The organism is Nocardioides sp. zg-DK7169, assembly GCF_013155365.1.
Taxonomy (GTDB): Bacteria; Actinomycetota; Actinomycetes; order Propionibacteriales; family Nocardioidaceae; genus Nocardioides.
On the sequence record NZ_JABJRA010000009.1, the window covers coordinates 113,628 to 170,453 of the forward strand.

At 74.6% G+C, this 56,826-nt stretch carries 49 protein-coding genes, 1 tRNA gene and 1 pseudogene (2 of these 51 running past the window's edge); 20 read left to right on the forward strand and 31 right to left on the reverse strand.

The genetic code is table 11. The annotated features are described in order from the left end of the window. Positions 1 to 290 carry the 3' portion of a family 16 glycosylhydrolase gene (locus HOQ23_RS14360; protein ID WP_172215296.1) on the forward strand. It extends 1,411 nt beyond the left edge of the window, so only the last 290 of its 1,701 coding nucleotides appear in the window; its start codon lies off the left edge, out of view; it ends in the stop codon at positions 288 to 290. Between the two features lie 51 nt (positions 291 to 341). Here the strand turns inward: HOQ23_RS14360 and HOQ23_RS14365 are convergent, their stop codons facing one another. After that, on the reverse strand, positions 342 to 1,880 hold the full coding sequence (locus tag HOQ23_RS14365; protein WP_172215297.1) for a polysaccharide biosynthesis C-terminal domain-containing protein: 1,539 nt from the start codon (positions 1,878 to 1,880) through the stop codon (positions 342 to 344). 192 nt (positions 1,881 to 2,072) lie between these two features. On the opposite strand from HOQ23_RS14365, the gene HOQ23_RS14370 reads away from it, so the two are divergent. Together HOQ23_RS14370 and HOQ23_RS14375 are read left to right on the forward strand one after the other, a co-directional pair. After that, the gene (locus tag HOQ23_RS14370; RefSeq protein WP_172215298.1) at positions 2,073 to 3,443 is read left to right on the forward strand and encodes a hypothetical protein; all 1,371 of its coding nucleotides are present in this window, start codon (positions 2,073 to 2,075) and stop codon (positions 3,441 to 3,443) included. After that, positions 3,440 to 4,291, forward strand: coding sequence for a hypothetical protein (locus HOQ23_RS14375; RefSeq protein WP_172215299.1), 852 nt, complete (start codon positions 3,440 to 3,442; stop codon positions 4,289 to 4,291). Before HOQ23_RS14370 ends, HOQ23_RS14375 begins: the two co-directional genes overlap by 4 nt. A 3-nt stretch (positions 4,292 to 4,294) precedes the next feature. Here the strand turns inward: HOQ23_RS14375 and HOQ23_RS14380 are convergent, their stop codons facing one another. From HOQ23_RS14380 to HOQ23_RS14390, 3 genes are read right to left on the reverse strand one after another with little or no spacing between them, the layout of a single operon-like run. Continuing rightward, entirely contained in the window at positions 4,295 to 5,524 is a 1,230-nt protein-coding gene (locus HOQ23_RS14380; RefSeq protein ID WP_172215300.1) for a hypothetical protein, read from the reverse strand. Further along, a complete protein-coding gene (locus HOQ23_RS14385; protein ID WP_172215301.1) occupies positions 5,521 to 6,426 on the reverse strand; it encodes a sulfotransferase in 906 nt (301 codons plus the stop codon). Before HOQ23_RS14385 ends, HOQ23_RS14380 begins: the two co-directional genes overlap by 4 nt. Beyond that, positions 6,423 to 8,045, reverse strand: a complete 1,623-nt coding sequence (locus tag HOQ23_RS14390; RefSeq protein WP_172215302.1) for a hypothetical protein — start codon at positions 8,043 to 8,045, stop codon at positions 6,423 to 6,425. The genes HOQ23_RS14385 and HOQ23_RS14390 overlap by 4 nt, the downstream gene beginning before the upstream one ends. A 164-nt stretch (positions 8,046 to 8,209) precedes the next feature. Here HOQ23_RS14390 and HOQ23_RS14395 point away from each other — a divergent pair, with 164 nt between their 5' ends. Together HOQ23_RS14395 and HOQ23_RS14400 are read left to right on the forward strand one after the other, a co-directional pair. After that, entirely contained in the window at positions 8,210 to 9,577 is a 1,368-nt protein-coding gene (locus tag HOQ23_RS14395) for an O-antigen ligase (protein ID WP_172215303.1), read from the forward strand. Next, positions 9,574 to 10,503 carry a glycosyltransferase family 2 protein gene (locus HOQ23_RS14400; protein ID WP_172215304.1) on the forward strand — a complete coding sequence of 310 codons (930 nt, stop codon included), beginning with the start codon at positions 9,574 to 9,576 and terminating at the stop codon, positions 10,501 to 10,503. The genes HOQ23_RS14395 and HOQ23_RS14400 overlap by 4 nt, the downstream gene beginning before the upstream one ends. A 175-nt stretch (positions 10,504 to 10,678) precedes the next feature. Here the strand turns inward: HOQ23_RS14400 and HOQ23_RS14405 are convergent, their stop codons facing one another. The 5 genes from HOQ23_RS14405 to HOQ23_RS21625 form a co-directional block, all read right to left on the reverse strand. After that, entirely contained in the window at positions 10,679 to 13,861 is a 3,183-nt protein-coding gene (locus HOQ23_RS14405) for a PKD domain-containing protein (protein ID WP_172215305.1), read from the reverse strand. 73 nt (positions 13,862 to 13,934) lie between these two features. Next, a complete protein-coding gene (locus HOQ23_RS14410; protein ID WP_172215306.1) occupies positions 13,935 to 14,498 on the reverse strand; it encodes a glycosyltransferase in 564 nt (187 codons plus the stop codon). Further along, positions 14,495 to 14,950: a UDP-N-acetylglucosamine--LPS N-acetylglucosamine transferase gene (locus tag HOQ23_RS14415; protein ID WP_172215307.1), complete on the reverse strand. Its 456-nt coding sequence runs from the start codon at positions 14,948 to 14,950 to the stop codon at positions 14,495 to 14,497. The genes HOQ23_RS14410 and HOQ23_RS14415 overlap by 4 nt, the downstream gene beginning before the upstream one ends. Continuing rightward, entirely contained in the window at positions 14,950 to 16,383 is a 1,434-nt protein-coding gene (locus HOQ23_RS14420) for a sugar transferase (protein WP_172215308.1), read from the reverse strand. Before HOQ23_RS14420 ends, HOQ23_RS14415 begins: the two co-directional genes overlap by 1 nt. A 55-nt stretch (positions 16,384 to 16,438) precedes the next feature. Further along, complete coding sequence (locus tag HOQ23_RS21625; protein ID WP_172215309.1) at positions 16,439 to 17,149, reverse strand: response regulator transcription factor; 711 nt, start codon at positions 17,147 to 17,149, stop codon at positions 16,439 to 16,441. 481 nt (positions 17,150 to 17,630) lie between these two features. Between HOQ23_RS21625 and HOQ23_RS14430 the strand changes: the two genes are divergently transcribed. Next, positions 17,631 to 19,028, forward strand: a complete 1,398-nt coding sequence (locus HOQ23_RS14430; protein ID WP_172215310.1) for a HAMP domain-containing sensor histidine kinase — start codon at positions 17,631 to 17,633, stop codon at positions 19,026 to 19,028. Beyond that, positions 19,021 to 19,710 (forward strand): LuxR C-terminal-related transcriptional regulator, encoded by a 690-nt coding sequence (locus HOQ23_RS14435; protein ID WP_172215311.1) that lies wholly within the window; start codon positions 19,021 to 19,023, stop codon positions 19,708 to 19,710. Before HOQ23_RS14430 ends, HOQ23_RS14435 begins: the two co-directional genes overlap by 8 nt. Positions 19,711 to 19,746: 36 nt before the next feature. Here HOQ23_RS14435 and HOQ23_RS14440 read toward each other — a convergent pair whose 3' ends face one another. The 8 genes from HOQ23_RS14440 to HOQ23_RS14475 form a co-directional block, all read right to left on the reverse strand. Then, on the reverse strand, positions 19,747 to 20,496 hold the full coding sequence (locus tag HOQ23_RS14440) for a lytic murein transglycosylase (RefSeq protein WP_172215312.1): 750 nt from the start codon (positions 20,494 to 20,496) through the stop codon (positions 19,747 to 19,749). Positions 20,497 to 20,609: 113 nt separating this feature from the next. After that, a complete protein-coding gene (locus HOQ23_RS14445; protein WP_172215313.1) occupies positions 20,610 to 21,410 on the reverse strand; it encodes a 3'(2'),5'-bisphosphate nucleotidase CysQ in 801 nt (266 codons plus the stop codon). Positions 21,411 to 21,420: 10 nt separating this feature from the next. Next, the gene (locus HOQ23_RS14450; RefSeq protein WP_172215314.1) at positions 21,421 to 22,029 is read right to left on the reverse strand and encodes an HAD-IA family hydrolase; all 609 of its coding nucleotides are present in this window, start codon (positions 22,027 to 22,029) and stop codon (positions 21,421 to 21,423) included. A gap of 11 nt (positions 22,030 to 22,040) precedes the next feature. Next, positions 22,041 to 22,634, reverse strand: coding sequence for an aminoacyl-tRNA hydrolase (gene pth / locus HOQ23_RS14455; RefSeq protein WP_172215315.1), 594 nt, complete (start codon positions 22,632 to 22,634; stop codon positions 22,041 to 22,043). Between the two features lie 47 nt (positions 22,635 to 22,681). Beyond that, the gene (locus HOQ23_RS14460) at positions 22,682 to 23,320 is read right to left on the reverse strand and encodes a 50S ribosomal protein L25/general stress protein Ctc (protein WP_172215316.1); all 639 of its coding nucleotides are present in this window, start codon (positions 23,318 to 23,320) and stop codon (positions 22,682 to 22,684) included. Positions 23,321 to 23,642: 322 nt separating this feature from the next. Further along, complete coding sequence (locus HOQ23_RS14465) at positions 23,643 to 24,614, reverse strand: ribose-phosphate diphosphokinase (protein WP_172215402.1); 972 nt, start codon at positions 24,612 to 24,614, stop codon at positions 23,643 to 23,645. A gap of 129 nt (positions 24,615 to 24,743) precedes the next feature. Next, positions 24,744 to 26,204, reverse strand: a complete 1,461-nt coding sequence (glmU, locus tag HOQ23_RS14470) for a bifunctional UDP-N-acetylglucosamine diphosphorylase/glucosamine-1-phosphate N-acetyltransferase GlmU (protein ID WP_172215317.1) — start codon at positions 26,202 to 26,204, stop codon at positions 24,744 to 24,746. A 1-nt stretch (position 26,205) separates the two neighbouring features. After that, positions 26,206 to 26,284 (reverse strand) — tRNA-Gln (locus HOQ23_RS14475). 113 nt (positions 26,285 to 26,397) lie between these two features. Here HOQ23_RS14475 and HOQ23_RS14480 point away from each other — a divergent pair. Beyond that, the gene (locus tag HOQ23_RS14480; RefSeq protein WP_172215318.1) at positions 26,398 to 27,525 is read left to right on the forward strand and encodes an ATP-dependent DNA ligase; all 1,128 of its coding nucleotides are present in this window, start codon (positions 26,398 to 26,400) and stop codon (positions 27,523 to 27,525) included. Further along, positions 27,522 to 28,118: a hypothetical protein gene (locus HOQ23_RS14485; RefSeq protein WP_253945536.1), complete on the forward strand. Its 597-nt coding sequence runs from the start codon at positions 27,522 to 27,524 to the stop codon at positions 28,116 to 28,118. The genes HOQ23_RS14480 and HOQ23_RS14485 overlap by 4 nt, the downstream gene beginning before the upstream one ends. Positions 28,119 to 28,409: 291 nt before the next feature. Here the strand turns inward: HOQ23_RS14485 and HOQ23_RS14490 are convergent, their stop codons facing one another. Then, positions 28,410 to 29,495, reverse strand: coding sequence for a DNA polymerase domain-containing protein (locus tag HOQ23_RS14490; protein WP_172215319.1), 1,086 nt, complete (start codon positions 29,493 to 29,495; stop codon positions 28,410 to 28,412). 86 nt (positions 29,496 to 29,581) lie between these two features. Between HOQ23_RS14490 and HOQ23_RS14495 the strand changes: the two genes are divergently transcribed. Further along, positions 29,582 to 30,868: a GNAT family N-acetyltransferase gene (locus HOQ23_RS14495; protein WP_172215320.1), complete on the forward strand. Its 1,287-nt coding sequence runs from the start codon at positions 29,582 to 29,584 to the stop codon at positions 30,866 to 30,868. 7 nt (positions 30,869 to 30,875) lie between these two features. On the opposite strand, the gene HOQ23_RS14500 is transcribed toward HOQ23_RS14495, so the two are convergent. Then, positions 30,876 to 31,403 (reverse strand): DUF664 domain-containing protein, encoded by a 528-nt coding sequence (locus HOQ23_RS14500; protein WP_172215321.1) that lies wholly within the window; start codon positions 31,401 to 31,403, stop codon positions 30,876 to 30,878. A 44-nt stretch (positions 31,404 to 31,447) separates the two neighbouring features. Between HOQ23_RS14500 and msrB the strand changes: the two genes are divergently transcribed. Continuing rightward, positions 31,448 to 31,867 (forward strand): peptide-methionine (R)-S-oxide reductase MsrB, encoded by a 420-nt coding sequence (gene msrB, locus HOQ23_RS14505; protein WP_172215322.1) that lies wholly within the window; start codon positions 31,448 to 31,450, stop codon positions 31,865 to 31,867. Between the two features lie 161 nt (positions 31,868 to 32,028). After that, positions 32,029 to 33,393, forward strand: a complete 1,365-nt coding sequence (locus HOQ23_RS14510; RefSeq protein WP_172215323.1) for an FAD-binding oxidoreductase — start codon at positions 32,029 to 32,031, stop codon at positions 33,391 to 33,393. Positions 33,394 to 33,424: 31 nt separating this feature from the next. Here HOQ23_RS14510 and hemQ read toward each other — a convergent pair whose 3' ends face one another. The 6 genes from hemQ to HOQ23_RS14540 form a co-directional block, all read right to left on the reverse strand. Further along, on the reverse strand, positions 33,425 to 34,135 hold the full coding sequence (hemQ, locus tag HOQ23_RS14515) for a hydrogen peroxide-dependent heme synthase (protein ID WP_172215324.1): 711 nt from the start codon (positions 34,133 to 34,135) through the stop codon (positions 33,425 to 33,427). Positions 34,136 to 34,216: 81 nt separating this feature from the next. Further along, complete coding sequence (gene hemG / locus HOQ23_RS14520; protein WP_367650502.1) at positions 34,217 to 35,608, reverse strand: protoporphyrinogen oxidase; 1,392 nt, start codon at positions 35,606 to 35,608, stop codon at positions 34,217 to 34,219. A gap of 50 nt (positions 35,609 to 35,658) precedes the next feature. Then, complete coding sequence (locus HOQ23_RS14525) at positions 35,659 to 36,177, reverse strand: flavin reductase family protein (protein WP_172215325.1); 519 nt, start codon at positions 36,175 to 36,177, stop codon at positions 35,659 to 35,661. Beyond that, the gene (locus tag HOQ23_RS14530; protein ID WP_172215326.1) at positions 36,174 to 36,701 is read right to left on the reverse strand and encodes an NAD(P)H-dependent oxidoreductase; all 528 of its coding nucleotides are present in this window, start codon (positions 36,699 to 36,701) and stop codon (positions 36,174 to 36,176) included. Before HOQ23_RS14530 ends, HOQ23_RS14525 begins: the two co-directional genes overlap by 4 nt. Further along, positions 36,698 to 37,852: an LLM class flavin-dependent oxidoreductase gene (locus HOQ23_RS14535; protein ID WP_172215327.1), complete on the reverse strand. Its 1,155-nt coding sequence runs from the start codon at positions 37,850 to 37,852 to the stop codon at positions 36,698 to 36,700. The genes HOQ23_RS14530 and HOQ23_RS14535 overlap by 4 nt, the downstream gene beginning before the upstream one ends. 39 nt (positions 37,853 to 37,891) lie before the next feature. Beyond that, positions 37,892 to 39,139, reverse strand: a complete 1,248-nt coding sequence (locus tag HOQ23_RS14540; RefSeq protein WP_172215328.1) for an SfnB family sulfur acquisition oxidoreductase — start codon at positions 39,137 to 39,139, stop codon at positions 37,892 to 37,894. Positions 39,140 to 39,447: 308 nt separating this feature from the next. Between HOQ23_RS14540 and HOQ23_RS14545 the strand changes: the two genes are divergently transcribed. Further along, complete coding sequence (locus HOQ23_RS14545) at positions 39,448 to 40,356, forward strand: LysR family transcriptional regulator (RefSeq protein ID WP_172215329.1); 909 nt, start codon at positions 39,448 to 39,450, stop codon at positions 40,354 to 40,356. Here HOQ23_RS14545 and hemE read toward each other — a convergent pair. After that, positions 40,346 to 41,371 carry a uroporphyrinogen decarboxylase gene (gene hemE, locus HOQ23_RS14550; protein WP_216654256.1) on the reverse strand — a complete coding sequence of 342 codons (1,026 nt, stop codon included), beginning with the start codon at positions 41,369 to 41,371 and terminating at the stop codon, positions 40,346 to 40,348. The genes HOQ23_RS14545 and hemE overlap by 11 nt on opposite strands. 144 nt (positions 41,372 to 41,515) lie before the next feature. Between hemE and HOQ23_RS14555 the strand changes: the two genes are divergently transcribed. Continuing rightward, positions 41,516 to 42,151: a DUF3000 domain-containing protein gene (locus HOQ23_RS14555; protein WP_172215331.1), complete on the forward strand. Its 636-nt coding sequence runs from the start codon at positions 41,516 to 41,518 to the stop codon at positions 42,149 to 42,151. Next, complete coding sequence (locus tag HOQ23_RS14560; RefSeq protein ID WP_172215332.1) at positions 42,151 to 43,476, forward strand: HRDC domain-containing protein; 1,326 nt, start codon at positions 42,151 to 42,153, stop codon at positions 43,474 to 43,476. The genes HOQ23_RS14555 and HOQ23_RS14560 overlap by 1 nt, the downstream gene beginning before the upstream one ends. Positions 43,477 to 44,033: 557 nt before the next feature. On the opposite strand, the pseudogene HOQ23_RS20980 reads toward HOQ23_RS14560, so the two are convergent. Together HOQ23_RS20980 and HOQ23_RS14565 are read right to left on the reverse strand one after the other, a co-directional pair. After that, positions 44,034 to 44,942 (reverse strand): annotated as a pseudogene (locus HOQ23_RS20980) (DUF222 domain-containing protein); the annotation flags it as partial. A gap of 127 nt (positions 44,943 to 45,069) precedes the next feature. Further along, positions 45,070 to 46,467: an extracellular solute-binding protein gene (locus tag HOQ23_RS14565; RefSeq protein WP_172215333.1), complete on the reverse strand. Its 1,398-nt coding sequence runs from the start codon at positions 46,465 to 46,467 to the stop codon at positions 45,070 to 45,072. Positions 46,468 to 46,597: 130 nt separating this feature from the next. Between HOQ23_RS14565 and HOQ23_RS14570 the strand changes: the two genes are divergently transcribed. Beyond that, a complete protein-coding gene (locus HOQ23_RS14570) occupies positions 46,598 to 47,368 on the forward strand; it encodes a hypothetical protein (RefSeq protein ID WP_172215334.1) in 771 nt (256 codons plus the stop codon). A 9-nt stretch (positions 47,369 to 47,377) separates the two neighbouring features. On the opposite strand, the gene HOQ23_RS14575 is transcribed toward HOQ23_RS14570, so the two are convergent. From HOQ23_RS14575 to hrpA, 3 genes are all read right to left on the reverse strand, one after another. Beyond that, on the reverse strand, positions 47,378 to 47,905 hold the full coding sequence (locus tag HOQ23_RS14575; RefSeq protein ID WP_172215335.1) for a type II toxin-antitoxin system PemK/MazF family toxin: 528 nt from the start codon (positions 47,903 to 47,905) through the stop codon (positions 47,378 to 47,380). Between the two features lie 174 nt (positions 47,906 to 48,079). Beyond that, positions 48,080 to 48,673, reverse strand: a complete 594-nt coding sequence (locus HOQ23_RS14580; RefSeq protein ID WP_367650503.1) for a hypothetical protein — start codon at positions 48,671 to 48,673, stop codon at positions 48,080 to 48,082. 45 nt (positions 48,674 to 48,718) lie between these two features. After that, complete coding sequence (gene hrpA / locus HOQ23_RS14585; protein ID WP_172215336.1) at positions 48,719 to 52,636, reverse strand: ATP-dependent RNA helicase HrpA; 3,918 nt, start codon at positions 52,634 to 52,636, stop codon at positions 48,719 to 48,721. 168 nt (positions 52,637 to 52,804) lie between these two features. On the opposite strand from hrpA, the gene HOQ23_RS14590 reads away from it, so the two are divergent. The 4 genes from HOQ23_RS14590 to HOQ23_RS14605 all read left to right on the forward strand — a co-directional run. After that, positions 52,805 to 53,956 carry an acyl-CoA dehydrogenase family protein gene (locus HOQ23_RS14590; RefSeq protein WP_172215337.1) on the forward strand — a complete coding sequence of 384 codons (1,152 nt, stop codon included), beginning with the start codon at positions 52,805 to 52,807 and terminating at the stop codon, positions 53,954 to 53,956. A gap of 12 nt (positions 53,957 to 53,968) precedes the next feature. Next, positions 53,969 to 55,159: an acyl-CoA dehydrogenase family protein gene (locus HOQ23_RS14595; RefSeq protein ID WP_172215338.1), complete on the forward strand. Its 1,191-nt coding sequence runs from the start codon at positions 53,969 to 53,971 to the stop codon at positions 55,157 to 55,159. 10 nt (positions 55,160 to 55,169) lie between these two features. Further along, positions 55,170 to 56,141 (forward strand): phosphatase PAP2 family protein, encoded by a 972-nt coding sequence (locus HOQ23_RS14600; protein ID WP_172215339.1) that lies wholly within the window; start codon positions 55,170 to 55,172, stop codon positions 56,139 to 56,141. Between the two features lie 106 nt (positions 56,142 to 56,247). Then, a protein-coding gene (locus HOQ23_RS14605; RefSeq protein ID WP_172215340.1) for a VCBS repeat-containing protein crosses the window boundary here: on the forward strand, positions 56,248 to 56,826 show its beginning. The gene runs 1,263 nt beyond the window's last position; the window shows 579 of its 1,842 coding nt (coding positions 1-579); its start codon is at positions 56,248 to 56,250; its stop codon lies beyond the right edge, outside the window.

Below are 56,826 nucleotides of genomic sequence, written 5' to 3' on the forward strand. Positions count from 1 at the left end.
TGACCTTCCCGTACTCGCGTCTCGGCGACCCGACGGGCACCGGGTGGCACACCTACCTGGTGGAGAAGACCCCGAACCGGATCGTGATGAAGGTCGACGGGGTCATCACCGCCAGCTGGCGCAGCGGCGACCCGGGGTGGTTCGACCGCTACTACGAGGCCGGCAAGCGCTGGAACCTGCGCATCAACATGCAGGTCGGCGGCAGCTGGGGCGGTCTGCCCGACGCCAGCACGGACTGGTCCCGGAGCACCATGGCCGTGGACTACATCCGGACCTGGGTCCCCGACTGAGCCGGCACCGGTGACCCGCCCCGGCGCCCGCTGCGGTGCCGACGGGGCGGGTCACCGGCGTCCCGGCAGCAGCGCCGCCAGCTCCGCGGTGTGCAGCCGGCGACGGTCGGCGACGGCGTACCCGCCCACGGCGAGCGCGCTCACCACGACCGAGACGGCCAGGGCGACGACGCCCTCCCCGAGCCACGCGCGCGCCAGCCACGCGACCGTGCCGGCGCAGGCCAGCACGGCGAGCAGGCAGCGACCCAGGCTCCGCACCGCGGGCCGGACCCCGGTGAAGCGCCGCACCTGCACCACCGCGAGCAGCGTGTCCAGCCAGGCGCAGGCGGCCCAGCCGATCGCCGCGCCGGTGATGCCGTACGGCGCGATCAGCGCGAGGTTGGCCGCGACGTTCACCGCGAGCACGACGCCCTTGTTCGCCGCGGCCCAGCCGCTGTGCCCCGACATCAGCAGCAGCGACTGCACGTTGCCGCCCACCAGCATCCCGACCCCGCCGACGCAGAGCGCGACGACCGCGCCCTGCCCGCTGTCGAAGCCGTCGCCCAGCAGCCCGAGCACGGTGCCGGCGTGCACCGCGAGCAGGACGTAGACGGGGGTCCCGGCCAGCACGATCCAGCCGCCGGTCACGTCGTAGAGGTGCTGCACGTCGCGGCGCCGGCCCTGCGCGAGCAGCGCGCTGAACCGCGGTGCGACCACGATCCGCATCGCCTGGAGCAGGGCCGAGCCGGCGCTCACGAAGCGGGTCGCGGCGCCGTACACCCCCGCGGCGGCGGGACCGGCGATCAGGCCGACCAGGATCACGTCGAGCCAGACCAGCGACTCCTCCAGCCCGGCCGAGAGCGTGCGCGGCAGCGCGAACCCGAGGGCCCGGCGTCGCAGGGCCCGGTCGGCCACGCGGACCACCGGGAGCGCGTGCGCGCGCTCGAAGCGGGTGACCTGGCGGTGCAGCACCCACAGGGCGACCAGCGCGCCGGGAAGCAGCGGGGCCGTCCACGCCACCCCCGCGGTGACGACGGCGCCCCCTGCGGCGGTGCCGGCGAGCACCGCGAGCGGGCGGGCCAGCGGCACGGCCACATTGCCCACGAGCGTGTAGGGCACCACCCCGCCGAAGGCGCGGGTCGCGGCCAGCGCGGCCAGCATCACCGCGGCCAGCGGGACACCGCCCAGCACGGCGCCGAGCGCGCCGGAGTCGACGACGTCGATGCCCTGCCCGGCCAGCGCCGGGCGCAGCAGCAGCCACCCGCCCCACAGCGCCAGGCCGGTGCCGCCGGCAAGGCCGACCAGCAGCAGGCACGCGGCCCGGACCTGGCCCGGCTGCTCGTGGCGCAGCCGGGGCACCAGCCAGACCGCGGTGGTGTCGGTGCCGAGCCGGGCGAGGCTCAGGCAGATCATGAACACGCCCATCGCCTGCAGGACGAGGCCGGAGCCGGCGGGCCCGAACTGGCGGGCGAGGACCAGCACCAGGACGAAGCCCATCGCGGTCCCGAACAGCGACCCGGCCAGGCTCAGCGCGCCCCCGCGGGCGGTCGAGCGCAGCTCCCCCGCCCGCTCCGCCGAGGCCTCACCGGCCCGGAGCGGCGTCGTACTCATCGCCCACGTCCCTTCGCGCGACCTCCCCGGTGGGTCGCCGGGCCACTGTGTCGCGGCGCGCGCGGGTGCCTCGGAGCAGCCCGGCCGCACTCCCCCCAATTGGGTACGTCGGGGCGGACGCGGCCCGCCGCGGGCGCCGGCCCGAGGAGCCTGAGGGCCCACGCACGCCTCGCCCCTCGGGAGACCTCCCTCGTGATCCGGCCCGCCTCCCCCCTCGGCCCCCTCGGCCCCCGCCACCCCTCAGCACCCTCCGGCACCGCACCGCTCGCCCCCGAGCTCGACGGACCCCTCGCCCACCTCGCCGAGCAGCTGTGGGGCACGGCCCTGCGCGCCGGCCGGCTGCGCCTCTCGCGCCGCGCGCCCGCACCGGGCTGGCGCGAGGCGGAGCACTACCTCGTGGTCCCGTCGATCTCGCGCGCGACCATCCTGGTCCCCGACGTGCCGAGCGCCGCCCTGCGCGGCGCGCTGCTGAACTACCGGGGACTGCGCTCGGGCGCGACGGCCATGCAGCGCTCGGTGCTCGGCGGCGCGGTGACGGCCCGGGTGCGGATGCCGTTCCCCCGGCTCTCGGTGCAGGTCCCCGACGACGCGGCCCCCGACGAGCTCCCCCTCGGTGCCCTCGAGCGGATCCTCGGCACCGGCCCCCTGCTCGCCTCGGTGGGGGTGCGCACCGGCGCCAACCGCAAGGCGACGCTCCAGCTCGTCGATCCCGACGGACGACCCCAGGGCTTCGCCAAGCTCGGCTGGGACGGCGCCAGCACCGCCGGCATCCTCGCCGAGAGCGCGGCCCTCGAGCAGGGCCCGCACTCCGGGCGGGTCCGGGTGCCCCGCCCGCTCGCCACGGGGACCCTCGGCAAGCACCCCTACGTCGTGACCACGCCACTGCCGCTGGACGTCCGGGGGCTGCGCGGCACGGTCGCCGCGCCCACGCCCGAGGAGCTGGCCACGCTGTGCCCGCGCGACCGGGTCGCGCCGATGGCGAGGACCGGCCAGCTCCGCGCCGTACGCGAGCGCCTGGCCGCCCTGGCGCCCGCCCCCGGCACCGCGCCGCTCGTCGCCCAGGCCCGCGAGCTGGGCGACGCCCTCGCCGCGGTGCCCACACCGGTCCCGGTCGCCACCCGGTGGCACGGCGACCTGACCCCGTGGAACGTCGCCCGCGACGGCGCCGGCACCCTGTGGTGCTGGGACTGGGAGTCCAGCGAGCCCGACGCCGTGGCCGGGCTCGACGCCCTGCACTGGCACTCCGCCGTACGCCGGGAGCGCGGCGAGCGCCTCGGTGCCTCGACCCCCGCCGCGGTGCTCGCCGACGCCGCGCCGATGCTGCGCGCCGCCGCCCTGCCCCGCTCCTGCGACGGCGCCGTCGCCGCGCTGTGGGCGCTGAGCATCGCCGAGCGCGCGCTCGGCCTCGCCCTCGGCGTCGGCGACCCCGTCGACCCGCCGACGGGCACGGAGCGCTGGGAGGACGACTGGGTCCGGCCCGACGAGCTCGCCGCCCTGCTCGGCGGTGCCCGACGGCTGCTCCCCCGTGAGTCGGACCGCGCGGCCGAGCGGACCTCCGCGTGAGCACCGCGCGCGGCCGGACCGCACCGGCCCGGGTTCTGCCCGGCGCCGCCCTCCTCGGCGTGCTGACGGCGTCCGCCTGCGGTGCCCCCCTCGTGGTTCCCGACCCCGCCAGCCGCCCGGCCACCGAGCGGGTCGACCACCGTGCGAGCGCCCCCGCGGACGCCGTCGTCCTGCTCGGCGTCGACGGTGCCGGCCGGCCACGACAGCTCGGCTCCGCGGAGGTGCGGGTGGGTGCCCTGTCCCTCGACGGCGGGCGGATCGTCGTGCGCGGCACCAGCCCCGTGGGCGACCGGGCGCTGCGTCTGCCCGCCTTCGCCCCCGACCCCGGCCCCTACCCTCGCGCGGCGCTCACCGTCGCCCCCGTCGGGGCGCGCGACCTGCTCGAGCCCGGGACCCGGCCGTTCACCTGGGGCACGGACTTCCGGGTGGACCGCTCCACCGGCACCAGTGCCGTCGACAACGGCGACAACCTCGTGCAGCGCGGCCTGTCCAACGACGCCGGCTTCTTCAAGGCCGAGCTCGACCAGCGTCGACCCGGGTGCACGGTCACCGGCTCCGAGGACACCCTGATCGTGCACGCCAGCGAGCGCGTGGTCCCGGGGCGCTGGTATCACCTGCGCTGCGAGCTGAGCGCCGGCGAGCTCGCCGTGCACGTGACCGAGCTGACCGGCGAGGACGGCGCCCGCTCGTTCGCCAGCCACGTCAGCGGATTCGTCGGCGACGTGCGCTTCGAGCACGGCGTCCCGCTGGCGATCGGCGGCAAGGTGGGCCTGGACGGCCGGCTGCTGCCCCACGCGACCGACCAGTTCAACGGCCGGATCGCGGCGCCGTACGTCGGCTACCTGTGAGCCTCAGCGCACGAAGCGCACCCAGCCGCGCGCGGGCACACCCGCGACCCGGGTGATCCGCCCGCCGGCGACCAGTCCGCGCGGGCTGACGTCCAGGGCGTAGATGCCCCAGAAGTCCGGCACCGCGGGCCGCCAGGACAGCACCCGGCCGGTCCCGAGGTCGGCCGCCAGGAGCTTGGCGCGCGAGCGGCCGCCGTACCCGCCGTGGACGCCGAAGTAGGCCAGGTTCTTGTGCACCCGGACCGCCTGGACGTCGCCGCCGGCCGGGACCCGCCACTGTCGTTGCCCGGTCCGCACCGACCACGAGCAGAGCACGTTGAAGTTGTCGGCCAGCACGATCCGGCGCCCCTTCGAGGCCACCTGCAGGGACAAGACGTCGCCGCCGGTGCGGGCGAGCTGGCGACCGCGGGTGCGACCGCTGTCGAGGTCGAGGGCCACGATGCTGTCGCGGGCCTTGCCCTGCACGCGCTCGAAGGCGCCGCCCACCCAGACGCGGCGGGTGGCGGTGTCCACGCCCAGCGCGAAGACGGGCCCGTTCAGCCGCGGGTCGAAGCGCTCGTCGCGGTTGCCGCTCGCGGGGGCGAGCCGGGTCAGCCAGGACTGGGCGACCCCGCCGACGCGGGTCATCCGCCCGCCCACGATCAACCCGCCGTTGCCGAGGGCGAGGGCCTGCACGCCGTGGTCGAGCCCGGCGTCGAAGTCGGTGGCCACGCGGCCGGTGTCGAGGTCGATCTTGGCCAGGCCGGTACGCGGCCGCGCGCCGACCCGCTCGAAGTAGCCGCCCACCCACAGCCAGCGGCCCCGGGTCTCCAGCGCCCGGACCACCCCGTCGGTCCCGGGCACCGCGCCCGCGACGAAGCGACCGTTGCTCAGCCGGAACACCGCGAGGTTGCGGGCCGGCCGGCGGCGTCCCCCCGGGGCGATGGCGTTCTTGAACTCCCCGCCCACGATGACCAGGTCGCCCTTGATCCGCACCGCCATGACGCGGCCGTCGACGCCCCAGCTGCGCTGGACCTTGCCCGGTGCCGCCTTCCGCGCCGCGGGCGGCGCCGCGGTCGCAGCGGCGGCGGGCGCAGCGGACGCGGCGAACGGCCCGCGTCGGTCGGCGTCCGTGCCCGGGAGGCTCACCGACGCCAGGACGAGCGCGGCCAGCAGGGCGAGGCGGACGAGCTGGCGCAGCGGACCGGACGCGCCCGAGCGGACCGGGCCGACCGGGCGCCGCGCGGCGCTCACGTCCACCCCAGCCGCCGGCCGAGGAAGCGCTCCAGCTCGGCGTTGTGGGGGGCGAAGTACCGCGCCAACAGGTCCCGCTCACGGGCGGGGACGGGGTCGGAGCGGCGGCTCGCGTTGAGCCCGCCGGTGCGTGCCAGCCGGGCCGGGGGCACCCCGAGGAAGTCGCAGGTGCGGTCCAGGACCGCCTGCGGGTCGGCGTACAGGTCCTCGCTGCGCAGGACCAGCAGCTGCTCGGGCGGGAACGCCGCGAGCCAGTTGCGCAGCTGCGGGAGGTAGACCCCGCGGGCGCGGTAGGAGTACCAGTCGTGGGCGGTGCTGTAGTACGTCGGGTCCGCCGCCATCCGCTCCAGCTCCCCGGCGGTGCGGTCCTCCTCCGCGTCCAGCGCGTCGGCGAAGCCGAGCGGCTCCACGCCGTTCTCGACCCGCTCCTGGTAGTGCGACCAGGCCCGCTTCACCGGGTCGCGCAGCAGCACGATGCTGCGCACGCCCGGGGCGACGCGGCGCACCGCGCCCGCGATCCGCGGGTCCCACAGGTAGTACGGCGAGGCCTCGCCGCCCAGCGGCGCGTGGCCGAGCCGGGCGCCGACGACGGCGCGGTAGGGGCGGGCGTGGAAGTGCGAGCGGTACCACCGCTCCCCGCGGTGGGCCTGCTTGAAGAAGTAGTCGGTGCTCTTCTTGCCGCGCACCTGCGGGTAGAGGCCGAGCAGGCCCGGGTGCTGGAGCAGGTAGTCGAACATCGAGGTGGTGCCGCCCCGCTTGGTGCCGATGACCAGGAAGTCAGGGGCCGGGCGCCACGGCGAGGTGGCCAGGCCGTAGGCGCGGGTGGTGCGGTCGGCGGCGTCCTTGAGCCAGCGGGGGGCGCTGTCCTTGAGGGCGCCGCCCGGTCGGGTCGCGAGGCTCATGCGCGGGTCCCCACCGGGTCGGAGGACTCCGGGGAGCTGGGCTGCCCGGCGGGGCCGGGCGTGGTGTCGACTGGCTCGTCGCGGCGGTCCAGCGCGTGGTCCCGCTCGGGACGGGTGCGCCCGCGCAGGTCGACCGCACCGAGCACGCGACCGTCCACGGCGACGACGTCGGAGACGAGCGCCGCCAGCGCGGTACGCCGGGTGCGACCGGTGCGGGCGACCACCAGCACCGCGTCGGCCAGTCGGGCCGCGAGCATGCGGCCCGCGGTGCCGGCCGCCGGGCCCAGGCAGACGACCGTGCGCGTGGCCGGGGCGCCGCGCTGGGCGAGCGCCTCGCCGAAGCGGGCCAGGGCGGCGGCCTCGCCGCCCTGGGGGTCGAACCAGCACACCCGCAGCTCGGGGTGCCGGGTGGAGCGGTAGGCGACGGTGCCGGCGGCGCCGGTGCTGCCGGCCGGGCTCCCGGCGCGTGCGTCGTCCTCCTGGTGCAGCTGGAGCTCGGCGCCGAGGGCGCGCATGCGCTGCTGGGTCACGCCGACCAGGACCAGCTCGGCGTCGCCGCCGAGGCCCGCCGCCGCGACGGTGAGGGCCGCGCCGAGGCTCGGGGCGCCGGCCTCGGCGTCGTCGCGACCGGCGGTGTCGAGCACCGCGAGCACCCGGTGCGGGCCGCCGTCCGGCGCGTCCGCAGGGGGTGCCTGGTCGAGGAACTGCCAGACCCGCAGCAGGGCGTCCTGGACCGCGCCCCGGGTGGGCAGCCGCAGGTCCTGCGGCAGCCGGGCCAGGACCGGTCCGGCGCCCGACACGAGGACGTCGTCCTCGTCGCGGACCCGACCGTCGAGCGCGTCGCGGGCGAAGGCGAGGACCAGCCCGAGCAGCAGGCCGGCCAGCAGTCCGCCCGCGACCAGCAGGGCCGGGGGGCGGCCGGTGGTGGCACCGATGTCCCCGGCGTTGGTGATCACGGTGCCGCCGGTGGTCTCGATGGCGCTGAGCTCGCCGATGCGCAGCAGCAGCTCCTCGATCTCGCTGTCGAGGATGTCGCGCTCCTGGGCCGCGGCGCCGGCCATCCGGCTGCCCGCGGGCGCGTCGGCGATCTCGCGGGTGGCGGCGAGCACGTCGTCGCGCAGCAGGTCACGGCGCCGGCTGAGCTGCTCCACGGCGTTGGCGACCCGCTGGCGGGCGAGGCTGCCGCGGTAGGCGAGGAACTCCTCGGCGATCCGGTCGGCGCCGGCGACCGCCTCCTCCACGCTGCCGGCGGTGTAGGTCAGCCGCAGGACGGTGGCGTCGGGGTAGACCTCCGCGCGCAGGCCGTCGCGGATCTCGGCCGGCGTGGTGCTCTCGAGCTTCTCCGCCGCGCGGGCCACGACCTCGGAGGACCGCACGGTCTGCACCTCGGTCTGGGCGTCGATCAGCCCGGACGGCTCGCGCTGGAGGTCGAAGGGGTCCTGGGAGATGACGTTGAGGTTGACCATCGCGGCGGCCGTGGCCGTGCTCGGCCGCAGGGCGGCGTACGCACCCCCGATGCCCGCGCCGAGGGCCGCGCACACGAGCAGCACGATCCACCGCCGTCGCAGCACCCTCCCGTAGCGACCCAGCCCCCACGGATCCGCCTGCCCAGCATGCATCAACGACTCCCAGCTCGAGACGACCATCCCCCACGGATCGCCGGAGCGCCCACCGTAGGGACGCGTCCCGACCGGGCCCGGGGCTCCGGAGCGGTATCCCCCAGATGGGGTATACGACGGCGGGCACCGGACCCCGGGCACGGGCCGCGCCGCAGGATCCGGGCATGTCGCGCCCCTCCCCGACGCCTGCCCGCACGCGGGCCCCGTCGTCGGCCCCGTCCCCGGTGCTGTCGCCGGACGCCGCGGACCTGCCGGCGTGGCCGGTGGTGGTGCTGTTCGCCGGGCTACCGCTGTGGTGGGTCAGCGGCGTGCTCGACCTGGTCTGGGTCCCGGCCGCCGTGGTGATGGCGATGCTGCTCGGGCGCGCCGACACCGTGCGCGCGCCGCGCGGCCTCGGCGTCTGGCTGCTCTTCCTGGCCTGGTGCGCCGCCTCCGCGATCATGGTCACCACCGCGAGCGACCTGCTCGGCTTCGCCTACCGCCTCGCGCTCTACCTGGCCGGGACGGTGCTGCTCGTCTACGTCTACAACGCCCGCCACCGGCTCACCGACCGGGTGGTGTGCGGCTGCCTGACGCTGTGGTGGGTCTACACGGTCGTGGGCGGCTACCTGGGCCTGCTGATGCCGGCCGCGGTGCTGCGCACGCCGCTGGCGCGCCTGCTGCCCGACTCCCTGCTCGGCAACGAGCTGGTGAGCCACATGGTGGTGCGCCGGCTGAGCCAGTTCAACCCCGACTCCTTCCTCCAGGTCGCCCCGCGCCCGAGCGCGCCGTTCCTCTACACGAACAACTGGGGCAACGTGTACTCGCTGCTGCTCCCCTTCGTGATCGTCCACCTCTGGCAGGTGCGCGGCGAGCGCCGGTTCTGGCTCCTCCTCGCGGTGCTGCCCGCCTCCGCGGTGCCGGCGCTGCTGACCCTCAACCGCGGCATGTTCCTCGGTGTCGGCCTCGCCGCGGCGTACGTCGGCCTGCGCGCGCTGCTCGCGCGCCACCTCCCCACCATCGCCGTCCTGGTGGCCCTCGGCGTCGGCGCCGTCGCGCTCTTCCACGCCCTGCCGGTGGAGGAGCGGCAGGGCGACCGGCTGAGCACGAGCGCCACCACCAGCACCGACGACCGGGCGGCGCTCTACGTGCAGGCCCTGGAGCTGGTGCCGGAGTCCCCGCTGTTCGGCCACGGCACCCCCGTGCCCACGCTCGGCGAGGCCGGCGTGCCGGTGGGCACCCAGGGCCAGGTCTGGATGGTGCTGGTCTCCCACGGCCCGGTCGCCACTGTGTGCTTCCTGGGCTGGTTCGCGCTGGCCTTCCTCGGCACCGTGCGCCGCCGTGACCCGGTCGGGCTGGCGTGCAGCACCGCGCTGCTGGTCGGGAGCGTCGAGCTCTTCTTCTACGGCGCCCTGCCCTACGGCCTGCCGCTGCTGATGCTCGCGGCCGCGCTCGGGCTGCGCGGCGCCGATGCCGCACCACCGCCTGACCCGCGCCCGGCTGCTGGGCGCCCCCGTCGTCTCGTCCCGTCCAACGAACCGGAGCGCGCATGAGCCTGCCGTCCTTCGCCCCTCCCCTGGTGTCGGTGGTCATCGCCACCCGCGACCGTCCCGAGATGCTGCGCGAGGCGATCGCCTCGGTGCGCGCCCAGGACTACGCCGGCCCGCTGGAGATCATCGTGGTCGCGGACCGCTGCGAGCCCGACCTGTCCCTCGAGGACGACGACGGCCGGGTGAGCGTGCGCGCCGTGCGCAACGTGCGGCGCCCCGGCCTCGCGGGGGCGCGCAACACCGGGGTCGAGGCCGCGCACGGCGAGCTGGTGGCGTTCTGCGACGACGACGACCTGTGGCTGCCCGGCAAGCTGCGGCGTCAGGTGGCCGCGCTGGTCGCGCGCCCCGACGCCGTGCTCGCCTGCTGCGGGATCCGGGTCGACTACGACGGGGGCACCCACGACCGGGTGCTGCCCGCGACCCAGGTCGGGTTCGACGCGCTGCTCGCCGACCGGCACACCGAGCTGCACCCCTCGACGTTCGTGGCCCGCACGGCCGCGCTGCGCGGCGCCGTGGGCCTGGTCGAGGAGGAGGTCCCCGGCGGCTTCGGCGAGGACTACGAGCTGCTCCTGCGCTGCGCCCGCGCGCATCCCGTGCTCAACGTCCCCGAGCCGCTCGCCGTCGTGCGGTGGGGCACCCAGTCGTTCTTCTTCCGCCGCTGGGAGACGATGGCCGCGGGCCTGTCCTGGCTGCTGGAGCGCTACCCCGAGTTCGAGACCTCGCCCCGCGGCTCCTCGCGCATCCACGGCCAGATCGCGTTCGCGCACGCCGCCATGGGTCACCGCCGGGTGGCCCTGGGCTGGGCGGGCCGCGCCATGCGCCGCAACCCCCGCGAGCCCCGCGCCGTGCTCGCCCTCGCCGTCGCCGCCCGCGCCGTCACCCCCGACCGGGTGATGGAGGCGCTGCACCACCGGGGTCGGGGGATCTAGGGCCTGGGGGTGTCGGGGGCTCCGGGGGGACGGGATAGTCCGCCACACAGGTGTCCTCTCGCGGCCCCAGGGCGACCCCCATGTGGCGGACTACCGCGCCCCGTTGCCCCGCCCCAGGACGACACCCACGACGAAGGACCCGGCCCACACCGGACCGGGCCCTCGTCGTACGCACTCAGGGGTTGCTGGTCAGCGTGGCCCGCAGGTGGAAGCCCACGTCGCGGGTGGCGCGGAAGTTCAGGTGGGTCTCGGCGGCGATCACGTTGGTGCCGTTGCGCAGCAGCGACGCCGGGACGGTCACCAGGACCGGGGCGGCGTTGGCGACGGTGCTGTTGCGCGCCGACGTGGCGTAGGTGCCCGAGGTGACCGGCCCGCTCGGCATGTTCGAGCGCACCACCTCGGTGCCGTTGACGTAGACCACCACGCCGTCGTCGGCGACCGTCTCCAGCTCCAGGCGCACCACGCGGCTGGCATCGGCGACGGTGAACCCGCGCCGGAAGTACGCCGCCAGCGGCCGCTCCGAGGTGGTGGCGAAGCCGTCGATGTCGGTGCCCAGCGTCGCGGTGGTGCCGAAGCCGAGGGCCCCGGCTCCCCTGCTCCACGAGGCGTCGTCGAAGGACGTCGCGTTCCAGTCGGTCGGCGGGGCGCCCGGGGCGTAGCGCCAGGCCCAGGTCGCGCCCCGGTCGACGACCACGCTCGTGGCCGCCGGCGGCGGTGCGCTGACCGTGACCGAGCGGGTCAGCTCGCTGGAGGCCCCGTCGTCGTCGGTGACCACCAGCGTCACCGGGTAGGTGCCCGGGGCGGCGAAGGTGCGCGACGCGGTCGCCCCGCTGGCGGTGCCGCCGTCGCCGAAGTCCCAGCGGTAGGAGTCCACCGTCCCGTCGGGGTCGCTGGAGCCTGACGCGTCGAGGCTCACGCTCAGCCCGTCGGTGGTGAAGGAGAACGCCGCCTGCGGCGGACGGTTGGCCGGTACGCCGCCGGACGCGTCGGCCACGCCGGCCGCCCACAGCTGCTGCACCTGCTCCGCGGTGAGGGCGCTCGGGAAGGTGGCGACCTCGTCGATGGCGCCGTTGAAGTGCTCGGTGAGCGGCCACTTCTGGGCGTAGAAGTTGCGCCCGAAGACCGCCTGCTCGTTGCGCAGGTCGGTGTAGCCCACCCGCTGGTAGCCCTGGGTCAGGCCACCGGCGGTGCCCTCGTAGGTCCCGAGCAGGATCCCGTCGACGTAGAGCGACGCGGTGGTGCCGCTCCAGGTCGCGACCACCTGGTGCCAGCGGCCGTCGTTGAAGGTCAGGCCCTGCTGGCGCACGTTGTTCAGCCGCGGGCCGAGCGGGTCCGGGCTGCCGGTGCGCGGCGGCTGGTGCACGGAGAACACGACGTTGCCGTTGTTGTCCATGGTCACCGCGCGGTCGGAGTAGGTCCCGACGCCGGTCTTGGTGTCGGTCACCGCGAGCAGCGAGCCGCCGGTGATCGAGGTGGTGCGGAACCACGCCGACTGGGTGAAGGCCGGGGTCAGCTCGAGGGAGTCGCGGGAGGTGAGGTGCCCGGTGGCGCCGTCGAGGGCGACCGCGCCGTCACCGGCGAGGGCGCCAGGCGTCGTGGCGACCCCGCCGACCTTCTCCCCCGGCGCGGCGGCCGCGGTCGAGCGGTCCTCGAGCGTGGTGCCGGCGTCCCCGGCCCGCCAGTACAGGTTCGCCCCGAGGGAGCGGACCAGGTCGGCGTACGCCGGTGGGGCGCTCGCGCGCACGGTGGCGCTCGTCGTGGGCGAGCTGGCGCTCGTGCGGACCCCGTCGCTGACCCGCAGCCGGTAGCCGTACGTCGCGCCCGGGGTGAGGCCGGTGTCGTCGAAGCGCATCGTGGGGCGGCTCCACGGGTAGGACTCGACCGTCTGCTGCTCGACGACCGTGTTGCCGCGCAGCAGCTGGTAGGTCAGCGTGCCGCTGTCCTTGTCGATGACCGCGGGCCACTGCACGGTCAGGCCGCCGGCCGCGTTGGCCTGCACCGTGGGCGCGGCCGGGTTGTCGGGTGCCGAGCCGTTGCCGGGCGCGAAGCGGGCCAGGCCCTGCTGGGCGGCGTTGTTGACCCGGCTGAAGTCGCCGCCGACGAACATCTGCGAGCCGTCGGTGGCCAGCACGTGCGGACCGACCGGGTTGTTGCCGGTGCTGGCGTTGGTGTTCGGCGACCAGTGCACGAACGAGCCGTCCTCGACGTCCTGACCCACCAGGCGCCACCAGATGAACCCGTCGCGCGAGGTCCCGCCGACGTAGCCGCCGCGTGCGTCGCCGTAGTTGAAGGCGCAGTCGTGCTGGTGTGAGGCCTTGTAGAGCACGCCGTCGAGCAGGGCCAGGCCCATCGAGGCGCCCAGGCAGGTGCTGTTCCACTCCAGCTCGCCGTCGCTGATCCGGGCCGCGTAGGTCCCCTCGTAGCAGCCCGGCGGGTCACCCTCGGCGGTGACGTACGCCGTGGTGCCGGCAGAGACGATGTCGGTGACGCGTGCCTTGCAGTTGACGTTGATCGGCTGGGTGGTGTTGGCCTCCCAGGTCTCCAGGTCGCCGGTGGCGGGGTCGACCGAGGCGACCGCCCCGGTGGTGGTGCCGTTGACGGTGGTGAACTCCCCGCCAACCAGGATCCGGCTGCCGTCCGGTGCGATCTCCACGGCCTGGCCGCGGGCGTCGAGGGACGCGGTGAAGCCGCTGCGCAGCGCACCGGTGGTCGGGTCGAGGGAGGCGAACCGCGACTTCGCCGCCCCGCGGATGCTGGTGAAGTCACCCGCGACGTAGACCCCGGAGGCGGACGCCGCGACGGCCATCACGGTCGCGTTCGCGTTGGCGGTGAACCCGGTGGCGAGGGTGCCCGAGGGCAGGTTGATCGCCGCGACCCGGTTGCGGGTCTGGCCGTTGACGGACGTGAACATGCCGACGATGTACATCCGCGAGCCGTCGGGCGAGATCGCGATGTCGTCGACGCGACCGTTCAGGGTGACGTTGAAGCCGGTGACCAGCGCACCCGTGCTGGCGTTGAACGCGGCGAGGTTGGTGCGGGTGACCTCGCCGGCGCCGCCGAGCGCCACGCCCGGCGGGCGGACCCGGTTGAACGTGCCGCCGGCGTACACCACGCCGTTGGAGACCGCGATCGCCTCGACGTTGTTGTTGGTCTGCCACATCGGCGAGGTGACGCCGCTGAGGCCCTGGTCGCGCTCGGCCGCGGCGGCCGGGGGCGCGCTCGCGAGCCCCACCGCGAGCAGGGACCCGGCGCCCACGACGCCGGCCAGGAGCGCACCGAGCAGGCGCCGCGACGCCGGGCGCGAGGCGGTACGGCGCGGCGCGGGAGCGCCCTCGGAGCGAGAGGAGGTCGAGCGCATGGCAGGGCCTTTCACGGGGTGGAGCGCGGGAGGGGCGGAGCGGGTGGAGCGGAGGAGGGAACGGTCGGCGGGCTCAGCGCAGCGCGGGCGGACGCCGGCGCCAGCCGGGTCGCGACGGGCGGCGAGGCGCTCCCAGGAGGAGCTCGAGCTCCTCGGCGAGGGCGGCATGGGCCCGGGTGGTCGCGCCGCTCTCCTCGACCGTGCGCACCACCAGGGGCCGGGGACCGATCAGCAGGGCGGTGTCGAGCGTGGTCTGGAAGTCCTCGACCTCCCGGACCGTCCGCACCACGCCGGCGGTGCCCACGAGCCGGGCGAAACGGAGCTGGTGGGCGTCGACGTGCTCGCCCATGGCGGGGTCGCGCGGCACGCAGATCGGCACGTGGCCGGCCGCGCGCGCGTCCATGATCGTGCCCGGTCCCCCGTGGCAGACCACGGCCGCGGACTCCCGCATGACGGTGGTGAGGCGGGCGTGGGAGAGGAAGCGGTGCCCCTCCGCGACCACCGGCGCCTTGCCGTCGCCGTGCTGCACGACGAAGTGCACCTCGGGGTGGCGCAGGGCGGCCTCGTCGACCCAGTCCACGAGCCGGTGGAAGGGGTGGTGGTCGGTGCCGACCAGGGCGAGGACCGTGGCCCTCACAGCAGCGGCCCCACGAGCCGGGCATCGGGGTAGAACGCCAGCTGGTCCTCCCACTGCACGATGCGGCGGGTGGTGAAGGGCCCGCACAGGCGCCCGGTCATGGTGGGGGTGTCGACCCGGTCGTAGACCTCGATGAAGACCGTCGGGATCCCCATCATCCGCGCGACCACGAAGAACGGGACCGCGACGCCGGCCCCCGAGCTGAGCACCAGCGCCGGCCGCTCGCGGCGCAGCACCCGCAGTGCCAGGACCGCGTTGCGCAGCAGGTTGGGCAGGTGGCGCGTGGTGGGCGAGAAGGAGTGCACGACCCGCTCGCCGGCGAGCCGGTCCGCGACGTCCGCGGTGTCCGGGGCGACCCAGACCCGGTCGCGGCCGCTCCACCAGCCGCGCATCGTCAGCAGCTGCGCGAGGTGACCGCCCTGCGAGGTGATCAGCAGGACCTCGGTGGCCATCAGTAGGCCCCGCGTCGGCTGGTGACCGCACGCACCGTGCGCAGGCAGATGCCGAGGTCGCGGCCCAGGGTGACGTTGTCGGTGTAGCGCAGGTCCAGGCCCACCGACTCCTCCCAGCCCAAGTCCGAGCGGCCGCTGACCTGCCACAGGCCGGTCAGCCCGGGGCGCACCGCGAGGCGGCGCCGGGTGCGCTCGTCGTACCCCTCGACCTCGCCGGGCAGCGCGGGGCGCGGACCGACCAGCGACATCTCGCCGCGGACCACGTTGAGCAGCTGCGGCAGCTCGTCGAGGGAGGTGCGTCGCAGCACCCGCCCGGCGCGGGTCACCCGCGGGTCGCGGTGGATCTTGAACAGCACGCCGGCGCCCTGGTCGGCGTGCGCGACGCTGGCGCGCACCGCTTCGGCGTCGGAGACCATCGTGCGCAGCTTGTACATCGTGAACGGGCGCCCGTCCTTGCCCACGCGGACCTGGCGGAAGAACGCCGGGCCCGGGGAGTCCAGGCGTACGACGAGCGCCAGCAGCGCCAGCACGGGGGTCGCGAGCGCCAGCAGCGCGAGCGCCGCGAGCCGGTCGAAGGCGGCCTTGGCGGCCCGCACGGCGAGCGGGGGCCGGCTGCGGTCGACGACCGCGAAGGCGCTGCCGCCGGACCAGCCCATCCGCACGCGGTGGCGGTCCACCCCGTCGAGCAGGCCGTCCCAGGCCACCGCGACCCGGACCGGGCTGGCCTCCAGGCGCCAGCACAGCCGCTCCAGGGCCCGCGGCCCGACGGCCGCACCGGGGAGCAGCACGACGGTGTCCGCGCCCCACGCCTCCGCGGCACCCGGGTCCGAGGAGACCGGCAGCCCGAGCACGTCGGGCTCCAGCAGGTCCGCCTCGTCCTGCACGACGACGGCCCCGACGACGTGGACGTCACGGCGCGCGCGCCAGGCGAGCGCGGAGCTCGCGACGACGGTGGCGTCCCCGGCGAGCACGACGCGCAGCGGCGGGCGCCCCAGCGCGACCAGGGCACGGGCGAGGACCGAGGCGGTGGTGGTCACCGCGACCATCCCCAGCACCGGGGCGACCTCCGGGGCCCCGACCAGCCAGGCCACGACGACACCGCTCAGCAGCACCGTGAGCGCGGCCCGGGCGGTGCTCGGCGCCTCGAGCCACCCGCGGCGCGCGGCGGCCCGGGCGGCCAGGCCCGTCGAGGCGCAGGCGACGGTCAGCATCGCGCCCGTCACCAGGGCGTGCCCGCCGAGCGTCAGGACGGCGATGGTCCCGGCGGTGAGCACCGAGATGGTCTCGGCGAGCGCGCCGAGGAGCGCGTGGCTGCGCCTGTCGAGGAGACCGACCTGCTCGTCCACCGGAGGGTCGGCGACCACCGCGACGGTCGGCGCGGGGGCCGCGAGGCGCTCGGGATCGAGTGCCTGGGCATCGGCGAACGAGCTCACGAAGTGCCTCCAACGGTGCGGACGGGAACAGAGTTCGAAGGGTGGTTCATCGCGGTCACCACGGCCGTTGGGCCGCGTGGGCCTTTCCCGGATTTTGGGGAGACCAGCCGCCGCGGTCCGGGACCCGCCGCTCCTCCACGAGCGAGGCGTACGCCGCGACCGCGGCCAGCTGGGAGTTCACCGCGAGCTTGCGCAGCACGGCACGCACCTGGCTGCGGACGGTGGCCTCGGAGACCCCGAGCTGGGCGGCGATGCGCCCGACGTTGTCGCCGGCGTACAGCAGACCGAGGATGGTGAGCTCGCGGCGGGTGAGACGACGCATCCGCTCGGCCAGCTCGCGCTGCTCGGCGAGCACCGCGCGCCACGAGTGCCGCAGCTGGTTGGCCTCGCCCGGCTCGACCGGCCGGATGCCGGCCGCCGCCCGCCTCAGCACGGCGGAGAGGTCCTCCAGGCCGACGGCGGAGCTCAGCACCCCCAGCGCCCGGGCGTCGAGGACGGCGCCCCAGCGGGGCCCGCGGGGGGCGCCGGTGAGCACGACCCAGTGGTCCGGCCAGGCCGCGAGGATCCGTTGGGCGTGCTCGAGCCGGTCGGCGCGCTCGAGGTCGGTCACCAAGACGCCGAGCGTCATGCCGGGCGGGACCGTCACGACGGCGCCGGCGCGCTCGGGCCACCGCGCCAGCCGCGCGTCCCAGCCCTGCCCGGCGAGCGCGGCACGGATGGTCTCGGCGACCAGCATCTGGTCGGAGACCACCAGGACGCTGCTCACCGGGCACCCCGTCCGGGAGCACGGTGAGCGGGACACCGGCCGGGCCGGTCGAGATCGGGCATGGCGGCATCGTCTGGAGGGCGCCGGTGCCCCCGCTCCTTCCCAGCCCGGAGTGCCCGCAATTTGGGGATGCCCGGCCCGCGGGCCGTTCCGCATCCTTCCGGTGTCCGGTCGGTCGCCTCGCCGCCCGAGATCCACGCTGCCCAAACCCCTTCCCTGGAAGGTAAATGTTCCGCGCGCTTCGCCCTGCCCCCGTCCGTTCTTCACCAAAAACGGGTAAGCGGAAGTGATCCTTGTGGATGACCGTGACTCAGAACACAAGCATCGGCTCCGCGAGCAGACATGAGGCTCGCTCTCGGGAGGGAGAGCCGTCCGGCCGACACGGCCGGACGGGACACAGGCAAGTGCGCGGGGGGTAGGAGTGTCACCAGGTTCAAGCTCGAGCGACTCATCCAGATGGGGCGGCGCGCTCATCGTGTGCGTGCTGCTCGCTGTTCCGCTCGTCGTCATCGGCGCGACCAACGCGGTCGACTCGCTCGGCGAGCTCGCGGTCGCCTCGAGCCTCGTCTTCGCGCCTGCGCTCATCGTCTCCGCGCTGTTCCTCTACCTGCACTGGCGCATCACCGACAGCCAGCCGGTCGCCTGGCTGACCACCTGCACGATCGTGATCGCCGCGCACGGCCTGGTGGTGGCCGCACTGAGCCTGGGCGACGTCGGCCCCGAGCAGGACGCCTGGGTGCTGGCCACCGACCTGCTGGTGGTGTCGATCATCGCGATCACCCTGGGCTTCTCCGAGACCGTGCCGGTCGTCGCCGACCCGGCCGCGCTCGGCTTGGCGATCGGCGTCCTGCTCTCGACCGCCCACTTCGCGGTCGCCGGCCTCGGCTGGGAGCTCCCGCTGGCCACCGCCGGACGCGGCGTCGGTGCCGTGGCGCTGGCCCTGCTGAGCGTGCCGATCGTCGCCGGCCTGGCCCGGATGCCGCTGCCCCGGTGGGCGGCGCTGCGTCTGCAGGTCGGGCTGGTGCTCTTCATCGTGTCCCTGACCGTGGGCCGCCTCGAGGGGAGCGAGACCCTCGTGCCGGGCGTGGAGCTGGTGGCGGGGTTCATCGCCACCGCCACCGTCTGCTCGGCCTCCTTCGCCCTGCTGTGCGCGGCCATCGGCGACGACCTGCGTGCCATCGCCGACCTCCGCCGCTCGTTGCGTGCCATCGAGAACCGGGCCCGCTCGGACCGCGCCCAGCTCCACGAGGTCAAGGGCACCATCGCCGGCATCGCCTCCGCCGTGGAGCTGCTGACCGGCGACTACGGCTACGACGCCCCCGTGACGGGTTCCGGGGCCGGCCCCGCGCTGCGCTCCCGCGCCTCCCTGGGCCAGATGGTCGCCCAGGAGACCGCGCGGCTCACCCGGCTGCTGCACAAGCCCCCGGTCGAGGGCGCGAGCGAGGTCTGCATCGACGACATCCTCGCCCCGCTCGTGGTGGCGCACCGCAGCCAGGGCCGCACCATCCACTGGGAGCCCACCGGGCTGCGCTGCCGCGCGGTCGCGGACCACCTCAGCGAGGTCGTCAACATCCTGCTCGCCAACGCCGCCGCCCACGCACCGGGCAGCACCGTGGAGATCCGCACCTCCCGCACCCAGGACCGGGTCCTCATCCAGGTGCGCGACCACGGCCCGGGCGTGCTGCCCGACCTCGCCGACTCCGTCTTCGAGTGGGGCGCGCGACGCCCCGAGTCGACCGGCAGCGGGATCGGGCTGAACATCGCCCAGACCCTGCTCGAGGCCGACGGCGGCTGCCTGCGCCTGGACCGCAACCACCGCGACGGCGCGTGCTTCGTCATCGGTCTCGACCTCGCCCGGAAGGAGAGCGACGTTGCCTAACCTCCAGCAGCAGCCCCGTCGCCGCACCCGCGTGGTCATCCTCGAGGACCACCACCTCTTCGCGGAGTCGCTCGAGGTCGCCCTGTCCATCGACGGGTACGACGTGCGCCGCCTCGGCGTCAACGACGTCTCCTCCGCCGCCGCGGCCGTCTCCGCGGTGTCCCGGCTGCGCCCGCGCATCCTCCTGCTCGACCTCGACCTCGGCCCGCTGGGCGACGCCGTCCGGTTGATCACCCCGATGGCCAAGGAGGGCATCAACGTCGTGGTGGTCACCGCCTCCGACGACCGGGCCCGCTGGGGCGAGTGCGTGGCCAACGGCGCGCGCCGCGTCGTGTCCAAGACCCGGCCGCTGAACGAGGTCCTCTCGGTGGTGCGCCGGCTCAGCCAGGGCCTGCAGGTGCAGGACCCGCAGGAGCGCGAGGAGCTGCTCAAGGCCTGGCGCGACCAGCGCGCCAGCCAGCAGGACGTGCGCGGCCGGCTGAACTCCCTGACCCCGCGCGAGCGGCAGGTCCTCGGTCACCTGATCGCGGGCCACCAGGTGCGCGAGATCGCCCGGATCGGGGTCATCTCGGAGGCGACCGTCCGCACCCAGGTGAAGTCGATCCTGTCCAAGCTGGGGGTCTCCTCCCAGCTGGCCGCGGTCGGCCTGGCCAACTCCGTGGGCTGGCGCGTCGAGGCCTGACGCCCGCCCCGGCGCCGACAGGCACCCAGGCGGCGCTCAGCCGGTGCGCTCGGCGTACAGCGTCGCGGCCGCGTGCACGTCGAGCACGTACTGGCGGGAGTGGTTGTAGGAGAAGACCGCCTCCGACCAGCCGTCCCCGGAGGTCAGGTCGCGGTCGTCGTGGCACAGGTAGCGCGCCGCGGCCAGCGCCGCGTCGTCGAGGTCGTTGGGGTCCGAGACGCCGTCGCCGTCGCCGTCGGAGGCCCAGGTCGCCCAGGTCGAGGGGATGAACTGCATCGGGCCGACCGCGTGGTCCCAGTGCCGGTTGCCGTGCCATCGGGTGCTGTCCCGCGTCGCCGGGATGGCGGCGAAGTCGCCCGACCCGTCCAGCGCGGGGCCCAGGATGCGCTCCGAGGACTGCCCGTCGACGCCGAGGGTGCGCTCCCCGATCGTGCCGTGCTGCGACTCCACCCAGCCGATGCCGGCCAGCGTCGTCCAGCCGAGGGTGCAGGTGCGGCCCACCGCGAGCTGCGCGGTGGCGTAGGCGCGCAGGGCGGTGGCGGGGATGCCGGCCCGCTCGGCGGTGGCGGTGAGCCAGGCCGTGTCGATCTGCGGTACGCCGACCGGCTGGTCCGGCGGCACCACGGGGCCCTGCGCCGTCGTGGGCGCGGGCGCGACGACGTACGGCTGGCGGATCGTGGGGATCGGCTCGGGGCCGGCCAGCACCGTCTGCGATCCCGCCCACCCGAGCCCGGCGACGGCGAGCAGCGCCGCCGCCAGCGACCCGATGAGGCGCGCGGGCCTCACCGGGACCGGCCGGCGACGCCCGCACGCGGGCGCAGGTGCCGGAGGTCGCAGGACATGGCGTCAGTATGGCCGGGGTCCCCCGGCCCCGGCGAGCCAGGCCCGACCGCGGACGCTCAGCCCGCGGAGGTGACCCCGGTGCGCTTGATGAACGCGAGGATCCGCTCGGCGAGCTCGGGGCGGCACACGATCAGGTCGGGGAGGTAGACGTCGTCCTGGTTGTACTCCAGCGGCGTGCCGTCGATGCGCGAGGTGAACAGCCCGGCCGCGCGGGCGACGGCGACGGGGGCGGCGGAGTCCCACTCGTACTGCCCGCCGGCGTGCACGTAGGCGTCGGTGAGGTCGCGGGCCACCGAGATGACCTTGACCCCGGCGGAGCCCATCGGCACCAGCTCGGCGTCCAGCTCGACGGCGAGGGCGTTGACGAACTCCGGCGGGCGGCTGCGCGAGACCGCGATCCGCGGGCGCGGCGCGGTCGAGGCCGGTACGACGGGCGGCGCGGCGGTCGTGAAGGTCTCCCCCAGTGCCGGCTGGGCCACGGCGCCGGCGGTCAGGTCGCCACCGTCGGCGGTGCGCTCCCACAGCGCGACGTGGACCGCCCAGTCCTCGCGCGGGACCTCGGAGAACTCGCGGGTGCCGTCGAGCGGGTCGACGATCCAGACCCGGTCGCGCTCCAGGCGGGCCTTGTCGTCCTTGCCCTCCTCGGAGAGGACGGCGTCGCCGGGGCGGTGCTCGGCGAGCAGGCTCATCAGCAGCTCGTGGGCGGCGCGGTCGCCGGCGTCCTTGAGCTCGCGGCCCTCCAGGCCCTCCCGGCGCACCTCGAGGAGGCGGCGCCCGGCGGCCTCGGCCAGCCAGGTGGCGAGGACGTGGTCGTCGGTGGCGGCGGCGGGCGGCGGGGTTCCGGGGTCGAAGCTCACGGGCGGGAGCCTAGCCGGACAGCCGGACGCCGGCCTCCCCGAGGCGGTGGCGCAGGGCGGGCAGGCCCTCCTCGAGCCGCCAGGTCACCGCGCGCATCCCGGCGGCTCGGGCGGTGTCGGCGTACGCCGGGTGGTCGTCGACCAGCACCACCTCGGCGGCCGGGAGGCCGAGCTCGGCCAGCACGTGGGCGAGGAACGCCGGGTCGTCCTTGGTGGCCCCGAGGACGCAGGAGCAGAAGCAGCGGTCGAAGAGCTCCGCGTACCCCATCTCCTCCAGCAGGTACGCCGCGCGCACGTCGTTCTGGTTGGTCGCCAGGTGGCACCCGAGCCCGGCGGCGCGCAGGTCGCCCACCAGCGCGCGGACGCCCTCGTCGACCTCGACGCGGCGCCACAGCTGCAGCAGCCCGGCCTCGCGCCCGGCCAGGCCCCAGCGCGCAGCCAGCTCGGCCACGACACCGGCGAAGGGGCGCTCGCCGCGCAGCGCCGGCGCCTCGGCGGCCCACAGGTCGTCGGTGAAGCGATCGGCATCGGCCGCGGGCACCAGGCCGCGCACGGCGTCCAGCCACCCGGCGGGGTTGCGCTGCAGCACGCCGTCGGCGTCGAGCAGGACCGCACGCACCGGCGGCAGGGTCAGGAGTTGAACTGCTGCTGGGTGCGCTCGAGGCCCTCGGTGACCAGGCACTCGACGGCGTCGGCGGCGGAGTCCACGCCGAAGGGCAGCAGCTTGCGCTCGGCGGCGGAGTAGTTGGAGAGCACGAAGTCGGCGACGTCCTGGCGACCGGGTGGGCGGCCGATGCCGACGCGCACCCGGTTGAAGTCGCCGGTGCCCAGCGAGGAGCGCATCGACTTCAGGCCGTTGTGGCCGTTGTCGCCGCCGCCCAGCTTGACCCGCATCGTGTCGAAGGGGATGTCGAGCTCGTCGTGGATCGCGACGACGTGCTCCGGGGCGACCTTGTAGAAGCTGGCGAGGGCCTTGACCGGGCCGCCGACCTCGTTCATGTACGAGCGCGGCTTGGCCAGCACGACCCGGGGGCCGGGCCGGCCGGGCGCGCCGAGGCGTCCTTCGACGACCTCGGCGCGGCCCGACTTGTGGGCACGGAACGACGACCCCATCCGGGAGGCCAGCTCCTCGACCACGAGGTAGCCGATGTTGTGGCGGTGCCCGGCGTACGTCGGGCCGGGATTCCCCAGCCCGACGACGAGCCACACGGGTGCGTCGGTCACGGAGTCCCGGCCCTTCGTAGGAGTGCGTGTTCAGTGGTGCCCGGAGGTCACTCCGAGTCGGCCGCGGCCTCGGTCTCGGGGGCGTCCTTCTCGATGCCGGCCTCGACCTCGGCCTGCTCCAGGTCGGCCTCGAGGGCGGCGGCGCTGACCTGCTCGGTCACGTTCACGATCAGCGTCGCGGGGTCGACGAGCAGCGAGACGTCCTGGGGCAGCGGCAGGTCGGCGGCGGTGATCAGGGTGCCGGCGACGGCGCCCTCGACCGAGACCTCGATCTGCTCGGGCACGTGGGTGGCCTCGGCCTCGAGCTGGATGCTCGAGGCCTCGGTCACGACCAGGGTGCCGGGCTTGGCCTCACCGACGACGATGATCGGGACCTCGACGGTGACCTTCTCGCCGCGGACGACGGCGACGAAGTCGACGTGCTCGATGACGCGCTTGATCGGGTCGATCTGGACCTGCTTGGTCAGCGCCAGGTGGGTCTCGCCGTCGAGGCTGAGCTCGAGCAGCGCGTTGTAGCCGTGGTTCTTCAGCGCCATCATCGTGGCGTGACCCGGCAGGATCACGTGCAGCGGCTCGGCGCCGTGGCCGTAGACGACGGCGGGGATCTTGTGCTCGCGGCGGATACGGCGGGCGGCACCCTTGCCGAACTCGGTGCGCTTCTCGGCGGTGATCTTCTCGGCGGACATGCGACTCTCCTGTTGCGTGCAGACATCAAGGGACCGGGGTCGCCGTGCGAGATGGATCCGCCGATCACAGTGCGGCACACGAGACGAGCCGGCCCTGTCGATCACGGAGCCGCGGGTCCGGCGGACCGGACGCGCTCCCTCGCCGAGGCAACCGCAGCAGTCTAGGCGCGGGTCGGACCGGGTGCCCAATCCGCGCCCGCCCGCCGCTGGCGAACTCGTGCAGAGACAGTCGATCGAGTGGTTTCGCCGTACGCCGGACGCAGCAGGACGCCACTGCCTGAGCGGCGGTGGCGTCCTGCTGGTGGTCTGCTGGCCTGTCGGCTCAGGCGTGGCCGTCGAACATCGAGGTGACCGAGCCGTCGTTGAAGACCTCGCGGATCGCGCGGGCGACCAGCGGGGCGATCGAGAGCACGGTCAGCTTGTCGAAGCGGCGCTCGTCGGCGATCGGAAGCGTGTTGGTGACGACGACCTCGGTGGCCGGGCTGTTCTTGAGCCGGTCCACGGCGGGGTCGGACAGGATCGCGTGGGTCGCGGCGATGATGACGCCCGCGGCGCCCTCCTTCATGAGGGCCTCGGCGGCCTTCACGATGGTGCCGCCGGTGTCGATCATGTCGTCGGTCAGCACGCACATGCGGCCGGCGACCTCGCCGACCACGCGGTTCGCGACCGTCTCGTTCGGGCGGTCGGTGCGGCGGGTCTTGTGGATGAACGCCAGCGGCGCCCCGCCCAGCTTGGCCGACCAGCGCTCGGCGACCTTGATCCGGCCGGCGTCCGGGGACACCACGCACAGCTGCTCGCTGCCGTACTTGGACAAGACGTACTCGGTGAGCAGCGGCAGCGCCATCAGGTGGTCGACGGGGCCGTCGAAGTAGCCCTGGATCTGGTCGGCGTGCAGGTCGACCGAGATCAGCCGGTCGGCGCCGGCCGTCTTGAACAGGTCGGCGATCAGGCGCGCGGAGATCGGCTCACGGCCGCGGTGCTTCTTGTCCTGGCGCGAGTAGCCGTAGAACGGCATCACGACGGTGATCCGCTTGGCCGAGGCGCGCTTGAGCGCGTCGACCATGATCAGGTGCTCCATGATCCACTCGTTGATCGGAGCCTTGTGGCTCTGGATCACGAAGGCGTCGCACCCGCGGACGGACTCCTCGTAGCGGACGTAGATCTCGGAGTTCGCGAACTCGTACGCCGAGGTCGGGACGAGCTCGGTGCCGAGGATCCCGGCAACCTCCTCGGCCAGCTCGGGGTGTGCCCGACCACTGAAGACCATCAGGTTCTTCTCGGTGGTCTTCTTCATTCCGGTCACAAGTGACTCCTGGATCGCCGGGAGGGGATGAACACGATTGTGCCCCTCCGCGGCGACCGGCCTCAAACCACGGCTCACGTCTGAGACGTCACGTGTGAGCCGGCTCTCGCTGCCGCGCGCCTACTCCGGTGCGGGCCCGGCGGACTCCTCCGCCTCGCGGGCGGCACGGGCGGCCCCCGCCTGCGCGGTGCCGGGGCGGCGCCGCTCGGCCCAGCCCTCGATGCTGCGCTGCTCCCCGGCACTCACGGCCAGCGCGCCGGGCGCCACGTCGCGGCGTACGACGGTGCCGGCGCCGGTCGCCGCGCCGTCGCCGATCTCGACCGGGGCGACGAAGGTGTTGTTGGAGCCGGTGCGCGCGTGGCGCCCGACCTTGGTGCGGTGCTTGGCGACGCCGTCGTAGTTGGCCACGATCGTGCCGGCGCCGATGTTGGTGCCCTCGCCGATCTCCGCATCACCGACGTAGGACAGGTGCGGCACCTTCGCCCCCGCGCCGATCTCGGCGTTCTTGGTCTCCACGAACGCGCCGATCTTGCCCGCCGCCCCCAGCCGGGTGCCGGGCCGCAGGTAGGAGAACGGGCCGACGTGGGCGCCGGCGCCGACGACGGCGAGCTCCGCGTGGGTGCGCACCACCCGGGCGCCCTCCCCCACCTCGCAGTCCTTGAGCGTCGTGTCCGGCCCCACCACGGCGTCCTCGGCGACGGCGGTCGCGCCCAGCAGCTGGGTGCCGGGCAACAGCGTCACGTCGCGGGCGAGCACCACGTCGGCGTCGACCCAGGTGGTGGCGGGGTCCATCACCGTGACGCCCTCGCGCATCCAGCCGGTCAGGATCCGGTGGTTCATCTCGCGGCCCAGCTCGGCGAGCTGCACGCGGTCGTTGGCACCCTCGGTCTGGAGCACGTCGTCGATCACCAGCGCGCCGACCGCGAGGCCGTCCTCGCGGGCGATGCCGACCGCGTCGGTGAGGTAGTACTCGCCCTTGGCGTTGTCGTTGGAGATGCGCGGCAGCGCGGAGAGCAGGAACTCCGCGTCGAAGGCCAGGATCCCGGAGTTGATCTCGGCGATCTCGCGCTGCTGCGGCGTGGCGTCCTTCTCCTCCACGATCGCCACGACCTCGCCCTCCTCGTCGCGGACCACGCGCCCGTAGCCGAACGGCTGGGCCACCACGGCGCTGAGGATGCTGACCGCGCGCTGGGCCGCCTCGTGCTCCGCGGCCAGGGCGCGCAGCGACTCCCCCTCGAGCAGCGGGGTGTCGCCGTAGGCGACCAGGACGGTGCCCTCGACCGTGCCCTCGGCGGCGAGCAGCGCCTCGACCGCGACGCGTACCGCATGCCCGGTGCCGGCCTGCTCCTCCTGGACCGCGAGGAGCGCCTGCGGCATCAGCTGCTGCACGTGTGGACCGACGACCTCGCGCTGGTGGCCCACGACGGTCACCACCCGGTCGGCGCCCGAGCCGGCGACGGCGTTCAGCACGTGACCGATCATGGTGCGCCCGCAGATCGGGTGCAGCACCTTCATCGTCTTGGACTTCATCCGGGTGCCTCCACCCGCGGCCAGCACGATGACCGTCAGCTCACGACTCATGCTCCCCGGGTAGGAGTCGAACCTACGTCGCTAGTCCTGATTCAAAGTCAGGCGGGCCCTGCCGGCAGACCAACCGGGGAATGTCCCTCGCGGGAGCTGTTCCCTGCCCGGCGTCGACCGATCTCGTGCAGATCTCGGCAGATGTCGTCCAGGGGACTGCCTCACCTTAGTTGCTCCCCCTACGCTCGCACCCGTGGACCTGCCCGTGATGCCACCCGTCCAGCCGATGCTCGCCAAGTCCGTGTCCGGCGTGCCCGCGCCCGACGCCCAGGGCGGCCTGCTCTTCGAGCCCAAGTGGGACGGGTTCCGCTGCCTGGTCTTCCGCGACGGCGACGAGGTCGAGCTGGCCTCGCGCAACACCAAGCCGCTGACCCGCTACTTCCCCGACATCGTCGCCGCCGTGCGCGAGCAGCTGCCCGAGCGCTGCGTCGTCGACGGCGAGATCTTCGTGGCCCTGCCCGCGCCGGGCGGTGGGCGCCGGCTCGCCTTCGAGGCCCTCCAGGAGCGCATCCACCCGGCGGCCTCGCGGGTGGCGATGCTCGCCGAGGAGACGCCGGCCGGGTTCGTGGCCTTCGACCTGCTCGCGCTCGGCGAGGAGTCGCTGGTGACGCGCCCGTTCGCCGAGCGGCGCGCCGCGCTGGAGGACGCGCTGGCCCACCTGGCCGGCCAGCACGGCCCGTGCTTCCTGACCCGCACCACCACCGACGGCGCCGAGGCGCAGCGCTGGTTCACCGAGTTCGAGGGCGCCGGGCTCGACGGCGTGGTCGCCAAGCCGCTCTCCGCGCCGTACCGGCCCAACGTCCGGACCATGCTCAAGGTCAAGCACGAGCGCACCGCCGACGTCGTCGTCGCCGGCTACCGCGAGCACAAGACCTCCACGCCCGAGCGGCCGCTGCTCGGCAGCCTGCTGCTCGGGCTGTACGACGCGGACGGCGCGCTCCAGCACATCGGCGTGTGCGCCAGCTTCACCGCCGCCCGGCGCGCGGAGCTGATCGAGCAGCTGCAGCCGCTGGTGGTCCCGCTCGAGGAGCACCCGTGGGGCCACTGGGCGCAGGCGCTGACCGCGAACCCGGATCGGGTACCGGGGACGCAGAGCAGGTGGAGCGCCGGCAAGGACCTGAGCTTCGTCCCGCTGCGTCCCGACCTTGTCCTGGAGGTGAAGTACGACCACATGGAGGGATCGCGACTTCGCCACACCGCGCAGTTCAAGCGCTGGCGCCCGGACCGGGACCCGACGTCGTGCGGGTACGACCAGCTCGAGGAACCCGCCGGCTACGACCTCGCCACCATCCTGACCAGCACCCCGGAAGGCACCAGATGAGCGACCAGACCCCCTCCCCCGTCGACGGCGGGCGCAACGACCGCATCGACGACGGCATCGGCACCTACGACGTCGTGCTGCTGGTGGAGCAGGCCATGTCCGGCGTCGACGCCGCGCAGGTCCGCTCGCTGCACGACACCATCGCCGACCAGGTCGTCTACCACGTGCTGCTTCCGCTGGAGGACGCCGCGGCGCGCATCGAGGCCTCGCTGGGGACCCTGGGCGCCGGCGACATGATGGCCTCCCCCGCGATGGCGATGGAGGACATCGACCTCGACGCCGTGCGCGAGGACTGCCGCGACCGGGCCCATGAGTCGCTCGAGCGCACCCTCGCCGCGCTGCGCGCCACCGGCGCCGAGGCGGTGGGCGAGGTGACCGCCGCGCCGCCGGTCGACGCCCTGGTGGACAAGGTGAAGGCGGTCGACGCCGCCGAGGCGATCATCCTCACCCAGCCGCACCTGGTGGCGGAGTTCTTCCGCGTCGACTGGTCCTCGCGGGCCCGGCGCAAGATCGGCGTGCCGGTGCTGCACCTGCTCGAGCACGAGACCTTCGACGAGCAGGCCGGCGGCGGCGAGGGCATCACCGGCGTGTGACGCCCGCCCCTCCCGGGCACACCGGGTTGTTACCGGGACCTGGGTGCTTTGTTGATCTTCTGTGGACCGCGCCTCCGTAGCGTTCTCCTCACAGACAGCGCCTCTCGAGGCCTGTCGGACCCGCGGCCCCTGGGGGGAGCCCGCGCGGTCCACGATCAAAGGAACGGCCCGCACCGCGCGTCTGGGGGGAGGCGCGGGCGGGCCCTTCCTGTGTCCGCGAGTCGGCGCCAATGGTTGCGCGAGTCGGCCCTCATGGCGCACCGAGTCGGCGCCAATGGCGCGCCGAACGGCTCAGCCGTCGCGCCGCTGCCCGTCCTCGGTCCAGTGATCCGCGACCTTCTTGCTCGGCTGCACCCGCGGCGGCTCGCCCGGCATCTTCGGGTAGTCCGGCGGGTAGGGCAGCTCGACCGCGCCCTGCTCCTCCCACAGCTCCAGCAGCGGGGTCAGGTCGTGGTGCACCGCGTCGATCTCGGCCCACGGGTCGCCGTGCTCGGCCAGGCGCTGCGGCACGGTGGTGAGGTTCAGCCCGCGCGGGTCGGTGAGCTCGGCGAGCTCCTCCCACTCCAGTGGCGTCGAGACCGGGGCGCCGGGCAGCGGTCGCAGCGAGTACGCCGAGGCCATGGTGCGGTCGCGGTTGTTCTGGTTGTAGTCCACGAAGATCCGCTCCCCGCGCTCCTCCTTCCACCACGCGGTGGTCACGCCGGGGTCGCGGCGCTCCAGCTCACGGCCGAACGCGACCGCGGCGTGACGCACGTCGACGAACTCCCAGCGCGGCTCGATGCGGACGAAGACGTGCACCCCGCGGTTGCCGGAGGTCTTGGCGAACCCGCGCATGCCGAGCTCCTCGAGCAGCGCCCGCGCCTGCCCCGCGACCCGTACGGCGTCGCCGAACGAGGTGCCCGGCTGCGGGTCGAGGTCGATGCGCAGCTCGTCGGGGCGGTCCACGTCGCCGCGGCGTACCGGCCAGGGGTGGAAGGTAAGGGTGCCCATGTGGGCGCACCAGACCGGGACCGCGATCTCGGTGGGGCAGATCTCCTCCGCGGCCCGCCCGGAGGGGAAGCGCACCTCCACGGTGCGCACGTAGTCGGGGGCGCCCTTCGGCACCCGCTTCTGGTAGAACGCCTCCGCGTCCTTGTCCTGGGGCCCGGTCGCCAGGCGCATCCCCTCCCGCACCCCGCTGGGCCAGCGCTCGAGCGCGGTGGGCCGGTCGCGCAGGGCGCGCATCAGGCCGTCCTCGACGCTCGCGACGTACTCGGCGACCATCAGCTTGGTGATGTCGGGCGTGGTGTCGGTGGCCTCGTAGATCACCCGGTCCGGGGAGGACACCCGGACCGATCGCTCCCCCGCCCTGACCTCGCCCGCCGCCGTCTTCGCCATGGCGACACGCTAGCGGCCGCCGGGGCGTCCGGGGCGCGCGAAACCCAGAGGCGGCACCGGCTCCTCGCTGCGTAGATTGGACGCCCGTGAGCGCCCACGACGACCTGACCTTCTCCGACCTCGACCCGCACGACGAGGCCCCGCGGGCCACCGAGCTGATCACCGGCTGGATCAAGGCCGCGACCCGCGGGTTCCACGCGCCGCGGATGGACGACACCGCGCGCGCCCTGTGGCTGGAGGGCTGCCGCGCCGACGACGCGGTGCTGCGCGGCGCCTGGCCGGCGCGTCCCGTCGTCGGGCCCGACACCGTCCCGGTCGCGACGTTCGCCGCCTTCGACAAGGAGCTGAACGTCGGCGGCGGGCGCCTGCTCGCGCTGCGGATGATCACCGACGTCACGGTCAGCCCGACCCACCGCCGCCGCGGCCTGCTGCGCCGGATGATGACCGAGGACCTGCGCGACGCCGCCGCCCGGGGGCTCCCGGTCGCGGCGCTGACCGCCACCGAGGGCTCCATCTACGGCCGCTTCGGCTTCGGCGCGGCGACCTGGCACCAGCGGGTCATGGTCGACACCGATGCCCGCTTCGCCCTGCGCGACCCGCTGGGCCGCGGGTCGGTCGAGCTCGTGGACCCGGCCGACGCCTGGCCGGTGATCAGCGCGGTCTACGCGCAGCACCTCGCCCGGGTGCGCGGCGCCGTGGGCCGCCCCCACGACTACGAGCCGATGCTCACCGCCCGCTACGACTGGGAGGAGCGCGGACCGGACCGCAAGATGTGGACCGCGGTCCACCTCGACGCGAGCGGTACGCCGGACGGCTACGTCTGCTACGGCTCGGCCGGGGACGTCGAGGGCCGTCCCACCCTCCAGGTCAGCGACCTCGTGGCGCTGACGCCGGACGCGCACCTGCGGCTGTGGCGCTTCCTCGCCGACGTCGACCTCGCCGACCAGGTCAAGCACCGCACCGCCCTCGACGACCCGCTGCGCTGGGCGCTGGTCGAGCCGCGCGTCGTGCGCACCACCGGCCTGGGCGACATGCTCTGGGTCCGCCTGCTCGACCTCCCGACCGCGCTCACCGCCCGGCCCTGGTACGCCGACGGCGAGCTCGTGCTCGACGTGGACGACCCGCTGGGCCACATCGCCGGGCGCTGGCGGGTCCGCACCCGGGGCGGGGAGGCGCGGGTCGAGGCCGCGCCGGACGACGCCGCGCCGGCGGTCCGGATGGGCGCCGACACCCTCGGCGCCGCCTACCTCGGCGGGGTGTCCGTGCCGACGCTGCACGCCGCCGGGCGGATCACCGGCCCCGCTGAGGCCGTCGAGACGCTGGCCGCGATGGCCGACGGCGGCCCCGCGCCGTACTGCGCGACGAGCTTCTGAGCGCGCCTCACTCCCCGGTCGGACCGCCGGCCACCTCGACCGCGACGTCGAGGTGGCCGACGTGGCGGGCGTACTCCTGGAGCAGGTGGAAGCAGATCCAGCGCAGGTCGGGCAGCTGCTCCCCGGTCTCCGCGCCGAATCGGCCGCCGGTGCCGGCACGGGTCTCCAGCGGAGTCGTGGCGAGCAGCTCCTCGGTGCGCGCGGCGGTGCTCCGCAGGTCGGCGGCGACGTCCTCGAGCGTGCGGTCCTCGGGGACGTGCCAGCGCGTCGCGGTGTCGCCCTGCCACCAGTCGCCCCACGGGTCGGCCACCGGCTCGGCGAGGAACCCCCACACGACCCAGCGCCGCTCCACGTGGGCGACGTGGTCGACCAGCTCCAGCGGCGTCCACCCCGAGGGCACGTGCGGGCGGCGCTGCTCGGAGACCGGCAGCGCCGCGCAGCGCTCGAGCAGCGTCTCGCGCAGGAAGCGCAGGTACGCCGCGTGGTGCGCGGCCTCCTCGCCCAGCCCGGGGACCGGCTCCGCACGCGTCACCATGTCGGCAGGCTAGCGCGGCTCGGAGGCCCCCGTACGATGCGAGCATGGGCTACGACGTGGAGAAGACCGACGAGGAATGGCGCCAGCAGCTCTCCCCCGAGGAGTACGCCGTGCTGCGCCAGGCGGGCACCGAGCGCGCCTTCACCGGTGAGTACAACGACACCGAGACCACCGGCGTCTACCGCTGCCGCGCGTGCCAGGCCAAGCTCTTCGAGTCCGACACCAAGTTCCACTCCGGGTGCGGCTGGCCGTCGTTCTACCAGCCGCTCACCGACACCATCGAGTACATCGAGGACAACTCCCACGGCATGAAGCGCGTGGAGGTGCGCTGCGCCTCCTGCGGCTCGCACCTGGGCCACGTCTTCCCCGACGGCTACGGCACCCCCACCGGCGACCGGTACTGCATCAACAGCCTCAGCCTGACCCTGGAGCCGGCGCAGAGCCGCTCCGAGCAGCAGCTGTAACGCGGGGTTGTTGCCGCTTCACCCGCGGTGTGCGAGGGGTGACGCGGCACCAGCACGGGTGAACCCGGCCGGATGGCCGCCCGGATCGGCAGAAATGGGGTCGCGGGACGGCGCCGGGGTGGCCACGCTGGAGGGACGGACGAGCCCGAAGGACCGGCGCCATGACCACATCCGAGACCCCCGCCTCCGCGCTGAGCGGCATCTGCGAGACCCACCTCCCCGGGGACCCCGGGTACGACGCCGCCCGGCGCGCCTGGAACCTCAGCGTCGACCAGCGGCCGGCGGCGGTCGCCGTACCCGGTTCGGTGGCCGAGGTGCAGGCGCTGGTCGCGGCGGCCGCGGCCGCCGGGCTCCGCGTCGCGCCGCAGAACACCGGCCACGGCGCCGCTCCGCTCGCCGCGGGCGGGCTGGAGGACGTGGTGCTGGTGCGGCTCGCCGGGCTCAGCACGGTGAGCGTCGACCCCGCGGCCCGCACCGCCCGGATCACCGGCGCCACCCCGTGGGCCCAGGTGGTCGCGGAGTGCGCGCCGCACGGGCTCACCGCCCTGCACGGCAGCTCACCGAGCGTCGCCGCGATCGGCTACCTGCTCGGCGGCGGGCTGTCGTTCTACGGCCGCGCCCACGGCCTGGCCGCCGGCACCGTGCGCGCGGTCGACGTGGTCACCGCCGACGGCGACCTGCTGCGCGCCGACGCGACCGAGGAGCCCGAGCTGTTCTGGGCGCTGCGTGGCGCGGGCGCCAACGTCGGCATCGCGGTCGCCGTCGAGATCGACCTGCTCGAGCAGCCCGACGTGTACGCCGGGATGATGCTGTGGGACCGCGAGCACGCGCCGGGCGTGGTGGCCACCTGGGCGGAGTGGACGCGCGACCTCCCGGAGTCGGTCGGCACCGCGCTGCGGGTGATGAGCTTCCCGCCGCTGCCCGAGCTGCCGCCGTTCCTGAGCGGGCGTGACCTGGTGGTCGTCGACGGCACCCTGCTGGAGGACGACGCCCGCGCCGCCGAGCTGCTCGCGCCGCTGCGCGCCCTGGGCCCCGAGCTCGACACCTTCGCGCGGATCCCGGCTCTCGGCGTGCTCGACATCCACATGGACCCGCCCGAGCCCTCCCCCGCCGTGGGCGACCACGCGGTGCTCGGACCGCTGGACGCCGAGGCGGTCGCCACCCTGCTCGCCCTGGTCGGGCCCGGCACCAGCCCGGGGCTGACCATCACCGAGCTGCGCCACCTCGGCGGCGCGCTGGCCCGCCCGGCGGACGGCGGCGGGGCGCTCTCAGCGGTGCCCGGCGACTACGCGCTGGTCTGCCTCGCGCTGGCCCCGCAGCCCGAGGCGGCCGCGGCCGGCCGGGCCGCCGCGGCCGGCGTCGTACGAGCGCTGGCGCCGTGGGCGCTGCCCGCGCGGATCGCGACGTTCACCGACACCCTCGAGGACCCCGCCACGATGTTCGACCCCGCGAGCTGGCAGCGGCTCACCGCGCTGCGCGACAGGCTCGACCCGGAGCGGCGGCTGGTGGCGAACCACCGGGTCTGAGGGACCGTCGCCGCAGACATGTGACGCGGTGTCAGGGAAGCCGCGCCACCAGGTCCCCCACGGGCGCCAGCGAGCCGGTGTAGAACGGCACCTCCTCGCGCACGTGGCGCCGGGCGTCGGAGGCGCGCAGGTGACGCATCAGGTCCACGATGCGGTAGAGCTCGTCGGCCTCGAAGGCGAGCATCCACTCGTAGTCGCCGAGGGCGAAGGAGGCGACGGTGTTGGCGCGGACGTCGACGTAGTCGCGGGCCATCTTGCCGTGCTCGGCGAGCATCCGGCGGCGCTCCTCGTCGGGCAGCAGGTACCACTCGTAGGAGCGCACGAAGGGGTAGACGCACACGTGCGCCTTGGGCTCCTCGTCGTTGAGGAACGCCGGGACGTGGCTCTTGTTGAACTCCGCGGGACGGTGCAGCGCCATCTGCGACCACACCGGCTCCAGGCGGCGCCCGAAGCGGGTGCGGCGGAAGCGGTGGTAGGCGGCCTGGAGCTCCTCGGAGGTGGTGGCGTGGACCCACAGCATCACGTCGGCGTCGGCGCGCAGGCCCGAGACGTCGTAGGTGCCGCGCACGACCACGTCGGCCTCGGCCAGGTCGGCGAAGAGCTTCTCGACCTCGGCGGCCTCACCGGCCCGGTCGGCGTCGTCGCCGAGCACGTCGCGCAGCCGGAACACCGACCACATCGTGTAGCGGATGGAGTCGTTGATCTCGCGGACGCGGGCGGCGTTGGACTTGGTCTCGCTCATGCCCCCATTGTCACCAACGGCCCCAGCGCCGAGTGCCCGCCCCCGGTCAGTTCACCGGCCTGCGCGCCGCTCGCGGCCCGCTCAGCGAGCCGCCGTCTCCTCGGGCGGCAGGAGGCGCGCGACCGCGGCCCGCGCGGAGGCGATCACGGCCGGGATGCCCACGCCGTCGTACGCCGCCCCGCAGACCGCGAGACCGGGGACCCGTTCGACCGCGGCGCGGACCCGGGCGACTCGGTCGAGGTGGCCCAGCGCGTACTGCGGCAGCCCGCCGCCCCAGCGCTGCACGTGCGCGTCGACGGGCGTCGCGGTGAGGCCGGTGGCCTCGGCCAGGTCGGCCAGCGACCAGGCCACGAGCTCCTCGTCGCTCGCCTGGAGCGCGGCCTCCTCGCGGTGCCGCCCGAGCGAGGTCCGCAGGTACACCAGCGGCTCCTCGGCGGCGGCGCCGGCGCGGCGCACCCACTCCCACTTGGCGAAGGAGAAGGTCGAGGCCTTGATCCGGCGCCCGTCGACGGGCGGCACCAGGAACCCCGAGGACCCGGTCGCCTCCAGCGCGGCGGCGTCGGCGACGCGGAAGGCCAGGCTGACCACCGCCATCGAGGCGTACTCGACGTCCGCGAGGTCGGCGGCCGCGGCCGGTGCGACCTCCGCGAGCAGCCGCGCGCTCGCGGCGGCGGGGGTCGCCAGCACCACCGCGTCCACGTCGAGCGGCACCGGCGCCGTGGTCGGCCCGGTCACCAGGCGCAGGCCGCCCTCGGTGCGCTCCAGGCCCCGCACCGTCGTGGACAGCCGTACGTCGAGCCCGGCGGCGAGCGCCTCGGGCAGGCGACCCATGCCGCCGGGCAGGCCGGCGAACACCGGGGTGTCTGCGCCGCTCGGCAGCGCGGCGCCCAGCTCGACCAGCGAGCCGCGCCGGGCCAGGGCGAGCAGCTGCGGGACCGCCGCGCGGGCGGAGAGCAGCCGGGCGTGCCCGGCGTACACGCCGCCGAGCAGGGGCTCCACGAGCCGGTCCACGACCTCCTCGCCGAGCCGGCGGGCCACCAGGTCGCCCACGGTGACGTCGTCGTCGAGGACCTCCGGGGGCAGCGTCGGCTCGAGGCGGACCCGGGCCAGGCCCTCGGGGCTGAGCACCCCGGACGCCTCGAGCTGGTCGAGGTCGAGGGGCACGCCCATCAGCGAGCGCGGCAGCGGGCGCAGCGCGCCGCGGGTCCAGATCCGCGAGGAGGTGACGGCGGGGTGCTCGACCTCCAGGCCGAGCTCGGCGGCCAGCCCGACGCCCTCGGGGCGCCGGTTGAGCATCGCCTCGGCGCCGACGTCGACGGTGACTCCGGCGACGTCGGCGCGACGGACCTTGCCGCCGACCCGGTCGGCGGCCTCGAGGACCACGACCTCGCTCCCCCGTGCAGCGAGGTCGTGGGCTGCGGTGAGGCCGGCCAGGCCGGCACCGACGACGGCGACGCGCAGAGGGAGGGGCACGCCCTCAGGCTATGCCCCGGGCCCACTCGCGCCCGGTCCGCCCGGCGTGCTCAGGCCGAGGCCTCGAGGCGCCCGAAGCCGCTGCGGTGGAAGACCAGCGGCGAGCCGTCGCCGGCCTCGCCGAGCTGCTCCACGGCGTGCACCTGGAGCAGCACGATCGTGTGGTCGCCGGCCTCGACCTCGCGGTACACCGAGGTGTCGTAGCGCACCAGGCCCTCGTCGAGGGTCGCCGCGCCGTCCTCGGTGACGGTGGTCACGATGTCGGCGAAGCGCGTCTCGACCGGCCCGGCCAGCTGGCGGCACACCGCGCCGTGGTGGTCGGCCAGGACGGTGACGCCGAGGTGGGCGGCGCGGCGCAGGTCCGGCCAGGTCTTGGAGGTGTTCGCGATCGAGAAGGACACCAGCGGCGGCTCCAGGCTCACCGAGGTGAACGAGCTCGCCGCGAGCCCGACGAGCGCGCCGTCGACCTCCGCGGCCACGGCCACGACGCCGCTGGGGAAGATCCCGAACGCCTCGCGCAGCCGCAACGGGTCGAGGTCCTGGTTGGTGGTCAGCGGGGTGACGCTCATGCGGGGGCTCCTGAGGTGAGGCCTGGGGTGAGATGGGCGCGGACGCGCGGGCGGGACTCGGCCAGCCACTCGGCGTACGCCGCCGGGTCGTCGTGGCGCGAGTCGAGGACGTAGAGGCCGCGGACCGGCACCGTCGCCCCGATCTCGCTGAGCACCGGGCGCAGCGTCAGCTCGGGCGCCAGCGCGTGGGCCGGGCCGGCGCCGAGCATCAGGGGTACGGCGACCCCGCGCATGCTGCCCTCCCCGCTCGCGGCGAAGCGGTCGAGGAACAGCTTGAGCAGGCCGGTGTAGGTGGCCTTGTACGTCGGGCTGGCCACCACGACCAGCTCGGCGGCGCACACGCCGCGGACCAGCTCGCCGACCTCGGGGTCGGCCCAGTCCAGCAGCCCGGCCCCGACCGCCCCGAGGTCGACGACCAGGTCCGGGTCGGTGCCGGCGAGCTCGCGGGCGACGTAGGAGGCCGCGGCGAGGGTGCGGCTCGCCGGCTTGGGGTTGCCGACGACGACCGCGACGCGGGCGGTCACGACGCCGCCGTGGCGCCGCCGAACGGCACCGAGGCCGCCCCGGCGACCGGCGGGGCGGGGTGCTCCCACAGGCCGCGGCGGGCCAGCTCGGGCAGCACGCCCTCGCCGAACCAGTAGGACTCCTCCAGGTGCGGGTAGCCGGAGAGGACGAACTCCTCGATGCCGACCTCGGCGTACTTCTCGACCAGGTCGGCGATCTCGGTGTGGCTGCCGACCATCGCGGTGCCGGCGCCGCCGCGGACCAGGCCGACGCCCGCCCACAGGTTCGGGTAGACCTCGAGGCCGTCCTTGCTGCCCTTGTTCAGCTCCAGCATGCGGCGCTGGCCGACCGAGCCGCTGCGCGCGAGCCCGGACTGGATCCGCGCGATCTCGTCCTCGGAGATCCCGGCGAGCATCCGGTCGGCCTCGGCCCAGGCGGCCTCGGAGGTGTCGCGGGCGATGGTGTGGAGGCGGATGCCGAACTTCACCTCGCGGCCCTCCGCGGCGGCGAGCTCGCGGATCCAGGCGATCTTCTCGGCGACCGCGGCCGGCGGCTCGCCCCAGGTGAGGTAGACGTCGGCGTACTTCGCGGCGACGGTGCCGGCCGCGGGCGAGGAACCGCCGAAGTAGACCTGCGGGACCGGGCCGGGGATCTGGGTGAGCACGGCGTCCTCGACGGAGTGGTGCTTGCCGGTGAAGGTCACCTTCTCCCCCGCCCAGAGCGACTTCACGATGTGCAGGAACTCCCCGGCCGACTCGTAGCGCTCCTCCTTGGTGGAGAAGTCGCCGAACATCCGCTGCTCGTGGTCCTCACCGCCGACGACGACGTTGAGCAGCAGCCGGCCGCCGGAGAGGTTCTGGAAGGAGCCGGCCATCTGGGCGGCCAGGAACGGTGCGACCAGGCCGGGGCGGAACGCGACGAGGAACTTCAGCCGCTCCGAGAGGCTGCTGATCATCGCGGTGGAGACCCACGCGTCCTCGCACCACGCCCCGGTCGGGGTCAGCGCGGCCTCGAAGCCGAGCTGCTCGGCGCTGCGCGCGATCTGGCCGAGGTACGGCACGCTCGCGGGCCGCCCCGAGGCGGTCGCCGCGACGCCGTGCCCGCCGCCGACGATGTTGCGGCCGTCGCCGCCGTTGGTGGGGAGGAACCAGTGGAACTTCAGCTTGCTCATCGGTGTGCCTTTCGGGCGTACGAGGGGTGCGGTGCCGGCTCAGAGCTGGCCGTGGTTGGGGGGCGTGGTGCCGTCGAGGACGTAGCGGCCGAGGTGCTGGACCTTCCAGGCCGCCGGGTCGTGCAGGGTGTGGGTGCGGGCGTTGCGCCAGTGCCGGTCCAGGTCGAGGCTGCGCAGCGCGGATCGGGTGCCGGCGACCTCGAAGAGCCGGCTGGAGACCTCGACCGAGGCCGAGGTGGTGGCGGCCCGGGCCGCGGCGACGGCCAGGCTGGCGGCGGCCACCGAGCCCGCGTGCAGGTCGGCGTCGGCGCGGTCGACCGCCCGCGCGGCCTCGGCCACGAGGGCCTCGGCGGCGCGTACGGCGACCTCCATCTGCCCGAAGGCCTGCACCACGAGCGGGTCGTCGGCGTGCCGCTCGACGCCGGCGTCGGGGTAGGGCCGGGACTTGGTGGTGACGAACCGGGCGGCCTCCTCGATCGCGGCCCGGGCGATGCCGGCGTCGATCGCGGCGTGCAGGACCTGGGCGAACGCGCCGTACGTCTGCGGGCCGGTGAAGGTGAGGTGGTACGGCGTGATCCGGTCCTCGCCCACGACCACGCCCTCCAGGCGCACCGAGCCGCTCGCGGTGGTGCGCTGGCCCAGCCCGTCCCAGTCGTCGACGACCGTGACGCCCGGGGCGTGCCGCTCGACCCAGGCGACGTGCATCGGGCCCTCGACGTCGAGGTGGGCGAGCACCGGGATCCAGTCGGCGAGCAGCGCCCCGGTCGCGTAGCCCTTGAGCCCGTCGAGGCGCCAGGTGCCCGCGCCGGCCGGGGTGAGGGTGGTGCGGTAGTCGCGGACGTGCTTGGTGCCGATCTCGGACTGCGCGTTGCCGAACCGCTTGCCGGCGAGCACCTCTCCGAAGAAGAAGCGCTGCTGCGCGGGCGTGCCCTGGTGGCGCAGCGCGTTGACGTAGGCGAAGTGGCTGTGCGGTATCTGGGCGACGTTGGGATCGCCGGAGGCGATCAGGCGGAACACCTCGGCGACCACGGCGACCGGCAGGTCGGCGCCGCCGTGCTCGGCCGGGACGGTGATCGCCAGCAGGCCGCTGCGGGCGAGCGCGTCGACCTGCTCGGCGGGCAGCACCCGCTCGAGGTCGCGCTGCGCAGACCCCTCGGCGAGCTCTGTCGCCAGGGCGGCCGCGACCGTGACGGCCTCCTCGGCACCCAGGACCGGTACGCCGGACACCCCTCGCCGGAGGGCCGCGTCGTCGCTCGACGTGGGCCCACCCGTGGTGGTGACGCTCATCTGGGACTCCGTTCGGGACAGCGCGGATCTTCTTTGTCCACTAAAGCACTAGATATTGAGCAGTTGCAAGGCGGGGCCCACGCACCCCCCGCAGATTCGGGCTACCGGGTGGCAGGCAGCGCCTACCACCCGGCTCGCGCACGACAGGACGGCGGGGCGTGACCTACGTGACCGCGGGTCCGAACAGGCGCTAGTATGCGCTACTTGTCGACTAAATTAGTAGACAATGGCTGGCGTCGCCGCCTCAGCGACCCGGACGACAGCAGCAAGGACGACAGGACCGCCCCCGGCGGCCGGACAGGACCCCCGTGCGCATCGAGCAGCTCGAGTACATCGCCGCCGTCACCCAGTACGGCTCGCTGCGCAAGGCCAGCGAGCGCCTGCACATCTCCCAGCCCGCCCTGAGCGAGGCGGTGAGCAAGCTCGAGCGCGAGCTCGGCGTGACGCTGCTGGACCGGCGCCGTTCGGGGGCCCGGATCAGCCGCCAGGGCCGCGACCTGCTGCAGAACATGGTCGAGGTGCTGGAGGCCGTCAGCCGGCTGCGTACCGCCGCCGGGGACCAGACCGCCAGCAGCCGGCTGATCCGGCTCGGCACGGTGAACGCCGCGACCTCGACGGTGATGCTGCCCGCGGTGCGCCGCTTCCACGACACCCATCCGGGCTCGCACGTGGAGATCCTGACCATGCAGCAGGCCGACATCCACGTCGCGCTGGTCGAGGGCTCCCTCGACCTGGGGCTGGTCAACCTGCTCGGCGGCGACGACGTCGCGCCGGACCTGGTGAGCACCGACCTGCTGCACGGGCGCCCGGTCGCGGTCCTGCCGGCCGGCCACCCGCTCGCGGCGTACGACGAGGTGACGGCCGATCAGCTGCGCGCAGAGCGGGTGATCACGATGCGCGCCGGCTACCTGATGCACCGCTTCGCGCACCGGCTCTTCGGGAGCGACATGCCGGCGTCGTGCCACAGCACCGACGGCGCGGAGATGGGCAAGGTGATGGTCGCCGACGGTCTCGGGGTGACGCTGCTGCCCGACTACAGCGTCGTGGGCGACCCGATGGAGCGCGCCGGGCTGATCACGACCCGCCCCATCGCGGGCGACCACACCGGCATCACGCTGGTGGTGCAGCAGCGCGCCGGCGGGCACGTGCCCCGGGCGGTGCGCGACCTGCACGAGGCGTTCCTCGCGCAGGCCGGCACCCGCGCGGCTAGCGCGTGAGGTCGTAGGACTGCACGAACTCCGTGAGCCGGGCGAGCTGGTCGGGGTCGGTCGAGGGGATCACGCCGTGGCCGAGGTTGAAGATGTGCCCGCGCGCGGCGCGGCCGGCCTCGATGACCTGCGCCGCCCGCGCGGTCATCACGTCGGTCGGGGCGAAGACCAGCGTCGGGTCGAGGTTGCCCTGCACGCCCCGGTCGCCGACGAGCGGGATCGCGCGGTCCAGCGGGGTCCGCCAGTCGACCCCGACCACGTCGGCGCCGGCCTCGCCCATCAGGTCGAGCAGGTTCGCGGTCCCGACGCCGAAGTGGATGCGGGGCACGCCGAGCTCGCCCGCGTCGGCGAGCACCGTGGCGGAGTGCGGCATCACGTGCTCGCGGTAGTCGTCGGGGGTCAGCGCGCCGGCCCAGGAGTCGAAGAGCTGCACCGCGGAGGCGCCGGCCTCCACCTGCACCCGCAGGTACGCCGCGGCGATGCGGGAGATCTTGCGCATCAGCGCGTCCCACACGTCCGGGGCGCCGAACATCATCGCCTTGGTGCGGGCGTGCTCCTTGGAGGGACCGCCCTCGACCAGGTAGGACGCCACCGTGAACGGCGCGCCGGCGAAGCCGATCAGCGGGGTGCCGCCGAGCTGGGAGACCAGGCCGCGCACCGCCTCGGTGATGAACGGGACGTGCTCGGGGGTGAGGTCCGGGATCGCCTCGACGTCGGCCATCGTGCGCACCGGCGAGGCCACGACCGGCCCGACGCCGGGCACGATGTCGAGGTCGACGCCGACCGCCTTGAGCGGGAGCACGATGTCGGAGAAGAAGATCGCCGCGTCCACGCCGTACCGGCGCACGGGCTGGAGGGTGATCTCGACGACCAGCTCGGGGTCCATGCAGGACTCGAGCATGCCGACGCCCTCGCGGACCCGCAGGTACTCCGGCAGCGAGCGACCGGCCTGGCGCATGAACCAGACCGGGGTGTGCGGCACGGCCTCGCCGCGGGCGGCCTTGAGGAAGGCGCTGTCGGCCAGGGCCGGCGACGGCGTCGAGGAGGGGGCCGAGGCGGCGTCGGCGGGGACGGAGGCGGGGGTCGGACGCTGGCTCACCCCACAAGCGTCCCACCCGCCCGGCGTGTTCGCACATCGGTTCGACGCCCCCGGACCTACGCTGGACCCATGGTCGCGCGTCAGGAGACGCACCCTGGCCCGGGTGCGTCCAGTCCCCCCGAGTTCCGGGAGGCCGTCGCCAGCATGCACCGCGCCCGGCTGCGCCCCGAGGTCCTCTGCGAGGAGATGCCCGCGCCGCAGCGGATCGCGCCGTACTCCTCCGCGCTCTCCGCCGACGTCACCGTCGACGACATCGACCTGGGCAGCGGGCGGCTGATCCTGCTGCACGACCCGGCCGGCAACGACGCCTGGGACGGCACCTTCCGCTGCGTGGCCTACGCGCGCGCCGAGATCGACAGCGACCTGAGCACCGACCAGCTGATCGCCGAGGTCGGCTGGTCGTGGCTGACCGACGCGCTGGAGGCCCACGGCGCGGCGTACACCGCCATCTCCGGCACCGTCACCACCGTCTCCACCGCGAGCTTCGGCAGCATGGCCGACGAGGACGGCACCGCCCAGCTCGAGGTCCGCGCGTCGTGGACCCCGCTCGGCGCCGACGAGACCGTCCCCGGCCAGGGCCCCGACCTCGCCCCCCACGTCGAGGCGTGGGGCGAGCTGATGTGCACCGCCGTCGGGCTGCCCCCCGTCCCCGAGGGCGTCACCGCCATGCCGAGCCGACGGGGCCAGCGAGGCGCAGCGCACTGATGCCCACGTCCGACACCACCCCCGTCGACGAGATCCCCGACCCGCCGGCCGACGAGACACCGCCCGCGCCGATGCTGGTGCTGCGAGACGGCCTGCCGCCGATCATCGAGACCGACGCCGCGCTGCTGGACTACGCCGAGCGGCTGCGCGAGGGCTCCGGCCCGATCGCGATCGACGCCGAGCGCGCCTCCGGCTACCGCTACTCCAACCGCGCCTACCTCGTGCAGCTGCGGCGCGAGGGCTCCGGCACCGCGCTGGTCGACCCGATCGCACTCTCCACCCTGGCCCCGCTCGCCGAGGCGCTGGACGGCCCCGAGTGGATCCTGCACGCCGCCACCCAGGACCTCCCCTGCCTCGCCGAGATCGGGCTGCGGCCCGCGGCGCTCTTCGACACCGAGCTCGCCGGGCGCCTTCTCGGCCACCCGCGCGTCGGCCTCGCCACCCTGGTCGAGACGGTCCTCGGACGGCGGATGAAGAAGGAGCACTCGGCCGTCGACTGGTCCACCCGTCCGCTCCCCCAGCCGTGGTTGGAGTACGCCGCCCTCGACGTCGAGGTCCTCGTCGAGCTGCGCGACGCACTGGCCGCCGAGCTCGAGGAGAGTGGCAAGGCGGAGTGGGCACGCCAGGAGTTCGAGGCGCTGCTGAGCTTCGAGCAGACCCCGCGCGCGGAGGCCTGGCGCCGGGTCTCCGGCCTGCACCGGGTCCGCGGGCGCCGGGCGCTCGGCGCCGCGAAGGCGCTGTGGGAGACCCGCGACGACATCGCGCGCCAGCGCGACGTGACGCCTGGCCGCATCATCCCCGACGCCGCCCTCGTCGCGGCCGCCCAGGCGATGCCGACCGACCGGGCCGCGCTGCTGAACACCAAGGGCTTCCACGGCCGGGGCGCGGAGCGCTACTCGGTGCGCTGGATCGCCGCGATCCGCGAGGTCGCCGCCCTCCCCGAGAGCGAGCTCCCCTCCCGCGCGCCCCGCGGCGACGGCCCGCCGACGCCGCGCGCCTGGGCCGACCGCGACCCGGTCGCCGCGCGCCGCCTCGCCATCGCCCGCGAGGCGATGACCCAGCTCGCCGAGACCCACCACATGCCGGTCGAGAACCTGCTCACCCCCGACTACCTGCGCCGCACCCTGTGGACGCCGCCGGAGACCCGGGACCCCGCCGACCTCGCCCGCGAGGTCACCCAGGCGCTGCTCGACCTCGGCGCACGCCCGTGGCAGACCGACCTCACCGGACCCGTCATCACCGACGCCATCCTGCGCGCCGACGTCGAGCCGGACCCCGACACCGCCACCGAACCAGGCACCGAACCAGGCACCGAGCAGGCGTAGGCCCCGCCCGGCCACCCGTTGGTCGATCGCAGATCTCGTTGGTCGCCGCGCGCCGTTGGTCGAGCCTGTCGAACCCCCTTGGCCGAGCGTCGCTCCAGCACAGCGGGCTGCCCCGACAGCGTGGCGCTGGCGGGGTCTGGACCTTCCATGAGCAGGCGGAGCTCTTCTACGCGTCGGGTGGTGCGCGGTGAGGAGACGGGTGGCGCCTTGGTCCTTGGCACGAGGTGCAGCCCGTGCGGGGACCGCCAGAGGTAGGTCGCCGGGTCGGTCTGCTCGTAGGTCCAGCCGGTATGGGTCTTGGCCCGGTGGTGTCTCCGACACAGCGGCGCAAGGTTGCAGCTGCACGTCGGCCCGCCGTCGCCGTGGGGGACGACGTGGTCGATGTCGCAGCGCCGCGCGGGGCGTTCGCACCACGGGAAGGCACACGTCGGTTGGCTCAGACGGGTCTGCTCGGCGAGTCGGTCCGGGATCGCGTCGGCGGAGGCGTGGTGGTGGGCGTCAAGATCGATGACCGGCTTGATCACGACCTGCGCGTCACCGCTGCACCACTCACGGACCTGCTCGGTCGACACGACCGACCGGGTCTCCTCGACGTGCGCGACACCGGTCTCCTCGCGGCTGATGGCCGCGTCGGAGAGGTGGACGTGGATGACCACCTGCCGCGGCTTCGCCACCGACGCGGCGCCGTCGCGGGTCTCGCCACGCAGGTCGAGGGTGAGCTGACGTCGAGCGAGCTCACCGGCCGCCATCGACCGGCGTACGTCGAGCGACTCGCCAGAGCCGAGGGCGGCGAGCTCCTCGGCGCCGTGGCGGATCGCGATGTCGAGGTCGAGGGCGTCGGCGAGGTCGAGCTCCCCCTCCACGCGGACCGCTCCCTCATAGGTCGCCTTGTCGGTGTGCACGTCGAAGCAGCGACGGTCGGCGGCCTCGCGGCGCTGCTTCTCGGCACGCTCGGGGTCGAAGGTCGCCCTCGCGTGGTCCACGAGCCGCTCGATCGCCGCCCACCCGACATGGCCGACGACAGCCGCGAGCTGGCGGTCGACGAAGTCGGCGCCGTCCGGCGGAAGCGACGTCGTCAGCTGCGCCAACCTCTTGGCCTTCCAGGCCGGGACCTCACCCGCCCGGGCCAGCGCCCAGGTCCGCGGCAGCCGGTGCGCCAGCTCGAGCGCACAGCCGATCAGCGCCCGCGCGGAGTCGGTCGACATGCCCAGCGCGGCACCCAGCTCCATCGGCGCGAACTCGGCGACCAGCGGCGCACCTTCGCCGGCGAGCGGGACCGCGACCTCGGCGAAGATCAGCCCGTGGGCCGGGCCGGTCGAGACGGTCTCCTCGGGATGCATGGCCGCCCATGCCAGAGCCCCTTCGCGGATCTCGACCTCCGCCTGCTGCACCTCAGCCCGCCGCTGCTGCACGAACGCCAGCACGGCGGCTGGGGTGTCGCAGTCGGGGAGATCCGGAGAGGCCATGCCTCAGCCTACTCGAACGCATGTTCGAAGACAGGAAGTTTCCCCAGGCTCTCCGAGGTCTTGCCAAGCTCGACCGACGGACGCCCTCCCCCAGCCCGTGACGATGCGGCGGACGAGGGCGGGCCGCCTACTCCGTCGGGGACTCGCTCGGCGACTCGGTGGGCGCCTCGTACTCCGAGTCGAGGACGGGGCGGGAGGCCTCGTCGATGCGGGAGGTGTAGTCGCCGATGTCGTCGACCACCGGGACGGTGAAGAGCTCGCTGAGGATCGGGTCCACGGCCTTCTCGAGCTCGCCCCACACGTCGAGCAGCGGCGGGATCCGCAGCGCGCGGACACTGGTGTTGAAGGCGGAGGCGTGCTCGGGCTGGCGTCCGGGCTGCAGGAAGTCGTCGGTGAGGGCAACCTCCTGGTTGGCCGGCGCGAGGTAGCCGGCGCGCGTCACCTCGCGCACCGACTCGGTCGAGAGCGCGTGCACGACGAAGTCGGCCGCCTCCGGGACGCTGCGCGCCTCCGAGGAGACGCACAGGCCGGTGATGTCGCCGACGGTGGCGGCGGACTCGATGACCGGCATCTGGATGACGTCGAAGTCGAGCCCACGCACCCGGCGCAGCTCGGGCACCAGCGAACGGTCGCCGGGGATCATCGCGAGCTTGCCGGCCTTGAACCACTCCAGCGCCGGGCGCTCGGCGAGCTGCTCGTCGGAGAGCGTCTGGGTCGGGTCCCGCAGCACGCGCAGCGCCAGGGAGAGCGCCTCGCGCGAGCCCTCGTCGTCCAGGGAGAGCGAGGTCGGGTCGGTCTCGTCGTTGAACATCGGCCCGCCGGAGTAGATGAACGGCGCGAGGCCGTCCAGCGTCGGCGGGACGTGCACGCCCTTGGTCCCCTGGCGCTTGCGGGAGGTGAAGGCCGCGGCCTCGGCGAACTGCGCGAAGGTCCACTTGGTGCGCGAGCCGGAGGGCACGTCGAGGCCCAGCTCGGCCATCCGGTCGAAGTCGACGAGGTCGGTGTTGTAGTACATGACCGTCGGGGAGATGCCGTACGGCATGCACTGCAGCGCGCGGTCCAGCGCGAACGCCTCGAGCGCCGAGCGGGAGTAGCGGTCGCCGAACTCGACGCCGCGCTCGTCGAGGAGCTCGCCGATCGGGATGTTCAGGCCCTCGTCGTGGGTCCAGACCAGGTCGGCGCGGTCGAGCATGTAGACGTCGGGGGTCTCCCGCGCGCCCGTGCGCATCGCGGCCACCAGCGCCTCGCGGTCGGGGAACGCCACGATCCGGACGTTGCTCTCGTCCGACAGCGCGTTGAACTGCGCCACCGTCGACTCGAAGGCCGCGATCTCGTCGTCGCTGCCCCACACGCCGAAGGTCAGCTCGACCTCCTCGCCCGCCTGGGGCGTCGCCGCCGCGGTGGTGCGCGGCGCGGTCGGCTCCGGGTCGTCGTCGCTGGAGCACGCGGTCAGCCCGAGGGTGAGCGCGAGTGCCGCGGTCCAACAGGTCGTACGTCGTATTCGTCGGACCTGCCTGCTGCTCACGACTCCACCGTTCTGCTCGACCCCACCGGGCGGGACACCCGGAGCGGTCTCACCTTATCGAGTCGACCCGCACGCCCGACGTGCATGTCGGAGCACGCCGCGCCGCCCGGCGCTACCTACGATTCTCCACGTGCTCCGCGTCCTCGCCGTCTCCTCCCTCGCCCTCGTCCTGCTCGCCGGCTGCGGCGCCGAGGACCCGTCCCCGGAAGCGGCACTGCCCGCGGTCCCCCGGACCGCCACCGCGGACCCGAGCGACTCGGCGAGGCCGACCCCCGAGACCACCCCGGAGACGGCCGGGACCACCCCGGACACCACCCCGTCCGGCAGCCCGCTCGCACGCCGTCAAGCCCCGACGGGCGACGGCCGCGCGCTGCTCCTGGATCCCGACGACCTGCCGCTGCTCGCCGACGCCCAGCCGTGGGTCACGACCGCGACGACGCCGGAGGACAAGGAGGCCGTCGGCATCTGCCAGCGCGCCAGCCTGACCGACATCGGCGCGGTGCGGACCGTACGACGCACCTTCGCCAACGGCCACGGGGAGACCCGCCGCCCGGCCGGCGCCGTCCAGGTCGTGGCCGACTTCGCCGACCCTCGCTCGGCGACCCGCGCGCTGCGGGTCCTGGAGTCGTGGTGGCGCGACTGCGCCGAGCACGTCGACCAGCCGCACCGCCGCATCGCCGCGCTGCGCACCGTGGACGTCCCGGCGGGCACCGCGCGGGCCTACCGCGCGACCTACGGCCCCCGTGCCCGGGCCGCGCGGCACCTCGAGGGCATGGCGTTCCTGCGCCACGGCGCGACGATCACCGTCGTGCGCGTCGAGGCCCACGCCGGCGGGTTCGCCGGGCCGCGGGCCAACCCCGCGCGCGGCGCCGTGCGCCACCTCGCCCGCCGCGTGGGCTGAGCCCCGAGGTCAGGACAGGTGCGGGCGCGCGGCCGCCAGCACCGCGTCGAACGTACGCCGGTCCAGCGCCGCGCCCTCGCGGCGCACCGACGACTCCTCGAGCACCAGCAGCCGGTCCAGGCGCACCTCGCTGGGGCGCCCGCGGCCGTCCCAGGCACCGGTGCCCACGTCCATCCAGTACCGGCCCCAGCGGGCCTCGTCGGCGGCGTCCCGGTCGTGGTCCTTGCTGGTCAGCATCAGCCCGAGCAGCCGGGGCCCGCGCCGGCCGATGACCAGCACCGGGCAGTCCTTGCCCCGGGTGGCGTCCTCCTCGTAGGGCACCCAGCCCCAGACCACCTCGCCCGGGTCGGGTCGCCCGTCGGGACGCGGCGCGTAGCCGATCTCGTCGCGGACGCTGCCGCGACCCGGCGCCCGGGGCGGGGCCGGCGCGGAGGTCCTCGGGGCGCCCGTCGTACGACGCGACGGGGGCGTCAGCGCCGTGCGGAGGCCGCGACCGGCCAGACGCGCGAGGCGGCGGGGCATGCGGGGAAGAGCCATGGCCCGAGGGTAGTGAACACGCCGGACCGGGAGCGCCTCACGGCGCGTGGCCGCTCGTAGCGGCTAATTTTGGGACCCGGGGCTGCCGCGGTCCGACGTGTTCGTGACCAGTCTAGCGGTCGGGCCTACGACGCCAAGCCGTTCTCCCGTGGCCTGCGCCTCAGGCCGCAGGATTCAGGACAGACGGTGCGCCAGCTCGATGTGGCCCGCGGCCTCGAGCTGCTCGGCGAGGGCGAGCATCCGCTGCACGGGCTCCCCGGTGACGCCGGTGGCGGCGCGGCCGGTGGCGATCACGTGCGCGAACGCCGAGGCCCGGAACAGCACGTCGGCGAAGTCGCCGGTGGCGATGCCGCGCAGCACCTCGTCGATCATCGCCTTCAGCTGCTCGGGGCCGGGCGGGTCGGCGACCCCGGCCACCACCCGCGCGACCTGGGCACGGCTGCGACCGGCCTCGAACTCCCGCGCCACGGCGACCGGCTCCGCGTGCACCCAGGAACGCAGCAGGTACAGCCGCCACAGGCACCCCGCCACCGTGTCGGCGGCCGAGCCGGACCACACCTCGGCGATCGTCTCGATGCCCTCCGTGTCGGCGAGGTGCAGCAGCCGCTCGGCGATCGCGGCGTCCCCGCGGTCGCGGGCCCCGTGCACCAGCAGCCGGGCGGCCTGGTCGGCCGCCTCGCGCACCAGCGCCGGGTCCGCGCCGCCGATCGCCTCGGCGATGACGGAGTCGCCCGGGAGCATCGGCTTGTGGTGGGGACGTGAGCTCACCAGATGAGCCTACGGCGCGCCCGATGCACACCGGACCGCGCGTCCTCAGGCGCCGGTGCGGCCCAGCGCCTTGCGGATCCGCTGGTCGCTGACCGGGTACGGCGTGCCGAGCTGCTGGGCCCACAGCGAGACCCGGTACTCCTCCAGCATCCAGCGCACCTGGCGCAGCGCCTCCCCCGGCGGGCGACCCGCGGGCAGCGCCTCCACCTGGTGCAGCCAGGACGCCTGGAGCTCGCCGATCCGGTCCATCAGCTGGCGGTCCCGGTTGATCGCCGCGACGCCCTCGTCGAGCCGGGCCCGGCGCTGGGTGAGCGCGGTCAGGTAGACCGGGTAGCGGCGCAGCTGGGCCGGCCCGGCCTCCCCGATGAACCCGCGGTGCACCAGCCGGGCGAGCTGGGCCTTCATGTCCGAGAGCGCCGGCAGCTGGGCCATCTCGGCGCGTCCGGTCAGCGCCTTCTCGGCCGCGCGCCAGGCCTCCAGGACCCGCAGCACGTCGGCGACCATCGCGCGCAGGTGCGCCTCGAGGTCGCGCCCGGCCTCGGCGCGCAGCGCGGCGTACTCCTGCTCGGTCCAGACCGGCGGACGCGCGTCGACCGCCGCGCCCAGGATCGCGGCGCGGCAGTCCTCCAGCAGGTCGGTGACCGAGGCGTACGGCGACCCGGCGAGCCCGAGCTTCTCGGCATTGCCGAGGCCGTCGAGCACCCGCTTGACCGGTCCCCCGCGCCCGTCGAGGCGGTCCAGCTCGAGCAGCAGCAGCCGGCGCACGCCGAGGCGGTGCCGGGCCTCCTGCTCCTCCGCGGAGCCGTGGACCTGGAGCCCGACGGTGCGGCCCTCGTCGACGAGCGCCGGGTAGGCCTGCACCTCGTGCCCGGCCCGCTTCTGCTCGAAGGAGCGCTCGATGGTGCCGAAGGTCCAGGTGGTCTGCCCCGTGCGGCTCAGGCCGCTCTCGCTGGCGACCTCGGCGATGGCCTGCTGGAAGGAGCCCCGCAGCGGCGCCTTCAGTGCCTCGAGGTCCTTGCCGCGGCCGCGCTCGCGGCCCTGCTCGTCCACCACGCGGTACGTCGGGCGCAGGTGCTCGGGGACCTTGGCCCAGTCCCAGGCCTCGCGCGGGACCAGCAGCCCGGTGCGCGCGCGGCACCACCGCTCGAGGGCGTCGAGCAGCGGCTCCTCCCCCGCCGGGACGTCGGCGAGGAACTCCCGGGCGCGGTTCGGCGCCGGGACGAGGTGGACCCGGAGGTTCTTCGGCAGGCTGCGGATCAGCGCGGTGACCAGCTCCTCGCGCAGGCCGGGGACGTTCCAGGAGAAGTCGGCGGCGGAGACCCGGTTGAGCATCGCGACCGGTACCTCGATGGTGAGGCCGTCGTCCTCGGTGCCGGGCTCGAAGTGGTAGCTGATCGGGAAGGTGAGTCCCGCGCCGATGTCGGTGCGCCACTCCTCGGGGTAGTCCTCGGCGCGCACCTCCTCGACCGTGTCGTGGGTGAGCATCGAGGGGTCGAAGGTCAGCAGGTCGGGGCGGGTGCGCCGCTCCTTCTTCCACCACTGGTCGAAGTGGGCCCCGCTCACGACCTCGGCGCCCACCCGGGCGTCGTAGAAGTCGAACAGGGTGTGCTCGTCGACCACGATGTCGCGCCGCCGGGCGCGGTGCTCGAGCTCCTCGGCCTGCTCCAGCAGCCGCTGGTTCTCGGTGAGGAAGCGGTGCCGGCTGTTCCACTCGCCGTGGACCAGCGCGTGGCGGATGAACAGCTCGCGCGCCAGCGCCGGGTCGACCTTGCCGTAGCTGACCAGCCGGTCGGCGACGAGCGGTACGCCGTACAGCGTCGCGCGCTCGTGGGCCATCACCGCGGCCCGCTTCTTGCTCCAGTGCGGCTCCGACCAGGTCCGCTTGACCAGGTCGCCGCCCAGCCGCTCGGCCCACTCGGGCTGGATGCCCGCGACCTGGCGCGCCCACAGCCGCCCGGTCTCGACGAGCTCGCCGGCCATCACGAACGGGGGGTTCTTGCGGGCCACCACGCTGCCGGGGAAGATCGCGAACCGCGCGCCGCGCGCGCCGAGGTACTCCCGCGGCCCGCGGCGGCGCCCGTCGCGGCCCTGGCCGCCCTGCCCCGAGGCGGCCTTGTCGCGCTCCTCGAGCAGCCCGATCTGCGAGAGCAGGCCGGACAGCAGCGCCTGGTGGATGCCGTCGGTGTCGGGGGTGTCGGCGGGCTGGCCGACGTGGACACCCATCTCCTTGCACACCTGGCGCAGCTGGGACTCGAAGTCCTGCCACTCGCGCACCCGCAGGTAGTTGAGGAACTCCCGCTTGCACATCCGGCGGAAGGCGCTGCCGGAGAGCTCGCGCTGCTGCTCCTTGAGGAAGCGCCACAGGTTCAGCCAGGTCAGGAAGTCGCTGCCCTCGGCCTTGAACCGGGCGTGCAGCTGGTCGGCGCGCGCCTGCTCGGCTGGATGGTCGGGGCCGGGCCGCTCGCGCGGGTCCTGCAGCGACAGCGCGGCCGCGATCACGACCACCTCGCGCAGGCAGCCGAGCCGCTCGGCCTCCAGCACCATGCGTCCCAGGCGGGGGTCGATCGGCAGGCGCGCCAGGCGGCGGCCCAGGTCGGTCAGCCGGGTGCCCGACCGGCCCTTGCCGGAGCCACCGGCCTCGGGTGCCGCGTCCGACGTGCCCGGGCGCAGCGCGTGCAGCTCCTCGAGCAGCTGCACGCCGGCGGTGATGTTGCGCCGGTCCGGGGGCTCGACGAACGGGAAGCGGGCCACCTCGCCGAGGCCCAGGCTGGCCATCTGGAGGATGACGCTGGCCAGGTTGGTGCGCAGGATCTCGGGGTCGGTGAACTCCGGGCGGCCCTCGAAGTCCTCCTCGGAGTAGAGCCGGATCGCGATGCCGGCCTCGACGCGGCCGCAGCGCCCCGAGCGCTGGTTGGCGGAGGCCTGGCTGATCGGCTCGATGGGCAGGCGCTGGACCTTGCTGCGCACCGAGTAGCGGCTGATCCGGGCCACGCCGGTGTCCACGACGTAGCGGATGCCGGGGACGGTCAGCGAGGTCTCGGCGACGTTGGTCGCGAGCACGACGCGGCGCCCGGTGTGGCGGGCGAAGACCCGGTGCTGCTCGGCGGCCGAGAGCCGCGAGTACAGCGGGACGATCTCCAGGGGGTTGCGCAGGTTGAGCCCCTCGAGCACCTCGGCGGTGTCGCGGATCTCCCGCTCGCCGGGCAGGAAGACCAGGATGTCGCCGGGGCCCTCGGCGACCAGCTCGCGCACCGCGTCGGCGATCGCCTCGGTCTGGTCACGGACGACCGGCTCGCCCTCCTCGTCCTCCTCGGGCAGCTCCATCAGCGGGCGGTAGCGCACCTCCACGGGGTAGGTGCGCCCGGAGACCTCGATGATCGGCGCCGGCTCGCCGGTGCGTACGTCGGCGAAGTGGGCGGCGAACCGCTCGGGGTCGATCGTCGCGGAGGTGATGAGGAGCTTGAGGTCGGGACGGCGCGGCAGCAGCTGCTTGAGGTAGCCGAGCAGGAAGTCGATGTTGAGGCTGCGCTCGTGGGCCTCGTCGATGATGATCGTGTCGTACTTGCGGAGCATCCGGTCGCGCTGGAGCTCGGCGAGCAGGATGCCGTCGGTCATCAGCTTCACGCGGGTGCTGCGCGAGGTGCGGTCGGTGAAGCGCACCTGGTAGCCGACCACGCCGTCGGGCCCGCCGAGCTCGGTGCCGAGCTCCTCGGCGATCCGCTCGGCCACCGAGCGGGCCGCGATCCGCCGCGGCTGGGTGTGCCCGATCAGCCCGCCGCCCTTGCGCCCGCGCCGGCCGCGGCCGAGCTCGAGGCAGATCTTGGGCAGCTGGGTGGTCTTCCCGGAGCCGGTCTCGCCCGCCACGATCACGACCTGGTGGTCGCGGATCGCGGCCGCGATGTCCTCGCGGCGCTGGGTGACCGGGAGCTCCGGCGGATAGGTGATCGAGAGCTCGTCGGTCATGGCCCCGCCATTGTGCCAACCCGCACCCGAGGTTGGACCCGCGGTGGACGGGGAAGCGTGCCCAGCGACCCGGACGCGCGCGCCGGGGCCAGCCGGATGCCCTCGATCGGTACCGTCGCTGGGCCGCACCGGACATGATGTGGGTCACACCACGAGGAAGGGGCTCGCATGCAGCTCGAGCTGTCAGCGCAGGACGAGGCGTTCCGTCAGGAGATGCGCACGTTCTTCACGACCCAGGTCTCCCCGGAGATCCGCGAGACGGTCATCGCCGGCCGCGAGCTCGGGCGCGACGCCTACGTCGAGACCCAGCGCACGCTGAACGCCGCGGGGCTCGCCGTACCGCACTGGCCCGAGGAATGGGGCGGGCGCGGCTGGAGCGACCTGCGCCGCCACCTGTGGCTGGAGGAGATGCAGGCGGCCGGCGTGCCCGCGCCGCTCCCCTTCAACGCCAACATGATCGGCCCGGTCCTGGCGCAGTTCGCCAGCCAGGAGATGAAGGAGCGCTTCCTCCCGCCGACCGCCAACCTCGACATCTGGTGGAGCCAGGGCTTCTCCGAGCCCGACGCCGGCTCCGACCTGGCGGCGCTGCGGACCACCGCGGTGCGCGACGGCGACGACTGGGTCGTCAACGGCCAGAAGACCTGGACCACGCTCGGGCAGTACGGCGACTGGATCTTCACCCTCGTGCGCACCGACCCCGAGGCCAAGAAACAGGCGGGCATCTCGATGCTCCTCATCGACATGACCTCCCCCGGCCTCGAGGTGCGCCCGATCCAGCTGATCGACGGCGGCCACGAGGTCAACGAGGTCTGGTTCACCGACGTCCGGGTCCCGGGCGAGAACCTCGTCGGCGAGGTCAACCAGGGCTGGACGATGGCGAAGTTCCTGCTCGGCAACGAGCGGGTCGGCGTTGCCCCCGTCGGGACCGTCAAGCGCAACCTGGCCCGCGCCAAGCGGCTGGCCGGACCCCAGCTCGGCGATCCGCTGCTCCGCGCGCGGGTCGCGGAGCTCGAGAACGAGCTGCTCGCCCTCGAGCTGACCGCTCTGCGCGTGGCCGCGCACTCCGCCGGCGGCGAGCCGCACCCGGCCAGCTCGGTGCTCAAGCTCAAGGGCACCGAGCTCCAGCAGGCGGTCAGCGAGCTGGTGCTCGACCTGGCCGGCCCCGCGGGCTACGCCTCCGGCGCGGGCGCCGGCAGCGACCTGCCGGAGTGGACCCAGCACGCCGCCCCCGCCTACCTGAACCTGCGCAAGGCCTCGATCTACGGCGGGTCGAACGAGATCCAGCGCCAGATCATCGCCCGCACGATCCTGGGACTCTGAGGGAGCACGGACATGGACTTCACCTACGACGACGAGCAGGTCGCGCTCCGCGACGCGGTGCGTGGCCTGGCCACCCGTGCCTACGGCGACTTCGAGCAGCGGCGGCGCACGGTCGCCGAGGACCCCGGGTTCAGCGAGAAGGTCTGGACCCAGCTGGCCGAGATGGGCGTGCTCGGGCTGCCCTTCCCCGAGGAGGTCGGCGGCGTCGACGCCGGGCCGGTCGAGGTCGGGATCGTCGCCGCGGAGCTGGGCCGGGTGCTCGCCCCCGAGCCGTTCCTGACCTCGGTGGTCCTCGCCGGCGGCCTGGTGGCCGCGGCCGGCACCGCGCAGCAGCAGGCCGACGTGCTGGGCCCGCTCAGCGCCGGCGAGTCGATCCTGGCCTTCGCGCACAACGAGCCCTGGGGCAACCCCGGCCCGGCCGCGCGCTGGGTCCCGACGGCCTCCACGGTGACCGCCTCCGACCCGGACGGCACCTGGCTGCTCAGCGGGGTCAAGGAGCCCGTGGCGCAGGGCGCGCGTGCGGACCTGCTGGTGGTCAGCGCCGCGCTGCCCGCCGGCGGCACCGGGCTTTTCCTGGTCCCCGGCGACGGCCCCGGCGTCAGTCGCACCGGCCACCCGACGTACGACGGGGGCCGGGCCGCCCGGATCGCCTTCGACGGCGCCCCCGCGACCCGGCTGGGCGCGCCGGGCGTCGACCAGTCCGCGACCATCTCCGCCGCGGTCGCGCACGCGCGCGTCGCGGCCTGCCACGAGGCGCTCGGCGCGATGGAGGTCGCCCTGTCCGCGACCACCGAGTACCTGCGCACCCGCAAGCAGTTCGGCGTACCGCTGGCGACCTTCCAGGCGCTGACCTTCCGGGCGGCCGACATGTACGTCTCCCTCGAGCTGGCCCGCTCGCTCACCCAGTGGGCCGCGATGGTGCTGGCCACCGGGGACCGCGAGCGCGGCACCGAGGCCGCGGCCCGCGCCGGGCTCCAGGTCAGCCGCTCGGGGCGCCACATCGGCCAGGAGGCGATCCAGCTGCACGGCGGCATCGCGATGACCGCGGAGTACCTCGTGGGCAACCTGACCGCCCGGCTCACCGCGCTCGACCACCTGCTCGGGGACGGCCACCACCACCTCACCACGCTCGCCGCGGGCGTCGGCGGGTACGGCGCCCTGGACCCGCTGGCCGGCCGGAGCGAGGCCGAGGTGCCCCACTAGGCTGCCCCCCATGGATGAACGGGGCGGAGCCGTCCGGACCGACCCCGAACGGACGCTCCCCCCGGACCCGCGGGGGTACACCCGGCGCTCGGCCCGGGTCGCCGCGATGCTCGTCTACGCCGGCCTGCTGCTGGTCTGGATCCGGCTGCTCGGCATCCCCAACGACACCATCCAGGTCTTCCTGTGGCTCTGGCTCGGCACCGTTGCGTGGAACATCGAGGCGCCGGCGCGCGCCCACCTGCGCTTCCTGCGCGACTGGTCACTGCCGGTGATCGGCCTGGTCGTGTACTTCTACAGTCGCGGCCTCACCGACGAGCTCGGGCTGCCGGTGCACATCACGATGCCGATCCGGGTCGATGAGTGGCTGGGCGGCGGGATCACCCCGACCGAGCGGCTCCAGGACGCCTGGTGCGGCGACCCGTGCACCCGTGGCCTCGCGCCGCGCTGGTACGACGCGGCGCTCACCACCGTGTACGCCTCCCACTTCCTGGTCGGGCTGACGATGGCGGCGGTCCTGTGGGTGCGCAACCGCAGCGAGTGGATGATGTGGATGCGGCGCTACCTGATGATCAACTTCGGCGCGCTGATCGTCTACATCCTCTACCCGATGGCCCCGCCGTGGATGGCCTCGCGCGACGGCTACATGGGCGAGGTCGCCCGGATCACCAGCCGCGGCTGGGCCGACCTGGGCCTGGGTCGCTTCGACCTGATCCTCCAGGGCGTCGGCAACCCGGTCGCCGCGATGCCGTCGCTGCACGCCGGCATCGCGTTCCTGGTCGCGATGTACGCGATCTGGCGCCTGCGGAGCCCGTGGCGCTGGCTGCTGGGCCTCTACCCGCTGGCGATGTCGCTGGCGCTGGTCTACTTCGCCGAGCACTACGTCATCGACGTGGTCGCCGGGGCCGCACTGGCTGCCGCGGTGATGGTCGCCGCGCGCGCCTGGGAGCGGCGCCGGGGCCCCGGCGCGCTCCCCGCGTCCTGAGCCTCCACCCCGCGTCCGACTCAGCATTTCGCACAATCGGCTCCACATTGTGCGAAGTTCCGCCATGGTGGTCGCTCCATCTCTGCGACCCCCAAGGACGGTCCCCGTGTCCCTGCTCCGACGACGGCACCGACGCGCCGGTGGCGCTCTCGCGCTCGCCCTCCCCCTCGCGCTCCTGACCTCCGCCCCCGGGACCGCGGCACCCGCCTCGCCGGACCCGTCGTCGGCGGCCGCGACCTTCGACCGGGTCAACGTGGACACCGCGGTGCAGGGCGCGAGCTTCACCGTGGTCGGCGAGGTGTTCGCCGGCGAGCAGAACATCGTGACCAGCGGCTTCGGCGCCCTCGGCCCGCGCGGCGTGCCCGGCACCGGAGGCAGCCTGCAGGTCTACCGGCCCCGCGCGAACCTCGCCGACTGGCGCAAGGTGAGCGTCTTCGACGCCAGCGCCGACATCATCTTCCCCAACCAGCCGACCCTCACCGACATGGACGGCGACGGCGACACCGACCTGGTCGTCCCCTCGGGCAACTTCTTCGACTCCTTCGCCGGCAACACCCGCGGCGCCATCACCTGGTGGGAGAACGCCGGGCTGGCCGCGGACGGCAGCCCGCTGCCGTTCGTGCGCCACGACGTCGTCACCGGCCAGGCCTGGTCCTACCACGGCGTCCAGCACACCGACCTCGAC

What these genes read in the sequence shown, in the direction of transcription:
- HOQ23_RS14365 (WP_172215297.1), bottom strand. Translation starts at nt 1,880, where the DNA reads ATGAGTACGACGCCGCTCCGGGCCGGTGAGGCCTCGGCGGAGCGGGCG.
- HOQ23_RS14385 (WP_172215301.1), bottom strand. Translation starts at nt 6,426, where the DNA reads ATGAGCCTCGCGACCCGACCGGGCGGCGCCCTCAAGGACAGCGCCCCC.
- HOQ23_RS14390 (WP_172215302.1), bottom strand. Translation starts at nt 8,045, where the DNA reads ATGCATGCTGGGCAGGCGGATCCGTGGGGGCTGGGTCGCTACGGGAGG.
- HOQ23_RS14395 (WP_172215303.1), top strand. Translation starts at nt 8,210, where the DNA reads ATGTCGCGCCCCTCCCCGACGCCTGCCCGCACGCGGGCCCCGTCGTCG.
- HOQ23_RS14400 (WP_172215304.1), top strand. Translation starts at nt 9,574, where the DNA reads ATGAGCCTGCCGTCCTTCGCCCCTCCCCTGGTGTCGGTGGTCATCGCC.
- HOQ23_RS14405 (WP_172215305.1), bottom strand. Translation starts at nt 13,861, where the DNA reads ATGCGCTCGACCTCCTCTCGCTCCGAGGGCGCTCCCGCGCCGCGCCGT.
- HOQ23_RS14415 (WP_172215307.1), bottom strand. Translation starts at nt 14,950, where the DNA reads ATGGCCACCGAGGTCCTGCTGATCACCTCGCAGGGCGGTCACCTCGCG.
- HOQ23_RS14460 (WP_172215316.1), bottom strand. Translation starts at nt 23,320, where the DNA reads ATGTCCGCCGAGAAGATCACCGCCGAGAAGCGCACCGAGTTCGGCAAG.
- HOQ23_RS14465 (WP_172215402.1), bottom strand. Translation starts at nt 24,614, where the DNA reads ATGAAGAAGACCACCGAGAAGAACCTGATGGTCTTCAGTGGTCGGGCA.
- glmU (WP_172215317.1), bottom strand. Translation starts at nt 26,204, where the DNA reads ATGAGTCGTGAGCTGACGGTCATCGTGCTGGCCGCGGGTGGAGGCACC.
- HOQ23_RS14485 (WP_253945536.1), top strand. Translation starts at nt 27,522, where the DNA reads ATGAGCGACCAGACCCCCTCCCCCGTCGACGGCGGGCGCAACGACCGC.
- HOQ23_RS14490 (WP_172215319.1), bottom strand. Translation starts at nt 29,495, where the DNA reads ATGGCGAAGACGGCGGCGGGCGAGGTCAGGGCGGGGGAGCGATCGGTC.
- HOQ23_RS14500 (WP_172215321.1), bottom strand. Translation starts at nt 31,403, where the DNA reads ATGGTGACGCGTGCGGAGCCGGTCCCCGGGCTGGGCGAGGAGGCCGCG.
- msrB (WP_172215322.1), top strand. Translation starts at nt 31,448, where the DNA reads ATGGGCTACGACGTGGAGAAGACCGACGAGGAATGGCGCCAGCAGCTC.
- HOQ23_RS14510 (WP_172215323.1), top strand. Translation starts at nt 32,029, where the DNA reads ATGACCACATCCGAGACCCCCGCCTCCGCGCTGAGCGGCATCTGCGAG.
- hemQ (WP_172215324.1), bottom strand. Translation starts at nt 34,135, where the DNA reads ATGAGCGAGACCAAGTCCAACGCCGCCCGCGTCCGCGAGATCAACGAC.
- HOQ23_RS14525 (WP_172215325.1), bottom strand. Translation starts at nt 36,177, where the DNA reads ATGAGCGTCACCCCGCTGACCACCAACCAGGACCTCGACCCGTTGCGG.
- HOQ23_RS14535 (WP_172215327.1), bottom strand. Translation starts at nt 37,852, where the DNA reads ATGAGCAAGCTGAAGTTCCACTGGTTCCTCCCCACCAACGGCGGCGAC.
- HOQ23_RS14540 (WP_172215328.1), bottom strand. Translation starts at nt 39,139, where the DNA reads ATGAGCGTCACCACCACGGGTGGGCCCACGTCGAGCGACGACGCGGCC.
- HOQ23_RS14555 (WP_172215331.1), top strand. Translation starts at nt 41,516, where the DNA reads ATGGTCGCGCGTCAGGAGACGCACCCTGGCCCGGGTGCGTCCAGTCCC.
- HOQ23_RS14560 (WP_172215332.1), top strand. Translation starts at nt 42,151, where the DNA reads ATGCCCACGTCCGACACCACCCCCGTCGACGAGATCCCCGACCCGCCG.
- HOQ23_RS14575 (WP_172215335.1), bottom strand. Translation starts at nt 47,905, where the DNA reads ATGGCTCTTCCCCGCATGCCCCGCCGCCTCGCGCGTCTGGCCGGTCGC.
- hrpA (WP_172215336.1), bottom strand. Translation starts at nt 52,636, where the DNA reads ATGACCGACGAGCTCTCGATCACCTATCCGCCGGAGCTCCCGGTCACC.
- HOQ23_RS14590 (WP_172215337.1), top strand. Translation starts at nt 52,805, where the DNA reads ATGCAGCTCGAGCTGTCAGCGCAGGACGAGGCGTTCCGTCAGGAGATG.
- HOQ23_RS14595 (WP_172215338.1), top strand. Translation starts at nt 53,969, where the DNA reads ATGGACTTCACCTACGACGACGAGCAGGTCGCGCTCCGCGACGCGGTG.
- HOQ23_RS14600 (WP_172215339.1), top strand. Translation starts at nt 55,170, where the DNA reads ATGGATGAACGGGGCGGAGCCGTCCGGACCGACCCCGAACGGACGCTC.